The 54,911-nt window shown below is 57.0% G+C and carries 49 protein-coding genes and 2 pseudogenes; 26 read left to right on the top strand and 25 right to left on the bottom strand.

What is annotated here, in order from left to right:
* A pseudogene (locus DTW90_RS33685) lies at positions 1–511 on the top strand (homoserine acetyltransferase); the annotation flags it as partial.
* A 231-nt stretch (positions 512–742) separates the two neighbouring features.
* Here DTW90_RS33685 and DTW90_RS33680 read toward each other — a convergent pair.
* Positions 743–1,645: a LysR family transcriptional regulator gene (locus DTW90_RS33680; RefSeq protein ID WP_149344184.1), complete on the bottom strand. Its 903-nt coding sequence runs from the start codon at positions 1,643–1,645 to the stop codon at positions 743–745.
* Positions 1,646–1,779: 134 nt separating this feature from the next.
* On the opposite strand from DTW90_RS33680, the gene DTW90_RS33675 reads away from it, so the two are divergent.
* The 7 genes from DTW90_RS33675 (at position 1,780) to DTW90_RS33645 (ending at position 8,364) form a co-directional block, all read left to right on the top strand.
* Positions 1,780–2,535, top strand: coding sequence for an SDR family oxidoreductase (locus DTW90_RS33675; RefSeq protein ID WP_149344182.1), 756 nt, complete (start codon positions 1,780–1,782; stop codon positions 2,533–2,535).
* Positions 2,529–3,236: an SDR family oxidoreductase gene (locus DTW90_RS33670; protein WP_149344180.1), complete on the top strand. Its 708-nt coding sequence runs from the start codon at positions 2,529–2,531 to the stop codon at positions 3,234–3,236. The genes DTW90_RS33675 and DTW90_RS33670 overlap by 7 nt, the downstream gene beginning before the upstream one ends.
* 7 nt (positions 3,237–3,243) lie before the next feature.
* Positions 3,244–4,020: a creatininase gene (locus DTW90_RS33665; protein WP_149344178.1), complete on the top strand. Its 777-nt coding sequence runs from the start codon at positions 3,244–3,246 to the stop codon at positions 4,018–4,020.
* Between the two features lie 6 nt (positions 4,021–4,026).
* Positions 4,027–5,001 carry an agmatinase gene (gene speB, locus DTW90_RS33660; RefSeq protein ID WP_246665157.1) on the top strand — a complete coding sequence of 325 codons (975 nt, stop codon included), beginning with the start codon at positions 4,027–4,029 and terminating at the stop codon, positions 4,999–5,001.
* Between the two features lie 112 nt (positions 5,002–5,113).
* Positions 5,114–5,953: an ABC transporter substrate-binding protein gene (locus tag DTW90_RS33655; protein WP_149344176.1), complete on the top strand. Its 840-nt coding sequence runs from the start codon at positions 5,114–5,116 to the stop codon at positions 5,951–5,953.
* Between the two features lie 80 nt (positions 5,954–6,033).
* Positions 6,034–6,768 (top strand): amino acid ABC transporter permease, encoded by a 735-nt coding sequence (locus DTW90_RS33650; protein WP_149344174.1) that lies wholly within the window; start codon positions 6,034–6,036, stop codon positions 6,766–6,768.
* A gap of 24 nt (positions 6,769–6,792) precedes the next feature.
* Positions 6,793–8,364, top strand: coding sequence for a gamma-glutamyltransferase family protein (locus DTW90_RS33645; RefSeq protein ID WP_149344172.1), 1,572 nt, complete (start codon positions 6,793–6,795; stop codon positions 8,362–8,364).
* 248 nt (positions 8,365–8,612) lie between these two features.
* Here the strand turns inward: DTW90_RS33645 and DTW90_RS33640 are convergent, their stop codons facing one another.
* From DTW90_RS33640 to DTW90_RS33620, 5 genes are all read right to left on the bottom strand, one after another.
* Complete coding sequence (locus DTW90_RS33640; protein WP_149344171.1) at positions 8,613–8,831, bottom strand: hypothetical protein; 219 nt, start codon at positions 8,829–8,831, stop codon at positions 8,613–8,615.
* Positions 8,832–9,191: 360 nt separating this feature from the next.
* Positions 9,192–10,130 carry a lysozyme inhibitor LprI family protein gene (locus DTW90_RS33635; RefSeq protein WP_149344169.1) on the bottom strand — a complete coding sequence of 313 codons (939 nt, stop codon included), beginning with the start codon at positions 10,128–10,130 and terminating at the stop codon, positions 9,192–9,194.
* 122 nt (positions 10,131–10,252) lie between these two features.
* Positions 10,253–11,050, bottom strand: a complete 798-nt coding sequence (locus DTW90_RS33630; protein WP_149344167.1) for a hypothetical protein — start codon at positions 11,048–11,050, stop codon at positions 10,253–10,255.
* Between the two features lie 8 nt (positions 11,051–11,058).
* Positions 11,059–12,174, bottom strand: a complete 1,116-nt coding sequence (locus DTW90_RS33625) for an AAA family ATPase (protein ID WP_149344165.1) — start codon at positions 12,172–12,174, stop codon at positions 11,059–11,061.
* Positions 12,167–12,694, bottom strand: coding sequence for a hypothetical protein (locus DTW90_RS33620; RefSeq protein WP_149344164.1), 528 nt, complete (start codon positions 12,692–12,694; stop codon positions 12,167–12,169). Before DTW90_RS33620 ends, DTW90_RS33625 begins: the two co-directional genes overlap by 8 nt.
* Before the next feature lie 474 nt (positions 12,695–13,168).
* Between DTW90_RS33620 and DTW90_RS33615 the strand changes: the two genes are divergently transcribed.
* Positions 13,169–13,564, top strand: coding sequence for a hypothetical protein (locus DTW90_RS33615; RefSeq protein WP_149344162.1), 396 nt, complete (start codon positions 13,169–13,171; stop codon positions 13,562–13,564).
* Between the two features lie 44 nt (positions 13,565–13,608).
* Positions 13,609–14,001 carry a hypothetical protein gene (locus DTW90_RS33610; RefSeq protein WP_149344160.1) on the top strand — a complete coding sequence of 131 codons (393 nt, stop codon included), beginning with the start codon at positions 13,609–13,611 and terminating at the stop codon, positions 13,999–14,001.
* Positions 14,002–15,237: 1,236 nt separating this feature from the next.
* Here DTW90_RS33610 and DTW90_RS33600 read toward each other — a convergent pair.
* The 4 genes and pseudogenes from DTW90_RS33600 to DTW90_RS33585 all read right to left on the bottom strand — a co-directional run.
* Positions 15,238–15,369: pseudogene (locus tag DTW90_RS33600) on the bottom strand (IS110 family transposase); the annotation flags it as partial.
* A 53-nt stretch (positions 15,370–15,422) separates the two neighbouring features.
* Positions 15,423–15,764, bottom strand: a complete 342-nt coding sequence (locus DTW90_RS33595) for a hypothetical protein (RefSeq protein ID WP_149344158.1) — start codon at positions 15,762–15,764, stop codon at positions 15,423–15,425.
* Positions 15,765–15,903: 139 nt separating this feature from the next.
* On the bottom strand, positions 15,904–17,121 hold the full coding sequence (locus DTW90_RS33590; protein ID WP_149344156.1) for a condensation domain-containing protein: 1,218 nt from the start codon (positions 17,119–17,121) through the stop codon (positions 15,904–15,906).
* A 631-nt stretch (positions 17,122–17,752) separates the two neighbouring features.
* Positions 17,753–18,190 (bottom strand): MerR family transcriptional regulator, encoded by a 438-nt coding sequence (locus DTW90_RS33585; protein ID WP_149344154.1) that lies wholly within the window; start codon positions 18,188–18,190, stop codon positions 17,753–17,755.
* Between the two features lie 75 nt (positions 18,191–18,265).
* Here DTW90_RS33585 and DTW90_RS33580 point away from each other — a divergent pair, with 75 nt between their 5' ends.
* Positions 18,266–19,144, top strand: coding sequence for an aldo/keto reductase (locus DTW90_RS33580; RefSeq protein ID WP_149344152.1), 879 nt, complete (start codon positions 18,266–18,268; stop codon positions 19,142–19,144).
* A 176-nt stretch (positions 19,145–19,320) separates the two neighbouring features.
* On the opposite strand, the gene DTW90_RS33575 is transcribed toward DTW90_RS33580, so the two are convergent.
* The 5 genes from DTW90_RS33575 to DTW90_RS33555 all read right to left on the bottom strand — a co-directional run bounded on the left by DTW90_RS33575 (position 19,321) and on the right by DTW90_RS33555 (position 26,214).
* Positions 19,321–21,240 carry a methyl-accepting chemotaxis protein gene (locus DTW90_RS33575; protein WP_149344150.1) on the bottom strand — a complete coding sequence of 640 codons (1,920 nt, stop codon included), beginning with the start codon at positions 21,238–21,240 and terminating at the stop codon, positions 19,321–19,323.
* 271 nt (positions 21,241–21,511) lie between these two features.
* Positions 21,512–23,050: an EAL domain-containing protein gene (locus tag DTW90_RS33570; RefSeq protein ID WP_149344148.1), complete on the bottom strand. Its 1,539-nt coding sequence runs from the start codon at positions 23,048–23,050 to the stop codon at positions 21,512–21,514.
* Positions 23,051–23,122: 72 nt separating this feature from the next.
* Complete coding sequence (locus tag DTW90_RS33565) at positions 23,123–23,950, bottom strand: aldo/keto reductase (protein WP_149344147.1); 828 nt, start codon at positions 23,948–23,950, stop codon at positions 23,123–23,125.
* A 68-nt stretch (positions 23,951–24,018) separates the two neighbouring features.
* Positions 24,019–24,900: an NmrA family NAD(P)-binding protein gene (locus DTW90_RS33560; RefSeq protein WP_149344145.1), complete on the bottom strand. Its 882-nt coding sequence runs from the start codon at positions 24,898–24,900 to the stop codon at positions 24,019–24,021.
* 30 nt (positions 24,901–24,930) lie between these two features.
* Entirely contained in the window at positions 24,931–26,214 is a 1,284-nt protein-coding gene (locus DTW90_RS33555; RefSeq protein ID WP_149344143.1) for a serine hydrolase domain-containing protein, read from the bottom strand.
* Positions 26,215–26,305: 91 nt separating this feature from the next.
* On the opposite strand from DTW90_RS33555, the gene DTW90_RS33550 reads away from it, so the two are divergent.
* On the top strand, positions 26,306–27,301 hold the full coding sequence (locus DTW90_RS33550; protein WP_245513111.1) for a LysR family transcriptional regulator: 996 nt from the start codon (positions 26,306–26,308) through the stop codon (positions 27,299–27,301).
* 76 nt (positions 27,302–27,377) lie between these two features.
* Here the strand turns inward: DTW90_RS33550 and DTW90_RS33545 are convergent, their stop codons facing one another.
* A complete protein-coding gene (locus DTW90_RS33545) occupies positions 27,378–28,370 on the bottom strand; it encodes a substrate-binding domain-containing protein (protein WP_149344141.1) in 993 nt (330 codons plus the stop codon).
* Between the two features lie 79 nt (positions 28,371–28,449).
* On the opposite strand from DTW90_RS33545, the gene hisD reads away from it, so the two are divergent.
* From hisD to DTW90_RS33510, 7 genes are all read left to right on the top strand, one after another.
* Positions 28,450–29,760, top strand: a complete 1,311-nt coding sequence (gene hisD, locus DTW90_RS33540; RefSeq protein ID WP_149344139.1) for a histidinol dehydrogenase — start codon at positions 28,450–28,452, stop codon at positions 29,758–29,760.
* Between the two features lie 29 nt (positions 29,761–29,789).
* Entirely contained in the window at positions 29,790–30,560 is a 771-nt protein-coding gene (locus DTW90_RS33535; RefSeq protein ID WP_149344137.1) for an SDR family oxidoreductase, read from the top strand.
* 19 nt (positions 30,561–30,579) lie between these two features.
* Positions 30,580–32,154: a Re/Si-specific NAD(P)(+) transhydrogenase subunit alpha gene (locus tag DTW90_RS33530; RefSeq protein ID WP_149344136.1), complete on the top strand. Its 1,575-nt coding sequence runs from the start codon at positions 30,580–30,582 to the stop codon at positions 32,152–32,154.
* 22 nt (positions 32,155–32,176) lie between these two features.
* Positions 32,177–33,661: an NAD(P)(+) transhydrogenase (Re/Si-specific) subunit beta gene (locus tag DTW90_RS33525; protein WP_149344134.1), complete on the top strand. Its 1,485-nt coding sequence runs from the start codon at positions 32,177–32,179 to the stop codon at positions 33,659–33,661.
* Positions 33,662–34,164: 503 nt separating this feature from the next.
* Entirely contained in the window at positions 34,165–35,244 is a 1,080-nt protein-coding gene (locus DTW90_RS33520) for an extracellular solute-binding protein (protein ID WP_188080145.1), read from the top strand.
* A gap of 5 nt (positions 35,245–35,249) precedes the next feature.
* Positions 35,250–36,962, top strand: coding sequence for an iron ABC transporter permease (locus DTW90_RS33515; protein WP_188080144.1), 1,713 nt, complete (start codon positions 35,250–35,252; stop codon positions 36,960–36,962).
* A gap of 1 nt (position 36,963) precedes the next feature.
* A complete protein-coding gene (locus tag DTW90_RS33510; protein ID WP_149344128.1) occupies positions 36,964–38,070 on the top strand; it encodes an ABC transporter ATP-binding protein in 1,107 nt (368 codons plus the stop codon).
* Positions 38,071–38,267: 197 nt separating this feature from the next.
* Here DTW90_RS33510 and DTW90_RS33505 read toward each other — a convergent pair whose 3' ends face one another.
* From DTW90_RS33505 to mdcA, 7 genes are read right to left on the bottom strand one after another with little or no spacing between them, the layout of a single operon-like run.
* On the bottom strand, positions 38,268–39,179 hold the full coding sequence (locus tag DTW90_RS33505; protein WP_149344126.1) for an acyltransferase domain-containing protein: 912 nt from the start codon (positions 39,177–39,179) through the stop codon (positions 38,268–38,270).
* Positions 39,176–40,048: a triphosphoribosyl-dephospho-CoA synthase MdcB gene (mdcB, locus tag DTW90_RS33500; RefSeq protein WP_149344124.1), complete on the bottom strand. Its 873-nt coding sequence runs from the start codon at positions 40,046–40,048 to the stop codon at positions 39,176–39,178. Before mdcB ends, DTW90_RS33505 begins: the two co-directional genes overlap by 4 nt.
* Positions 40,045–40,695, bottom strand: coding sequence for a malonate decarboxylase holo-[acyl-carrier-protein] synthase (mdcG, locus tag DTW90_RS33495; RefSeq protein WP_149344123.1), 651 nt, complete (start codon positions 40,693–40,695; stop codon positions 40,045–40,047). The genes mdcB and mdcG overlap by 4 nt, the downstream gene beginning before the upstream one ends.
* Positions 40,682–41,389, bottom strand: coding sequence for a biotin-independent malonate decarboxylase subunit gamma (locus tag DTW90_RS33490; RefSeq protein ID WP_149344121.1), 708 nt, complete (start codon positions 41,387–41,389; stop codon positions 40,682–40,684). Before DTW90_RS33490 ends, mdcG begins: the two co-directional genes overlap by 14 nt.
* Positions 41,386–42,270 carry a biotin-independent malonate decarboxylase subunit beta gene (locus DTW90_RS33485; RefSeq protein WP_149344119.1) on the bottom strand — a complete coding sequence of 295 codons (885 nt, stop codon included), beginning with the start codon at positions 42,268–42,270 and terminating at the stop codon, positions 41,386–41,388. Before DTW90_RS33485 ends, DTW90_RS33490 begins: the two co-directional genes overlap by 4 nt.
* A 10-nt stretch (positions 42,271–42,280) precedes the next feature.
* Complete coding sequence (gene mdcC, locus DTW90_RS33480) at positions 42,281–42,598, bottom strand: malonate decarboxylase acyl carrier protein (RefSeq protein ID WP_149344117.1); 318 nt, start codon at positions 42,596–42,598, stop codon at positions 42,281–42,283.
* Positions 42,599–42,605: 7 nt separating this feature from the next.
* A complete protein-coding gene (mdcA, locus tag DTW90_RS33475; RefSeq protein ID WP_149344115.1) occupies positions 42,606–44,237 on the bottom strand; it encodes a malonate decarboxylase subunit alpha in 1,632 nt (543 codons plus the stop codon).
* A 126-nt stretch (positions 44,238–44,363) separates the two neighbouring features.
* On the opposite strand from mdcA, the gene acs reads away from it, so the two are divergent.
* The 3 genes from acs (at position 44,364) to DTW90_RS33460 (ending at position 47,809) form a co-directional block, all read left to right on the top strand.
* Positions 44,364–46,328 (top strand): acetate--CoA ligase, encoded by a 1,965-nt coding sequence (acs, locus tag DTW90_RS33470; protein WP_149344113.1) that lies wholly within the window; start codon positions 44,364–44,366, stop codon positions 46,326–46,328.
* A 7-nt stretch (positions 46,329–46,335) separates the two neighbouring features.
* Entirely contained in the window at positions 46,336–46,932 is a 597-nt protein-coding gene (locus DTW90_RS33465; RefSeq protein ID WP_246665156.1) for an adenylate kinase, read from the top strand.
* 193 nt (positions 46,933–47,125) lie between these two features.
* A complete protein-coding gene (locus tag DTW90_RS33460; protein ID WP_149344111.1) occupies positions 47,126–47,809 on the top strand; it encodes a GntR family transcriptional regulator in 684 nt (227 codons plus the stop codon).
* Positions 47,810–47,817: 8 nt separating this feature from the next.
* Here the strand turns inward: DTW90_RS33460 and DTW90_RS33455 are convergent, their stop codons facing one another.
* Positions 47,818–48,510 carry a TetR/AcrR family transcriptional regulator gene (locus DTW90_RS33455; protein ID WP_188080143.1) on the bottom strand — a complete coding sequence of 231 codons (693 nt, stop codon included), beginning with the start codon at positions 48,508–48,510 and terminating at the stop codon, positions 47,818–47,820.
* Between the two features lie 301 nt (positions 48,511–48,811).
* Here DTW90_RS33455 and DTW90_RS33450 point away from each other — a divergent pair, with 301 nt between their 5' ends.
* Positions 48,812–49,762, top strand: coding sequence for a cyclase family protein (locus DTW90_RS33450; RefSeq protein WP_149344107.1), 951 nt, complete (start codon positions 48,812–48,814; stop codon positions 49,760–49,762).
* Between the two features lie 38 nt (positions 49,763–49,800).
* The gene (locus DTW90_RS33445; protein WP_246665155.1) at positions 49,801–51,546 is read left to right on the top strand and encodes a CocE/NonD family hydrolase; all 1,746 of its coding nucleotides are present in this window, start codon (positions 49,801–49,803) and stop codon (positions 51,544–51,546) included.
* Between the two features lie 581 nt (positions 51,547–52,127).
* On the opposite strand, the gene DTW90_RS37915 is transcribed toward DTW90_RS33445, so the two are convergent.
* The gene (locus DTW90_RS37915; RefSeq protein ID WP_281407600.1) at positions 52,128–52,604 is read right to left on the bottom strand and encodes a substrate binding domain-containing protein; all 477 of its coding nucleotides are present in this window, start codon (positions 52,602–52,604) and stop codon (positions 52,128–52,130) included.
* 60 nt (positions 52,605–52,664) lie between these two features.
* On the opposite strand from DTW90_RS37915, the gene DTW90_RS33435 reads away from it, so the two are divergent.
* Together DTW90_RS33435 and DTW90_RS33430 are read left to right on the top strand one after the other, a co-directional pair.
* Entirely contained in the window at positions 52,665–53,348 is a 684-nt protein-coding gene (locus DTW90_RS33435; RefSeq protein WP_149344103.1) for an SDR family oxidoreductase, read from the top strand.
* A 419-nt stretch (positions 53,349–53,767) separates the two neighbouring features.
* On the top strand, positions 53,768–54,826 hold the full coding sequence (locus tag DTW90_RS33430; protein ID WP_149344101.1) for an IS110 family transposase: 1,059 nt from the start codon (positions 53,768–53,770) through the stop codon (positions 54,824–54,826).
* Positions 54,827–54,911 lie beyond the last annotated feature (85 nt).

The raw sequence follows: 54,911 nt of genomic DNA, 5'->3' as shown, positions 1-54,911 counted from the left end.
GCTCGCAACCCTGGAGGCTGCGCCAGAGTACCTTGGCGGCGGTCGCTTTTCGACAGAACCTCGCGCCGCACTGCGCGCCTTTGCGCGCATCTACGCCGGCTGGGCGATGAGTCAGGACTGGTATCGTGCCGAATTGCATTTGAGCGGCACCAATGCAGCAACGCTGGAAGAATTTCTTACCGACGTTTGGGAACCGGGGTTTTTACGGAGGCCGGCCGCAGATCTGTATGCCCAGGCTTGCACCTGGATAGCGTCCGATATCAGCGACAATGAGATGTACCGCGGTGACCTGGTGCGTGCGCTCAATTCGATACGCGCCCGTGTTCTGCTCTTGCCGGGGAGAACTGATCTTTACTTCCCCGTGGCTGATAATGCTGCCGATATCCCCCATCTTGCCCATGCTGAGCTGCGACCCATTCCTTCCATCTGGGGCCATCGTGCCGGCAGTCCGAAAGACAACGAAGGTGATCTCGACTTTCTGCGCCGTGCCGTGGATGGCTGGATGAGATAGCTCGAAGTCGAGGTTGTGAAGTGCAGACGGAAAGAATTCGCCAGCACCATGCGGAGGAACCTTGCGCCACTGTCCCGCTACTCATCTGGGCAGATAGTCGGAGAGAATACATTACGGCCTCAGGGACAGTTTCTTGCAATAAAGGACTAAGCTGAGACGTTGGACAAAGCCACCGCGCTCGCCTGAGCGCCGGCTAAAGCCGACTTGCATCTCGCTGTCTACAGGCGACGATTACGGTTGATGGCTTGGATTCCCTATGGCGGTGAGCAGCGCGCGAATTATCGGCCGTTCCCGCTCGCTCTGACGAAAGGCGAGAAAGTGCTGCGAGTGAAACCCGAAACGCCCAGGCTTGATGGCGCGCATCTGCCCGGCATTCAACCAGATCTCGGCCATATGCCTCGGGAGAAACCCTATGTAGTGGCCCGAAAGAATAAGCATAGCCTGAGCTTCCATCTGGTGGACGGACGCGGATGCTTTTGAGTGACCGATCCGGTAGAGATCGTCCAACTGTCGATAGGCGCGAACGGATAGATTGGCCCGCTCAATGTCAGTCTGGTTTATAAGTCCGTCTGGACGTTCGAACAGCGGATGACCTTTACCGCAGTAAAGTTCGTTCAATTCCCGATAAAGCGGGCGGTAGACGATCCCCGGCGCTTGCTGGGAAAAAGGTCCGATCACGGCGTCGCGACGCCCTTCCGTAACGGCTTTTTCCAGCTCCAGCGGGGTTGCCTGGATCACGTCGATGACGACATCGATCTCCGGCTGCATCAAACGATCAAGCGTATGTTGGAGCCCTAGCTCTTTGCTGGTGATGACCCCGTCGACGATCCCCAGCCGGAGCCGCCCCGTCAGCCTTCCATTGGCCGCTGCTACTCTGTGGCCGAAATTTTCGACATCGATGAAAAGTCTCGCCGCAGCTTCGTAAGTGGCCTGACCGAGGTCCGTCAGACGGAACGTCTTGCGTCCCCGAATGCAAAGCTGGCCGCCGAGACGCTTTTCCAGATCTGCCAGATGCGTGCTCAGGGTGGATTGGGAAAGATTCAGCGCGATCTGCGCACCCGCAAATCCGCCGGCCTCGACCAATGTCATGAAAACACGCAGCAGGCGAAGGTCGATATTATCCAGTCTACGCATGATTTTACATCGACAGTTTTCAATTTTATGATTGGAATATTTTGATAGTTTTCAAACGAAAACTTGTCCATGATTTTTTCGAACGCGGCCGACCATCGCTGTCAGGCTGGGTCGCCTCCAAAATCGGTGCTACGATGATCTTGGATTTCTCTGGCAAAACTGTCGTCATCACCGGCGCAAGCCGCGGCATCGGGTTTGCGGTTGCCCATGCGTTTCATGCTGCCGGTGCAAACCTCCACCTTTTGGCCGATGATCCCGCTGTGGCATCGGTGGCGGCGAAACTGGGCGCGAGCAGCCATATCGCCGATATTGCCGATGACGCATCCGTATCGGCAGCATTCGAACAGATCGAACGTCTCGACGTACTGGTCAACAATGCGGGCGTGGAACGCATGACGCCGATCCTCGAATGGTCTGCCGGTGTCGAAACCGATTTCCGCCGCATACTGGACGTCAACGTGCTCGGTACCGCGCGTGTGACGGCTCTGGCACTGCCGCGAATGACGGCGGGAGGCGCAATCGTCAACACCGCCTCCATCTGGGGCCGGGTCGCCGAGCCGCTGTTTGGCGCCTATGTCGCATCGAAGCATGCAGTGATCGGCATGACAAAGACCTTTGCCCGGGAACTTGGACCGCGAGGCATCCGGGTCAACGCCGTCTGCCCTGGCTGGGTGCGGACCGATGCGGCGATGGCATCGCTCGGCCGCATGTCGGCGCGCAGCAGCAAGGGCGAAGACGAGCTGCTTTCAGCGATCGTCGGCGCCCAGGCGCTGCCGGGCTTGATGGAGCCTGCCGACGTCACCGGCCCCTATCTCTTCTTGGCGTCCGACCTTGCGGCAAACATCACCGGACAGACAATCGGCATCGATCGGGGAGAAGTGCCATGGTAGGGGTTCTGTCCGGCAAGACCGCGCTTTTAACCGGTGCTGCGCGCGGTATCGGCCACGCAACCGGCCTTATGCTGCGCGAGCTGGGGGCCGCGGTGATCGGCCTCGATCTGGTTGCGGCCCAATCCCTCTTTGACATCCTGCCGTGCGACATTGCCGACGAGAGAGCCGTGGTCAGGGCGGTGGGCGCAGCGAGCAGCAGGCTCGGTGGTATCGATATCCTCGTTAACAATGCCGGCATAATGATCGAGTCGGCGCTTGCCGAAACCAGCGCGGAGCAGGTCGACCGGCAGTTCGCCGTCAATGTCAGGGGCGCGATCCTCGTGACGCGTGAAGCGCTGAAGGCGATGCGACCAGGTGGCCGCATCATCAACGTCGCATCCGATCTTGCATTTGCCGGTCGGGGCAACTTTGCCGTCTATGCGGCGACGAAGGGCGCCATCGTCAGTTTGACCCGATCCTGGGCGCGCGAGCTGGCGCCCGACATTCTCGTGAACGCGGTCGCCCCCGGCCCGATCGATACGGATTTGCTCGGTTTCGAAACGCTGTCGCCGGAGATGAAGGCGGCGGAGACGGCCCATCCGCTCGGCCGCATCGGCAAGCCGGATGAAGTGGCTGCCGCGATCGCCTTCCTTGCCGGGCCGGGCGGCACATTTTTTACCGGACAATGCTTGGGCGCCAATGGCGGCTCGGCGATGCTGTGAGGTGATCATGAACGACAGCGTTTTTCTCTCCGAATTGTCCTGGCCCGAATTCGCCACACGGATAAAGGCTGGCCAGCCTGTCATGTTGCCCCTGGGAGCGACCGAGCAGCATGGCCACCATATGGCGATGAACGTCGATGTCGTCCTGCCGACCGCTATCTGCGAGCGGGTGGCGCAACGTATCGGCGCACTCGTTGCTCCGACCCTTCCCTTCGGCAATCGGTCGCAGCCGCGTACCGGCGGTGGCCGCTCCTTTTCCGGGACCCTCAACCTGACAGCCGCCACCCATGCGGCCGTCGTCCGGGATATCGTCTGCGAACTCTATCGGCATGGCGCAAGGCGCATCGTTCTCGTCAACGGCCATTACGAGAACATCTGGAGCAGCGTCGAGGGCATAGAGCTTGCGCTCGACACGCTCGGGCGCGATCCGAACGATACTCTCGCCATCCTGCGCATCGACCATTGGGACATGGTGCGCCCGGAAACGATCGCGCGCGTCTTTCCCGATGGTTATCCCGGCATCGAGCTTGAGCATGCCAGTGTGATCGAAACATCGATGATGATGGCCCTGCGCCCTGATCTCGTCGATCTTTCGGCCGCCGCCAATGACGGACCCGCGCGTTTCAAGCCCTACGACCGTTATCCCGCGCCGCCGCAGGGACTCCCGCCCTCCGGTGTGCTCTCGCTCACCGAAGGTTCAACGGCAGAGAAGGGACAATGGCTTCTCGATGACGTCGTCCGCGGCATCGAACAAGCGATACGCGAAGAATTTGGACTGGAGTAGAAGATAATGGATACTGCCCTTCGACAGATCGACGCTGCCGTCGTGCCGCGCTTTGCCGGCATACCGAGCTTCATGCGCCTGCCGATCCTCGACACCGCGGAGGGGCTCGACATCGCGATGTTCGGCGTCCCATGGGACGGCGGCACGACCAACCGTGCGGGCGCGCGCCATGGACCGCGTGAAGTGCGCAGCCAATCGAGCCTGATGCGCAGCACGCATCACGTTTCCGGCATCGAGCCCTTCTCGATGGCCCGCGTGGCCGATATAGGCGATCTCTCCGTCAATCCTATCGACCTTGCGGATGGACTGAAGCGGATAGAGGACGGCGTTGCAGCTGTGGTCGCCGCCGGCGCCTTGCCGCTCGGCATTGGTGGCGACCACCTGACCACCTTGCCGGCCCTGCGGGCAGTCGCCCGCAATCGTCCTGTCGGGCTTATTCATTTCGATGCCCATTCCGATACCAACGACACCTATTTCGGCGACAATCCCTATACGCACGGAACACCGTTCCGCCGTGCGATCGAGGAAGGGCTTCTCGATCCGAAGAAGGTCGTTCAGATCGGCATACGCGGCTCGATCTATGAGCCCGGCGAGCACAAGTGGGCGAAGGACCAGGGTATCCGCATCATCTACATCGAGGAATTCGCCGCCCGGGGCGCCGAGGCCGTGATGGCGGAAGCGCGCAGCATCGTCGGCGACGCCCCGACCTATGTCTCTTTCGACATCGACAGCATCGACCCGTCCATGGCGCCCGGAACGGGTACGCCGGAAATCGGCGGCTTTACCACGCGCGAAGCACAGCAACTGGTCCGGCTGATCGACGGCGTGAATGTCGTCGGCGCGGATGTCGTGGAAGTAGCGCCGCCCTTCGACATTGCAGGGCTGACGGCACTGGCCGGCGCGACCATTGCCTTCGAGCTGCTCTGCATCATGGCGAAGTCCGTGAGCGCGCGGAAAGAAAAATCCTCAACCGCTCCTTAGCGCGGCCAGAGGTTCGATCGAGCCTGCCCGAAAAGGAGACTGAATTGATATCTTTCCGGCTTCCGGCCGGAACTGCCATCTAAACAAACCATATAAAAGAGGGGTTACCGCAATGAAATCGAGCGCAAGCAATTCAAAGATCCGTCGCATGCCGGCCGTCATCGTCGGTGCCGCCCTTTTGGCCGTTCTCGCTGGCACAGCCGCACGGGCAGACGGACTGGCCGACAAGGTCAAGGCCAAGGGTACGCTGACATACTGCAGCGACCTTTCCGTGCCGCCTTTCCTGTCACTGGATTCGACCACGATGAAGCCGGTCGGTTTCGATATCGATGTCGGCAATGCCATCGGAAAGGCGATGGGTGTCACGGCGAGCTACAAGAACATCAGCTTCGACGGTCTGATTCCCGCTTTGCAGGCAGGCCAGTGCGATGCCATCATCTCCGCACTGTTCGACAAGCCCGAGCGGCGCAAGGTCGTCGATTTCGTGGATTACGCCAATGTCGGCAACGCCGTCATCGTCAAGGCCGACAGCCCGCTTGCGGTCAGCTCCCTTGCCGATCTCTCCGGAAAGAAAGTCGCGGTCGAGCGCGGCTCCGTCAACGCGCAGGAAGTGACCGCCACCAGCGATGAACTGGTGAAGCAGGGAAAACCGGCGATCTCCATCGTTGCCCTGCCGAAGGCCACGGATGCCATCGTCCAACTTCTCTCCGGCCTCGCTGACGCCTTCTACGGCGGAACAGCGACCGAGGCGGCCTACAATCAGCAGAATCCCGGCAAGCTCAAGCTCGCGGGCCCGCAGATGAGCACGTATTTCACCGGGATCGCGACGCTGAAATCCGATGCAGACCTGCATGATGCATTGGCTAAGGCGTTCGAAACGACCCAGACCGATGGATCCTACAATGCGGCGGTCAAGGCGTGGAGTTTCGAGTCCATGGCTGTCGGAAGATAAAGACCTGAGCGAGGAGAGCGATATGTTACCCGGTATTCCGGGAACATATCGCCGGTGCTCGCTGCAAAGGACGCGCAAACGTGGATTTCCACTATTTCCTCGAATTCCTGTTCAATCCGCCTGCGATTGTCTGGGAAGGCATGCTGGTGACGATCTATATTTCCGTCATCGCTCAGTTTGCCGGCGTCGTGTTCGGATTGATCATCGCTCTTGCCCGGGGATCGAAATCCGGACTGTTGCGCTTTATATCGGGCTTCTATGTCTGGTTCTGGCGCGGCACGCCGCTGCTGGTGCAACTGCTTCTCGTCTATACCGGCGTTGCTGCCGCGGGGTTCTATTCCTATCCGGAAATCGTGCTCGGCCCGATATCGATATCCGGGCCGATGCAAGCCGCCCTGATCGCGCTGGCATGCAACGAGGGTGCCTATATGAGCGAGATATTCCGAAGTGCGATCGGCACGGTCGGATCCGGTCAGATGGATGCCGCGCGCGCTCTGGGATTGCGTCCCTTCCTTGCATTTCGCCTGATCGTGCTGCCGCAGGCAATGCGCGTCGTCATTCCGCCTCTCGGCAACGAGTTCACGCTCATGATCAAGGGCACGTCGCTGCTGAGCATCATCGGCGTGCGCGAATTCTTTGGTACGTTGCAGGATATCAACTCCGCCACGTTCAAGACCTTCGAGTTATTCCTCTTTGCCGCCATCTGGTACCTGATCCTCACCAGCATTCTCGGGCTTTTCCAGAACTGGCTGGAACAGCGCATGTCGCGCCATGAACTGGCGGATCGTATCCGGCCGGCCGCGAGAACGCGATGAATTATAACAACAGGAATAGATGACATGCGTGATTTCCAGCTGCCGGGCCGATCGCCATCCTTCGGAACCGGATATGCCATTGCGACCTCGCATCAGGAAGCGAGCCTTGTCGGCGCAGAAATCCTGCGCCACGGCGGCAATGCCATCGATGCCGCCGTCGCGGCTTGCGCCCTTCTCGGTGTCATCGAGCCGCAAAGCACCGGCGTGGGTGGCGATTGTTTCGCCTTTGTCTGGAACGCGAGCGACCGCAAGCTTCATGCGGTCAACGGCTCCGGCTATGCCCCGAGCGGCCTGTCGGCCGCTTTCCTCCGAGACAAGGGACTGTCGGTGGTTGACGAGGACAGCGTGCATAGCGTCACCATCCCCGGCGCGCTCAGAACCTGGGAACTGCTTCTCTCCGCTTTCGGTACGAAGTCACTCGGAGAACTACTTCAGCCTTCAATCGAGCGCGCAGACTGCGGTTTCCCAGTCGCCGAGCGTGTGGCGGCTGACTGGCGGGAGGCAGAGGTCCGGCTTAGATCCTCCGCCGATCTATTTCTTCACGCCGGAAAAGCACCGCAGGCAGGCAAGCTCTTCTCCATGCCTCGGTTGGCCCAGACGCTTCGCGTCGTCGCAAGGGAAGGGACCGAAAGCTTTTATGAAGGTGATCTGGCGAAGTCTATGGTCGCGTCGCTGAATGCGGCCGGCGGCTGCCATCGTCTTGGCGATTTCGCGGACTGGCGTCCGGTCTGGGTCGAGCCGATGACCGTGCGGTATCGTGATGTCGATGTTCATCAGATCCCTCCGAACGGGCAGGGGCTTGTCGCATCGCTGATGTTGAGAATTCTCCAAGGATTTGATCATGGGCGTCTCGATCCGGCGGGTCCCGAACGGTTTCATCTCCAGATCGAGGCATACCGCCTGGCCGCCGAGGTTCGGGATCGGTACATCGCCGATCCGGATCACGCAGTGGTGCCGGTCGATATGATCCTTTCCGACGGCTATGTCGATGAATTGCGCGACCGCATCCGGGTGGACGTGGCCATGCAGGCCGTCGCACCGCTACCGCAGGGACCGACCGATACGGTCTATCTGACCACTGCGGACCGGCATGGCAATTTCTGCTCTTTGATCAATTCCATCAGCGGATCGTTCGGCGCGGCAATCTGCTGTCCGCGGACCGGCGTGCTGTTTCAGAACCGCGGCGCGAATTTCACGCTGGAGGACGGACACCCTAACCAAGTCGCCCCCCGTAAACGGTCGCTCAATACCATAATTCCAGGATTCGCGACCAAGGATGAAGCGCCGTACCTATCTTTCGGTGTGATGCACGGTTTCTATCAGCCCGTGGGCCAGGTCCAGGTGCTGCAGAATGTGGTGGATTTCGGCATGGACGTACAGGCATCCATCGATATGGGACGCGGGTTGTTCACCGGCGCAACCTTCGAAGTGGAGCGATCTGTTCCCGCTGCTACTTTGCAGAATCTCGCCCAGCGTGGACACAGGGTCAGGCCAGTCGCCACACCGTGGGGGGGCGGCCAGGCCATTGCGCCCATCGACGGCGTATTGCATGCGGGCTCTGATGGTCGAAAGGATGGTTCGGCTGTCGCGGTTTGACGCGCATTCGTGAAGCTCTTCGATGACGCCGATTGGACCTGGCAGTCAAGGACGAGTTGCCATGTGCGAGGATGCGTAAAAAAGATGGCTCGCCACCGGGAAGTTGAGCGAGCCAAATAGAGTGTCATCGGGAAACAATGACGAGGTAAATCGACGAAGGTGGCTGCTCTTCGCCAATCCGCGCTTGAAACAGCGCGTATGTTGGAAAGTTCCAGCATCACCACATAATCCCCGGAAACGGTGTCCGGTCAGGAGATGGCGACGGTTCGCGCCATGATCATCAATTGCGGTTCGCTCGGAAAGCCTTGCTTGTAGAATTGGATGATGTTGGCGGCCAAACGACTTTCCAGTTCGCTCCCTGCTTCGATATGCAATTGGGCGCAGACGATATCGAACACCTTCTGGCACATGTCCATGTCGCCCCCGAGGAGTGGGAGATCGTAGTCTCTAACGTACCTTCGGAACATACGCAGCAGTCCCCGCTTGCAACTCGGCATCGAGAATATTCCAGCGTCAGGACGAGGATGCAATACTCGAGCTGGGCGAGCCTGACGACAGGTGGTGGTTGCGGGAAGGCCGATTTATGTCATTATGGCTGTGGGTTGGCACGACCCGGTCAGGCGGGAGGCTGCGGTTCCCACATGGCTTTCTCTCGCCTGGCTCCCTTGCAGCGCCGCACATCCCATCTGGAGCGCGGAGGAAGACGTATGCTGCCAATTTCCGAACTCGTCGCGCGGCAGGCATTCCTTCAAGAAGTCAATGACGTCTGTCGTCCAGTTCGGTCTAACACCTCTGCGGACCATCGCGCGCGTTCTCCGGAACCATCTCTATTTTGCTGTATCGGGACTTTCGATCGAGCGAGACGGAAAGTCCGAATCGGTGAGGCACTGGGTCATCCAGCCAGGGACATAGCCTGGATTTCGGCCTCCCGCCTCGAAATCGGGATCAAACTTCAACACCGGCAACCGGCTGAGGTCGGGATTGTAGTCATCGTCACGGTCATCGGCATGAAAGTTCCATCCGTACTCACCTTTCTCCGAGCTGGTCGGTTGGTAATGAAGGGTTGGACACACCGCATTATCTTCACCACATGCGGCTGCCGTAACTAACTGTTTTTCCGATATATTTTCAACCTTCTGATACTCATAGATTCTGCCGGAAGCCCAGAATGTGTAATCGCTGCACACCCTTGAGCCACTCTGGATTGCCCACATACCAAAACATGCGTAGGTAGAGCCGCCGTTGCCAGTCGGGAAAAAATCGCACTCCGACCAATAGCCGGAATAGGGGCCGCCGGAGAAACGAGAGGCGTAACCTTGTTCGGCTTTGACATTCGCTACAAGCTCCGACGTTTCCGTCACGCCGTTTCTTGTCGACAGTTTTTCAGTTCGCGAGGCGATCACCGCTTGCAACTGCATGATTTCGGCATGTCGTTCGTCGCCATCGTTAATCCATCTCTCACCTTCGAGATAGCGCGCCTTAATCCACCGCTGTTGGCTGGAAATAAGTGCTTGATGGATATCTGGATCCCTGACGCCTTTAAGAAGGCCAAAATAAGCGTTGCTCATATCCGCGTCTGCTTTCCGGAGCGACGCGTTGCCACAGATGAGCTGATCAACTGGTTGCCTTGCGCCGGCACAATCGAGAGACCAAGCCGGCAAAGACAGAAGATTAACGCAAATGAAAGCCGCAGGACCTAGACTTCTATTCATTTCGTGTTGCTCCTGAATTGCGATAATCGCTGAAATGTTGGCGCTGCTATCCATTGATAGCGATCCGTTTATGAGCGGCGACACTTGCGAAATCGCTCCCGGAGGTTCCGCCGAATATCGATGCGATTCCTCCAATTTGCTGACGCGGTAAACCGGGTGGGCTCTGATACGATCGACTAAGGGCTCGCGCGAAGCGAATGGATGATCTCGTCATCACGTGCCGGCTGCAACGAGTCTTCTCCGGGATGCTGAATGAGGAGGGTGATCTTTCCAGGTCCAGTCTCCGCTTGATCATGCCAGCAGCCGAAGACCCATTCGAGGGGATAAAGACCTGGCTCGAGGTCGAAGCGCGCGGGCGGGTAGGTCTGCGAGACATCGCTGACCAGATTGAGCGCGACATTGGAATAGACTTTGTGCCCGGCAAAACCCAGGCCCGCGATGCAGTTGGCGGCGTGACCGGCGGGACGTTCCAGCCGGAGCGAAATCGTGTGGATGCCCGCCGTACGAACGGCGATATAGCCAAGGCCCTTGGCCGCATAGATCGGTGCACCTGGCTGACTGGCAAGGACGCGATCCATCTCTATCCCCGGCCCCTCCGCTGTGAAGCCGGTCAATGGGGTCGGATCCACCTTGACCTGCAGCATCACATCGACATGGACAGCGTTGACCACGACCTGCCATCCCTGCTTGGCGCCGACGAATAGTCCGTCCGCCCCCACCGGGGGCAGGCTATGAGCAGGCTTTACGGCCTGCGGCTCCGCGCTAGTATCCCAGAGATCGCCATGAGCGACAGCGGCAGCCCACGGCGGCGGCGCAGCATGCGAAACGGCCGTGCCCGGAGAAGCGACCGTGTACCACCACACACCGCCGGCGACCATCAGACCGGTCAGCGGGGCTGGTCCCACGAAGACGCTTGTCCGGAAAAGCCAATCCCGGTGCCACAGCTCGCGGAGGATGAAGCCCAGTTTTCCCATGACCGCACTCACGATGGTCTTGCCGTTGCCGCTTTGATGTCGGCCAGCGTGATCTCGGACAGATTGACTTTCTTCTGTCCCAGTAGAGGTGCGAGCCGCGTTGCCTGGGTTTCGCGAGCGCGCTCGATAAGGGTTCTTGCCGTGCGCGCATTCCCGAAATCCGGCTGCTGCCTGGCAAGAGCAAAGTAACGCTTGATGATTTGATCGGCGTCAGCGGAAAGGGTGAGGCCGCTTTGCCGCGCCATGGCATGCGCGATCTCGAGAAGATCTTCAACATCATAGCTTTCGAAGTTGATCGTCTTGGTGAACCGCGAAGGCAGACCGGGATTGCTGGAGACAAACTTCCGCATCAGGTCCGGGTAGCCGGCGACGATGACCACGAGACGGTCGCGCTGATCCTCCATCGCCTTCAGGAGCGTATCGATCGCTTCCTGTCCGAAGGAGTTTGATCCTTCGCGCGAAGCCAACATATAGGCCTCATCTATGAAGAGGACGCCGTCGCGCGCCTCATCGATCTTCGCCTTCGTTTTGATGGCTGTCTGGCCGACATAGCCGGCGACGAGCCCCGCCTGATCTGTCTCCACCAGGTGGCCCTTCTGCAGTACACCGAGATCGCGCAGGATCGCGCCGTAGAGCCGCGCCACGACCGTCTTGCCGACGCCGGGAGGCCCGGCAAAGACCATATGCAAGGAGACCGGCGCGGCCGGCAGTCCCTGTTCACGGCGTGCGGCTTCGACCCTGAGGCGCTGCACCAGCGTGCTGATCTCCGCCTTGACCGTGTCGAGACCGATCATGCGTGCCAGTTCGTCGAGTGCGGCCGTTCCCGTCACCCTGTTGCTTCCGTTGATGATGGCACGGTGCAAAGAAGCCGATTGGCGTGGCTTCAACCGATAGGAGCCCGCACTGCCGACTACCGAAGGCCACAATCTTGCGACGCTGAAAGGCAGGTAGAGACAAGCGAGCGAAATCAACGCCACCAACAGAGCGTAGCCAAGCGTGGGTGGAAAAGTCGGGACGACCCGGAAGGCGGACAATAACCCGACAACGGTCGTGATCATCATGCAGACGCCAATCACCGGCGCCGGTCCCAACAACGTCCTGAACCAGGTGCCGAATTTAGCCATTGGAGTCCGTGCATCGTTTGATCGCCCGCCAGGAAACATTGTGGACGGACGTGTTGGATTGATTGAATGCGACCTGCCAGGGGGGCGTCAGCGCGATCGATGCGGTCGCTCCTGTCCCCAGTACGGTCAGTTGCCCTTTTCCGATGTCGTAAGGAGCGGGGAAGGGAATTGCGACCCGCACCGGCACATCCGTGAGCTTGAAGGCTGGCGAAAGATAGGCGCCTGAACGAAGCCTCACGGAGGTCGGTGGCTGTCCCGGGGCGCCCCTAATCGATATCCAGGCCAGCGGCAACGGGCAACCGGCGTCCTTCGGTTTGAACCGGTCAAGCAATGCCGGTGTGCCGCCGACCGTCTTCAGCGCATCGGCAATGTCGGCGTCGCTGACGAGGTCCAACTCGCTTGTTTGCATGTCGGGCTCGACGCCGGGGTGTGTTGCCGCAGCAAGGGCCGAATTCAGCCAGAACCAGAAAGCCGAACCGGAAAGCGCCGCGACGACCGCAAACAGCAGCACACTGGTCAAGGGAGTTCCGCGTGCCGCGTCCTTCCCGGCCGGTCGTACTGATGCTTGGTTATCGTCGTTCATCCAGGGTCTATCGATGGGTAGGTTGCCCACTCGAGCACAAGCAATACCAAGCTCAATAAGCAAAGTGATAAGGTTGAAATGCAATTATCACTAGCGTCGCGCCTAAGGCCGCACAAGACCGGATTGTCAGAATCACGAACGATTTATCGCGCAGAACGTGCATTTGGTGCAGATTTCAGCTGGGCATCATATTCGGATCATTCCGGCATCATTTTTTGCTGGTTTGTTGCAGCCACACGGCCAATTGGGCGGGGAGTGTCGTCGGTCTTGACGACATCGCCAGGTCTTCGATGCGGCATCCCCCACAAAAAGTTCGTGGCGAGTCCAGATCGGTGTGAGCAGTCCCAACTACTGCGTAAGAGATTGTAATTACTATAGGTTCATTAGGGCGAGACGGTTGACGAGGATGATATGACAGAAATCGGTGCATATTTCTCGGTCGATCATGTTCGGTCGGTTCTCGACGGGGATCCGTCAGCAATCTATACGACCGCGAGAGGAACAACAGTTGGTGCCCAAGGTATGGTCCGGCACAAGGTGGGCGTAACAAATGCTGACCTCATTTCAATATTCGAGAGCATATCGAACGATAATCTCCTAATTGAAGGTATCCTTGAGGAAGCTCGTTTGGATGACATCGAGTTGGCCGGTGGAGCACTGTCTTCGTCGCGGCTGTTCCCATTTAGTCGCGAAATGCAAATGCACCTCGGAGGGCTTGGGCAACCGATACCGGATATTGTTGCATTGGAACTCAGATCTGCGATCTGCAGCTTTGTTGTTCATCGTTTTGGCAATCACTCCATTTAGCTGCGGGATCATGTCGCCGCGCCCTTTCCAAGCAGAAGAACGCCATGGACTTGCTCGCCGCACTTAGGCCAGAGGATGTAAACGGTATCATCGGCGGCGATCCCGACGGGATCTACAGAACAATACGAGGCTCAACCGCTACTAAAGCCGGCATAATAGACCATGTGGTTCAGGTATCGAACGCCGATTTGGCGTTAATCTTCAAAGAAGTCTCGAAAGACGCTGACCTTGTCAGGAGAGTTCTAGAAGAGGCGCGTCTGGACAGCATCGAGATTGCCGGTGGGGCAACCTCATCAACAAGGCCAATCCAATTTACGACGGAGATGTTGGCGTACGCCAAACGTTTGGGCGGCGAGATCCCCGGCGTCGTCGCAACTAATCTGCGGCCTGCGGTTATAAGCTTTATCATCCATCGATTTGGCAATAAGCTTGTTTAAGAGTAGATTTGGTAATGGCCAATGCGCCATTTTGGCCGACACGAATTGGTTGAGTCTGTAATAATCGAGCTGTTATTCCCTGGCCAGGTGGTCATCCCGGTGCGGAACTGATGCGCATCGTACCGGCCGGATCTGCCGGTGAAGCTCGTGCGTCACGCGCCGATATCCATAGCAGGGCAATACGGCTTCCAAGCCGTTGGATTAGATAGCATTATCGAAGAATCCAGTGTCGCGCGCATGACTCTGTATCGCAACTTTTAGGGGAAATACGACCTTATTCGAGCCGTTTTGGAACAGCGATACGCATTTATCTTAGATGAAATCAGCGATAGATTGACACGCGTAGTTGATCCAACCGCTCGGGTGAAAACAATCTTTGATTGGTATGGCGCCTGGTTTGACACTCCCGAGTTCGCAGGCTGCCTTTTCGAACGGGCGTTGGCCGAATTCGGACCGGACCATCCTCAGATTTCGGAGGTAGCGATTAGATATGGCCGCAAGATGACTGACTGGATGGAGGAACTACTCGTCGTCCTTATGCCAGCCGACGAAGCTCGGAAATTAGCTGAAGTGTTCATCATGCTGCTAGATGGAGCGACTGTGGAAGCCAGAGCCTCCAAAAGTTCCGCATCTGCCGGCCGCGCTTGGGCAGCAGCTCTGTCTCTTCTTTCTCACGATGTATAGCATAACAACGCCATCAAACGTGATTTGCCGGCGTCTGGCAAACTGCCGATCGGCTATTCCAAAGTACAGCAGGCCCGAGCGATCTCGTCGAGCCTGTGGATTGTGCCTCTTTGGTGTCAATCGTCCTGCACAGTGCAATTTTGCTTTTTGTTTGGAGACACGCATTTAAGCAATTTCAAGAAGGACGTCGATGGTACGATTCCTATTCGAGAGCGAGTAGCTTGCTCAAAACCCTGACGAGAGAGCGGGCGCCTTTGCTCGCTTCACGACGCGCTAGAGAAAGTTCGTGGTCTGTAGCTATCTGAGCTGGTGTATCGGGAAATGTGGGGCCCGCCTCCCGTGGGCAGGGCAAGTTTTGAGCCTATCTAGCTGTTAGTTATAATCCTTCGAAATCCGCTCAACACCTTCGATCGCGGGTTTCGGCAAAATATCGCGGCACATCAGACGCCGTATACATGGCCGCTACCGATCTGTTTACTGGAACCAATCGTATCCTTGACTCGTAGAAGCCATCCCATACAGGGTTGAGGCACTCAGGTACGCAAGCGGCTTTCACCTACGCGGGATCGCCAACAAATGGATTGTACACTTCCCCCGATTGAGCATGCCGTGCATGATGGCAGCAAGCCTTCGCGCGACAGCAACCGCGGCACGCTTGAAGCCCAGTCGCTCACGTAGCTCCAGCACCGGCCCCTCTGTTCGGGGTTGGTTTGCATCGGACAAATGGACCGACGGCATCAATTCAAGGCAGTGCGGAGGCTGAGCCCTGTCAAAGCCAACGATATTGCGGCAAAGGACAAGGCTCGCCAGTCCATCGGGTTGCCGATCAGAAATCCGAATCCGATAGAAATTCCTGCATAAGCCAGTGTGGCCGCTGCCGTCACCCAAGCCAGACCGAGGTCGTGGGGTCGATCGGCTCGCAGCCAATTCATCGCGGCCAGAACAACAATGAGAACCGATACGCAGAGCGCCCAAAACAACGCATGCGGCTGACCCTTGTAAAACTCGAGCGACCCGATCGTGTGACCCGCAGCCCCCAGCACCAACAATCCTACTAGTATCCTGGTTAGCAATGTCATTATCATCCCCGCCTGAACTCATGACCACCGTCGAAAAGCTCGATCGATTGATGGAATTGTTTAGCGGAGGCGTCAATGCTGAGTTTTCAGTGACGCCCCTAGCGGCAACATTCATCGAAGTCTTTCAGGCGCGTCGAGATCACACCGAAGCGTCTCGCAGTCTGTGCTCGATTTCTTCTAAGAAGCCGGGCAGTGGGTACCAGCTGGAATGGACGAGATGCAGCGCGCCGTTAATGGTGGTGACGCCGATGGTTTGCTCCGCGTCGTGGCCTCGAAGGACCACGGGTGCCCAAAGGGCCTCGATCGTCAAGTTCCCGATCGAAGAGGAATACGGAACCTGCCCAAGATTGGAGACGAGCATGGTTTCTGAGAAGGCGTCTGCGTTGAAACGAGCACCATCAGCTTCATCCATGTCGGTCGACATTGCCTCATAGATCGCAGTGAAGAGGGGAGCCCCGCCCTCAAGGGTCTTCAGCGGAAGTAAGGAAGCGGTGACTGACCTAGCCATTTCCCACGCATCGTCAGGTGCGTTGGGTTCGATCACCGTTGATCCTTTGGCTATTGCGACAACGCACTCGTCGTTTAGCTCGAGTAGCTTGCGAAGATCCACCGGAGAGAAGATGCTTACCGCACCGTCGCGCCAAGATGGGTCAATACTGCGACCTGCCAAAGTGGCTGCGGCACAAACGATACCGTGTATCGTTGTTCCTTCACGACGGGCACGCTCGCGAAGCAGGCTGGTCGTTTCAGATTTGAGGATGAGGCTTGTGACATTTACCGGCTTTTTCAGGCATTCGACAGCGAGCGTGTGCGAGAATTTCTTGCCAGGCGCCGTTGATGGTCGCATAGGAACGCCCAATTTCTGATCGATCGAGGGCGGGAATTCATATGGATCTAGTTGCTGCCCCGACATAGCAGAAAGCAAATCCCGCAGCATAAAGATCGATGACACGCCATCAGCAATCGCGTGATGGGTAACCAGCAGAACGAAGGACTTTTCAAGCTCATGGATCAACACCACGCGAGCAAGCGGACCCTCCGTCGGATCAAACAGTGTACGGATCTCCCGTTCCGTTTCTTGCTCCCAGGTTGTTCCAGCAGGCGCGACGCGCAGCGGGATCGGGCGGCTGGCGCCTCTGTAGAAATGGGGAACTCGCTGTCGCGTGGAATCGATCGAAACAGACAGCATCGGATGACGCGCCTGCAATGCATCCACAGCCGCCCTCCAGTCAGTCACGAGAGTTCGTCCTTTTATCTCTGCGACGATGCAAAAATGCTTGGGACAGCTATGATCGAAGAGCCAGAAGAACTCCTCAATGACGCCCAGCGGTCGCACAACGTCGAAATCCGTATCCAAAACACTATCCTTTTCATTCTAATCACTTGATTTGTATCGGCTGTAAGAAGCTGCTTGGATCGAAGTTGACACGGTGACGCCCTTCCACCGAAAGACGACCACGCTTGGGACATGCCACTCGATACCGCGCTGACCGCCACAGCGAGCGCGATCACGAATTAATTGTGGTGGAGACGCTGCTCGCGCGCACTTTCGGCCGCCCAGTGCGCCTCCTGACCTAAATCGTATAAACTTGCTGACCCAGCGTTCCGAGCGCCTTTAAGTCATAACGACAGTGACAGTTTGTCATCGCACTCCTTCAAAGCTTGACCTCCAAAGGCTACGTCTGATGGACACAGGAATTGGCTTTGGATACTTGTTCGCGTTGAACAAGAAGCCAATGTTGGAATCGGCTACCGATTGGCGGTCTATGGGAGGCAGGGAGAGGTTGCGGGTTGGGAGTGCTTCTGGTCCAGGTCGTCCGTAGGCTCACCCGCGTGATACGTGTAGTTCCTCAATGACCACGTTTCGCTTGTATTCGATCACTGAGCAGTTGTGATTGCCTTTTCCGCCACGCTTCCTTTGATGCGTATCGTCAGCCGGAGGCACGCAACGATATTTTGCAGGTGCATTCAAAAGATGTGCAGCCGCTTCACGACTTGCTTGCAGCGTCTATAACCGGTTCAGGGAGCGCATCGGACAAATAGCGGCCGAAATCTGCCATTGGTTCTGTTTCCCCGCTCTCCATCCAAATGATCTTATCGCGCAAGTATGCGACCATTGCCTGTAGTTGCTGTGCTTTTTTCTCAAGCAGATCCAGTTGTCCGCGGAGCACTTCGACGCTGCGCTCGCGGGTCATACGCCCTTCGCGCCGCTCCTTGGCGATGTCTGCGATCTCTTTAAGCGACATACCAAGTGACTGCGCGGTACGGACTATCCGAGCCGCCTGAACGTCCTCAGCGGAGAACATTTGGTAAGGGCGGCGCCCGCCTTTGGCGGTCGTCTGCGGCTGAAGGAGGCCTAAGCGCACGTAAAAACGAATTGTATCCCGGCTGAGGCCGGCCGCAATTGCGAACTCTGATATCACCATCGCTTTTCCTGTTGACTAGGGACTATGGTCCACACTTACAAGAACTGTCATCTTTTCATGTCAAAGGAAATAACAATGGGAATGATGGCAAAAAGCGCCGAGTTCAAAATTGGCGGAGAGCTACCTGTCTGTCGGATGGGCTACGGCGCCATGCAGTTGACCGGCCCCGGGGTATGGGGACCTCCTGACGACGAAGACAATGCACGCGCTGTTCTTCGCCGGGCGATCGAACTCGGCGTGAATTTCATCGACACCGCGGATGTTTATGGCCCCGATGACAACGAACGGATCATCCGCGAAGCTCTCTACCCCTATCCCGCCGGGCTCGTCATCGGCACGAAGGCTGGCTTGGTTCGCGCTGGCCCGGCGACCCGGGAAAATCCCGGTATTTCCATGGATGGCTCTGAACATCACATCCGGAATGCAGTCGAGGGCAGCCTACGCAAGCTCGCGCTTGAGTGCATCGATCTTTACCAACTCCATCGGATTGACCCAGCGATTCCTGTCGAGGAGACTATGGGCATCTTCCGCGACCTTCGCGATGAAGGTAAGATTCGTCACATTGGCCTTTCAGAGGTTGGTGTGGAGGAAATCAAGCGCGCTCGATCTGTGGTTGAGATTGCGACGGTGCAAAATGTCTATAATCTCGTCACGCGTAATCACGAGGACGTGCTTAACTACTGTGAACAGAACATGATCGCATTCATTCCGTTCTGGCCTCTGCATTCCGGGCACCTGGCGAGATCCGAGGCAATGCATGATATTGCCAAACGTTCTGGAGCGACCACTGCACAGGTTGCACCTGCGTGGCTTTTACAAAAATCACCGTCGATCATTCTCATTCCCGGTACGTCCTCGATTGAGCATCTAGAACAGAATATTAGTGCCTTGGATGTGGAACTGTCAGCTGCAGATATCGCTGCACTCGAACTGATGGTCGGTAATCAAACCTAGCTAAGTTTGCTTTCGCACAAACCAATTCGGTTGCCCCCGCCCAGGTGCGGAGCTGGTCTGTAAGTCAGTATGACGCAGCCACATCCCGAGCGCGCAGCAGTACCTTGCGACGTTTCGTTCGCGCGTCACGTTGCAACGCGTGCCGCTCTCCTCTCCAAGGCGGCACGCTCGCTCGATCAAAACTCTTCCCACACGGGTTTAGCCGCAGCGCTGCCGGAATTGCCGGGCGTGGCCCGTGCGTAAGCGAGTCGAGGTCCACGCGACGAGGAGGCATTCTGCGAGCCGGAAACATGCGTGGAAGGTCTTGTCGCCAGTCGAAATTGCGAGACGATCGCTCGGAGTCTGGTGACTTCGGTCTTCAAGGATGCGCTCGCGGCGTTACTTTCCTCAACCATCGCTGCGTTTTTTTGGGTGACCTGATCCATCTGGTTGACGGCCGTATTGACCTCTGAGAGCCCGACGGCTTGTTCTTTCGCCGAAGTTGCGATCGCATCCATGTGTCGGTTTATTTCGACAACGTTGCTTTCGATACTCTTCAATGCCACCCCTGTTTGGCTCACGAGTCTCACCCCTCCCTCGACTTCCGTGGTGGAGGTGCGTATCAGGCTCGTGATTTCACGCGCCGCCACCGCCGACCGCTGCGCCAGTTCGCGCACCTCTTGAGCGACAACTGCGAAACCTTTGCCAGCCTCGCCAGCTCGCGCAGCTTCGACTCCTGCGTTGAGCGCAAGAAGGTTTGTCTGAAACGCGATGTCATCGATGACCCCAATGATGTTGGAGATCTGTTGCGATGAGGTTTCGATCTTTTGCATAGCCGTGACTGCGTCGGCGACGATCACGCCGGAACGCGCAGCGCTGTCATTTGTCTTCTGTGCAAGCTTTCTTGCTTCATTTACCCTATCAGAGGCGTTGACGACATTTGTCGTAATTTCGTCGAGAGCTGCGGCAGTCTGTTCAAGCGAGGCAGCTTGCTGCTCTGTACGCTTTGAGAGGTTATCGGCACTGACACTGATCTCCGTTGTCCCGCTATCAATGGAGCCGGTTGCATCCTGCACGTTAGCGAGTGTTTCTCTTAACTGAGCGACGGCAGCATTATAGTCGGCTCGCAGACTTTCGAAATCGTCAGCGAACGGTTCAGTGAGCTGAAACGTCAGATCCCCCGTTGCTAGCCTCTGCAGGCCTTCAGCCAGTTGAGCGGTTGCCACCTGCATCTCTTCTGAGCGTGCGCGTTCGATTGTCGCATTGGCTTCACGCTCCTTCTCGTTCTTGTCCCGCAACAACTGGGCTTCGTCCTCAAGTTGGCGGGCGCGAATACCATTGTCCTTGAAAATCCGCACGGCCTTGGCCATGCTCCCGACCTCGTCTTTCCGCTCCGCGTTCATAACGGGCGCAGCCAAATCACCGTTCGCGAGTTGCACCATCGTTGCGGCAAGTAGTTTGATCGGTTGGACAAGTGAGGATCTGGCTGCAAATATCGCAAGGGTCATCACCACGACGAGGCCTGCTATGATGATGACGAATGTTGCATCGATCGCGTTTTGGGACGCCGCTGAAAGCTCAAGATTTCTGGTCTCCACCATGTCGCTAAGACGCTGGGCTGCGACGCTAATTTCGGCGCTGAGAGACGGAAAGCGTGGTTGGCAATCGCGAAGGAACGTCGCTTGTGAAGCTGCAACGTCGGATGCTGCTGTCGCGATCATCGCTGCCTTAACGGTCGCTTGGCAGACACCGTCAAGAACATCAAGACCTCTGGCCTTTAGCCGTGGCAGGGCGGCGTCATCCGATGCTGCCGCGATTGCCGTGTTCATTTCGCGCAGAAACCTGTCGTGCGCATCTCTCAATTCCCCGATCGCCTTTGCGTTCAGGTCGTCGTCCGTTAACATCAGCAAGTCGCCGATGGCAGCACGACTGTTCTCAAATGCTTTATCGGCCTTGCCGAGGGCCAGTGCTGCAATCGAATCATGCGTCAGGACTTCCGTATAGCTTGAGTTGATCTTCGATATATGGCTGACCGAGTAAGTGGCGACAAGGATTGTAAAAATACCGAATGCTGCAATGAGCGTAGCGAGCTTTCCGACGATGGGTAGGTTGTTCATATGGTATGCCTCCGCGCCACCGCTGCGGTGGTGTGCTTGATGATTGTGACGACGTGGGACGGACCATCAGCAAATTCATTCTGCCAGGGATACCGGACGAGGCGGGGAAAACATGTCTCGTTCATTGGTGGAAACGGTCAAGGAAGCCGGACCGATATTCTTCCTGTGAGTAGCTCACCGGATCTCTATTCACTATGAAGCGCTAAGAATAGAGAACGGTGAAGTAGTACCTTTATTGAAGACAGATTTACGCTGGCGCTTTAGGTCTGGTTCAACGCAGCATACGGATGTCAGCAAGTGGTCGGGGATGGTCAAAAAGATATCCCTGCATGTCTCGGCAACCAATACGCGATACCCATTCTTTTTGGGCTTCTGTCTCTATACCTTCTACCGTGACAGGCGTTCCTAATGCCGCAAAAAGCTCCATAATGGCTCGGAGTATCTTCTCAGATTGCATTGACGTCCCTATGCGCTGCACGAACGAGCGGTCGATCTTCACTGTGTCGAAGGGGAAGTTTTGGAGATAGCTGAGTGAAGAAAACCCGGTGCCAAAGTCGTCGAGCGCGATTGCGACGCCAGCCGCTCGAATTTTCCGCAAGATGTCCATATTTGCATCGCTGTCGTGGAGAAGGACTGATTCGGTAATTTCAAGCACCAGACGGCTTGACGAGAGTCCCGCTGCCGCTAGGGCCGCCTGCACCGTGGAGGGGAAAGAGCCATCCAGGAACTGCCGTGGCGAAACGTTGACTGAAACTTTTATTGTCTCCGGCCAAGCCACAGCATCCTGACAAGCCTGGTAAAGCACCCATTCCCCGATTGACGATATGAGCCCGGTTTCTTCAGCCAGCGGCACAAATTCCATCGGCGAAATCAGGCCATGCTCTGGATGTTTCCATCTCAGCAGCGCTTCGTAAGAGGACGCACGTCCGCTTTCGCTGTCTACCAGCGGCTGGTAAAAAACACAAAATTGTCCGAGTATCAGGGCTTGGCTGAGATCTCTGAGGAGCGCTTGCCTGCGAAGAAAATCCTCCTCCATCAACGGCTCATAAAGCAGGAAGCAGCTTCCCTGCTCCGATTTGGCTCGATAGAGAGCCAAATCAGCCCTCCGCAAAAGGTCGTTCGATGACTTGGTCCCTTCTATCTCCACCACACCTATCGAAACTTCCGGCATCAGGACCACGCCATCAATGTCGATCGGTTCGCAAATTGCGGAAATCAGTCGTCGGACAAAAATTCCAAGATCAGCCCCGCCGCTGTATTTTTTAAGAATTACGGCGAATTCGTCGCCACCAAGACGGCCGACGCTGCCTCCGGACTGAACGACTTGAATCATTCGAGTAGAAACGATCCGCAAGAACGCATCGCCTGTCGCGTGTCCATGAACGTCATTGATTTTCTTGAAGTGGTCGAAGTCCAACATCAAGATGGCGCTCCCGGTGAGATCATCACCCTTGCACGCGAGCCTGCGTGTGAGCTCTTCTTCCAGCGAGCGACGGTTCCCTAAACCTGTGAGGCTATCGTGATAGGCAAGATGTCGAGCGCGCCCTTCCGCAATGATCCGTCGTTCAATCTCTTGTCGTTGAACGATGTACTGCCATGCTCCAAGACCGAGAAGCCCTAGGGTGATCGTCAGTCCAAGATACAGGGACTCATCAAGTTGTACGATTATGTTGTTTGGACTGACGCTTTCGCTCTCATCGAGAGCATTGATCGCCCACGCAAGGTAAGTTATCGAAGTTCCGCCCAGCAGTACGAGGGCGCGCAGCCAAGACGTTGTTTTCCTGGCTGCAAAAGAGTGAGCTGTTAGCATTCGACTGACCCAAATAGAAGTCTGCGATCCATGTTGAGCGTTACCGCCGCTCAGATGAATAGTCGCTCAACATCAGTCGCTGGCGTTCCAGTCGCAGGCGAAAGGCGGATTGACGAATCGCTGGTCCTTTGGCAAGGCCGCGATCAGCGCAAGATCCTCTTCATCCAGACGTACCGACATTGCCTCAAGATTGCTCTTCTGGCTCTCGACCCTGGCTGCCTTTGGAATTGCGATTACACCGTCCTGGCCAAGGAGCCATGCGATGGCAACCTGTGTCGCCGAGACAGAGTGCTTCCGTCCAATGTTCTCAAGAACTTGGTCGCTTGCTGCCCGTCCCTGGGCCAGCGGTGCGTAGGCCGTCAGTGCAATGCCCTTAGAGCGCAGATATTGAAGCATCGGTGTTTGCGAGAGGTACGGGTGGTACTCGACCTGGTGGACGGCGATCGGTACCTGGACCTCCTCCACAGCGCGCCGGATCATCGGCATGTTGAAATTGCAAACGCCGATCGCGCGCGCATAGCCGTGTTCACGAAGTCGCTCCATCGCGGTCAGGGTTGCCGCAATGTCCATGTCTGCCGATGGCCAGTGCACGAGAAAGAGATCGACATAATCCATCTTCAGCTTTTCGAGGCTTGTAGCAAAGGCTCGCTGCAAAGCTTCCGGCGCCAGTTGATCGTGCCAGACCTTGGTTGTGACGAAGAGTTCGCGACGATGAATACCGGAGCCTGCGATCGCCGTGCCGACCGCCGCCTCATTCTCATACATCGCCGCGGTATCAATATGCCGATATCCGAGCGAAAGCGCGCTTTCGACTGCCGGCTGCGCACTAACACCGGGCATCCGGAACGTTCCAAGGCCAAGACGAGGGATTGCCACACCTTGAGTTTCGATTGTGTCCATTGGATATTCTCCTTCCACGACAAAGCTGCAGATGCAGGCGGAAAAATGCCTGCATCCTGATCGTTCTCTTAGACGCGATCGTCCGTATTGTACCCGGCGACCAGCGCGTTGATGACCTGCTGTAGCAAGGTGTTTCCCTTTTCCGCGAAGCGACCGGCATCCTTGAACTCGATCCAGCTTTCGTTGAAGCCATCGAGCATACGGATGCGTGGCATGGGATTTTTCATCCCCTGAGAGCGGAACAGCTCCTCCCAGGTGTCACGTTTGACAACTTCGACCTTGACCGGCCTGTTGAGTGCGACTTCGAACGCATGCGCCAGGTCGTCCGGCGAAACGCGTTGTGCAGCCTCAAGCTCGACAACGCGCTTGCCGGTCCAGTCCTGCTGGATCAACTCTGATGCCAGGATGCCGATGTCCTTCGTCGCGATCATTGGGAACTTCTTGTCTGCTGGCTGCAGGAAGCTGTAGAGAACACCTGTGTCACGCGCCGTGGCGACATCCCAAAGCGCGTTTTCCATGAACCATGCAGGCCGCAGGAAGGTGACGGGAAGATCAAGTTCGTTAAGGGCCTTTTCCAGCATCGTGCGCTGAGAGAGCAGATTGTCCTCTTTAGCGTCAGCACCGATCGTCGACAGGCAAAGCACCTTTTTCGGGCGGGCTGCCTTGAGTGCCGCGACGACACTATCGATTACCCTCTGGGCCTCGGGATAGCGGGGCTCCGGATCGAATTCGGACGGCGGAAGGATGAACACAGCTTCGGTGCCGGTGAAGGCGGCCGACAGCGCCTTTGCGTCTTCCATTTCTGCTATAGCGATCTCGCAGCCGAGAGCGGCCCAGGGAGTACCTTTCGCTCGATCGCGAACGATTGCCCGCACGGGCTTGCCGTTTTCAAGCAAGGTCCGCGCAAGTGCGCCACCGACTTTTCCGGTGATACCAGTTATTGCGTACATGTCTGATTTTCCATTCAGAAAGAGGGGAGGTTAAGCGAGCCCGTCATAGAGCCCGCGTTCGAAGTCGCCGTAGAGAGCGACCACACGGTCGTCATAGAAGGGGAGAAGCTGGGTAAAGAGCGATCCAGTCACTTTACGAACCGGGTCTATCCAGAAGTAGCAGTTGAGCAAACCTGCCCAGGAGACGCTTCCCGCAGAGCGGCCATGTGGGCCGGCTTCGGTGTTGATGTCGAAGGAATAGCCCCATTTGTGCTTCTGCTCGGGGAACTGGTCAAAGCTGTTGGAGTAGGCTGGCGCCGACGAAATCATCTTGCGAACATTCAGCTCGCCGATCTGGTTCTGCATCATCATCGCGACCGTCTCAGGCTTCAGGATCTGAGCGCCGTTGAACTTGCCGCCATGCAGAAGGGCCTGAAGCAACATCATGTAGTCACGGGGTGTGCTGTATGCGCCGCCACCGCCCATGAAGAATTCGGGACGCTGAGGCATTTCGAATGGCATTGCTTTCAAGCCCCCATCGCTCTCACGGCTGAAGCATGTCGCGACGCGACGCTTCTGTTCGCTGCTGATCAGGAATCCTGAGTCCTTCATTCCCAGCGGCTGGAAAATATTCTCCCGGAAATAGACCTCCAGAGACTGATCGCTGACCGCCTCAACCAGCTTGCCAGTCCAGTCCATGCTGATGCCGTACTGCCAGCGCTCGCCGGGTTCGAACTCGAGCGGTACATTGAAGGCCGCGTTCTCACAGGTTGCGATATCAGGCAAACCGGTGGCCGTCTCGTAGCGCGGTATCACGTCACTCCAGTTCGCATAGGTGTAACCGGAGGTGTGGGTCAGCAGGTGATGAACCTTGATCGTATTCTTGGCCGGGCGCAGTTGTGGCTGACCGTTGGCGTCAAACCCCACCAGCACCTTGGGTGCGGCCAGCTGCGGCAGATATTTCGATGCGTCGTCATCCAACTTGAGCCGGCCCTGCTCGATCAGCTGCATGCATGCCGTTGCGGTGATCGCCTTCGTCATCGACAGCAGCCAGAACACCGTGTCGGGCTGCATTGGCGCGCCGGCTTCCGGGTTTGCCTTGCCGAAGAGACCTTCATAGATCATGCCCTTCTGCGTTGCCGCCATCGCGACAGCGCCAGCAACTGTGCGGTCGCTCACGGCCTTCGACATTGCAGCATCGATGGATTTGAATTTTCCATTCGAGCGGCGCGGGGCTTCGCCGGCTGCCGCCTGCACGGCTGTCGCCCCGAGATAGGCCGCCGCAGCCGCCATGCTGCCGCGCGTCAGCACGGCTCTTCTCGTCATCTCATTCATGATTTTCACCTTCAACCCAGACGTATGGCGGGTCTGGTAAACCGCTCGCCTTCTCGAGGCGGACGGAAATTTGCTAACACAGCGATGTGCGTTGCTAAAAGATCATAATAGTCATAATCAAAGTGATAAAAAATCACTACCATTCGTGTTCACGGGATGCGAGACCATTTGCATGAGCTTTGATGGACGTCTTCTAACTGGAGTGAGTGTCTTCCTGGCGGTTGCCGACGCCGGCAATTTCGCCAAGGCCGCTGACGTATTGGGGGTGACGCCTTCCGGTATCAGCCGGGCGATCGGACGACTTGAAACCAGAATGGGCGTGCGTCTTTTTGACCGCACTCCTCGTTCCGTCGCCTTGACCGAAGAGGGTCGTCTGTTTCGTCTGCAAGCCTTGCCGCTCGTTGCGGGTCTCGAAGAAGCGGCCGCGACCGCCGCGGGATCGGCAGCTGCGGTTGCTGGGAGGCTGCGTGTTTCGATCGACCCATGGTTTGCAAGGACAGTGTTGGCGCCTCAGCTACCTCGCCTTAGCGAGCAATATCCCAATCTGAAGATCGATTTGATGACAGCCAATGGTCGCGACGACATGATGAGCGGGTTTGATGTTGCCGTCCGCTTTGGCTCGACTAACGCCGGCTCGCTGATCGCGAGAAAGCTTCTGGACGTCCGCGTCGTCACCTGCGCGGCGCCTTCCTATCTTGAAAAGTTTGGCGTTCCGGCGCGACCCGAAGAGATAGCCAATCATGAAGCGATCCTGTTTCGAGACCCCGAGACTGGCCGAGCTTTCCCATGGGAATTTCACCGCGGCGACGAAATCGTCAGGGCGAAAGTCGAGGGTCGGATTGTTTTTGACGACCCGTCTGCCGCTGTCGCTGCCTGTGTCGCCGGTCAAGGGATCTTTCAAAGCCTCGAAATCGGCCTTGAATCATGGTTGCAAACCGGTCATCTCAGACAGATTCTAAAAGACTGGCCGGATGAACGTTACCCACTTTATGCTTACCATCCGGCGCGCCATCTGCCTCCGGCAAAGGTTCGCGCGTTCCTCGATTTTGTCCAGCAGATTACAAGGGAGAAGGCGCGTCGGAGCTGACGACAGAAGACGGAGGGCGGCCTCGTGGTTTCGATCCGTCTGTACCGCGCCGAACGACGCAACTTTGAGAATCGAGTCAACTGCTGTTTCTGAGGGTCAGGGATCCCGTGAGCATTCGGGTGATGCCGTCATCGGTCGGCTTGATGTTTGGATCATCAATTAGGCTTAGAGCCTCCTGTACCATGAGTTCCACCGGCTGCCTCACCGTCGTCAGCCTGTATGCGTTCCATGAGGCCATGGGAATGTCATCGAAGCCGACCACAGCAAGATCGTCTGGAACCCGAATGCCTCGTTCGCGAGCAACGTCGATCAAGGCAAGCGCCATGATGTCGTTGCAGCAGAAAATTGCGCCCGGAGGGTCATTCATGGAGAGCAAGGCCTGTCCGGCTCGGTAGCCGCCAGGATATTCGAAGTCGCCCAGGGCCTGGGCGTGGATTCTCACCCCTGCTTCAGCAAGGACCTCACGAAATCCCCGTGCCCGCTCCGCATGCGTTGATGTATTGGCAACCCCGCCGATAAATCCAATCTTGCGATGACCGCGCTCTAGCAAAAGTCGGCCGACATCTCGTCCCCCTTGATAGTTGTCGCAAGCAACCGCGTTAATTCGAATGTCTCTTTGCACCCGGTTGAGGAGGACCACTTTGATCTGATGTTGGCGGCAAGCTCGTGCCATCGTTGAGGTGAGCTGTGCCGAGGTCACGATGACCGCCGATGGTCGCGACGCCAAAATTTGATCTGTAGCTGCGTCAACATCGGAGTTGGCGGGAAGGGCATAGACCACGAGCTGCCGCCCGCTCTCTTGAACCCGCCGTGCCAGAAGATCCAATACGGTGGGGTAGAAGGGATTCAACAGGTCGCCAGCGACAAGGGTTATTGTCCCCTCTGCGATGATCTCAGCAGTTCTTCGGGCAGGGCTGACGTACCCGATAGCTTCTGCCGCAGCCAATATCCGCTTCCGCTTTTGATGATCGATCGGCGCATTTGGGCTGAAGGCGCGTGAGACAGCTGAAATAGAGACGCCGGCAGCATGGGCCACTTGCTTGGCGGTAGGCTTGTTGGTCAGCGGCATTGAAAATTTTTCACTTTCTCGATGAAAACTTGCAATGAACTTTTAGCACCGTAATCTCTGTGCCGGAAGGGAGAACATTATGGCTATTACCTACCTTAAGCACGGCAAACCTCAATCTGAGCGCTCCGAGGATGACACCAAGGTCAGCAACGTTGTCGCTGACATCCTGAAGAACATTGAAACCCGTGGCGATGCGGCGGTTCGGGAACTGTCTGAGAAATTCGACAATTACGCACCACCATCGTTTCGGCTCTCCGCCGGCGAGATCGAAGCCCTCGTAAGCAAGGTTTCGGCGCGTGATATGGCAGACATCGAGTTCGCCCAAGCGCAGGTGCGCAATTTTGCGCAGGCACAACGAAATTCGATGGTCGACATCGAAGTCGAAACGCTTCCTGGCGTCATCCTGGGTCACCGGAATATTCCGGTCCAATCGGTCGGATGCTATATTCCTGGCGGCAAATTCCCTATGGTCGCCTCTGCCCACATGTCGGTCGTCACCGCCGCCGTTGCCGGCGTTCCGCGCATTGCAGCCGCAACGCCTGCGTTCAAAGGGGCGCCAAACCCTGCCGTTATTGCGGCGATGCATCTTGGCGGGGCCCATGAAATCTATGTTTTCGGCGGCGTTCAAGCGATCGGTGCTTTGGCGCTTGGCACTGAAACGATCAAGCCTGTTGACATGTTGGTTGGCCCAGGCAACGCCTTTGTCGCGGAAGCCAAACGCCAGCTCTACGGTCGCGTCGGGATTGATCTCTTTGCGGGTCCGACTGAAACGATGGTGATTGCAGACGAAACAGTAGACGCCGAGCTTTGCGCGACGGACCTGCTTGGGCAGGCCGAGCATGGCTACAATTCGCCAGCTGTGTTGCTCACCAACTCTCGCAAGCTTGCCCAAGGCACACTTGAGGAAATTGACAGGCTTCTCGCGATCTTACCGACAGCTGACACCGCTTCGCGAAGCTGGAGCGATTACGGCGAGGTTATCCTCTGCGACACTTACGGCGAGATGCTCAAAGTTGCCAACGACATTGCTTCAGAGCATGTACAGGTCATGACTGACCGCGACGATTGGTTCCTCGCCAACTTGCATTCCTACGGGGCGTTGTTCCTGGGCCCGAGGACGAATGTGGCGAACGGTGACAAGGTCATTGGCACAAATCATACGCTTCCGACCAAAAAGGCTGGTCGCTACACCGGCGGCCTGTGGGTTGGAAAGTATCTGAAGACGCACTCCTATCAGAAAGTGTTGACCGACGAGGCCGCGGCCAAAATCGGGGAATACTGCTCACGCCTCTGCATCCTCGAGGGTTTCGTAGGTCATGCCGAACAGGCGAACGTGCGCGTTCGGCGCTATGGTGGCAAGAATGTTGCATATGGAGCGGCGGCTGAGTAGCCGCCGCCAAGACAGGGTTAGGTGATCTCATGACGTTAAAGTTGCCCCGCACCCCGTCCTTCAGGTTGGACGGCAAGACCGCGCTCGCGGTTGGAGCTTCCTCCGGGATCGGTCAAGCGGCCGCTGTCGCACTCGCCGAGGCGGGTGCCAAGGTGACGCTTGCGGCGCGCTCAATCGACAAGCTCGATCTAACCGTCGGCGCTTTGCAAGCCCTGGGACTTTCCGGCTCCGCTCTCTCGCTGGATGTCGGAAACGTCGAGGCGTTGGAGGAGACGATCGCGTCTCTTCCTGCCTTCGACATTCTTGTCAACAGCGCGGGCCTTGCGCGGCATGGTCCTGCGTTGACGACCACACCTGCAGATTTCGACGCGGTCGCGTCGATCAATCTGCGAGGAGCCTACTTCCTGACGCGGGCCGTCGCCAAACGCCTTATTCAAGCTGGGCGGCCCGGCTCGCTCATTAACGTTTCCTCCCAAATGGCGCATGTCGGCGGTATAGATCGTGCCGTCTATAGCGCCACCAAGCATGCCATTGAGGGCTTCACAAAGTCTATGGCGATCGAGTGGGGTTGTCACGGGATTCGGGTCAATACCATCTGCCCGACGTTTATCAAGACGCCGCTCGCCGAACAGACGCTTTCCAATCCTGAGCGGCTCCGCTGGATCCAGGACAAGATCAAGCTCGGCCGCATTGGTGAACTTGAAGACATCATGGGACCGGTCACTTTTCTCGCCTCCGATGCCTCCGCAATGATCACCGGAAGCGCTCTGATGGTGGATGGCGGCTGGACAGCGGACTAGCATAGAACGAGGTTTCAAGATGAGAATCGGTGTTCCGCGAGAGCGAACCGAGGGTGAGGCGCGGGTTGCGTTGACGCCCGAGAGCGCATTGCAGCTGCAAAAACTTGGCCATGAATGCTTCATTGAGGCTGGGGCTGGCTTAGCGGCCGGCATTTCGGACGACGCCTATAGTTTGGCGGGCGTAAAGGTTGTCAATACGACTACGGAGCTGATCGCGACAAGCGATGTGATTGCCAAGGTGCGTCCCCCCGCTGCCGACGAGATCGGACAGTACCGCAATCGACAGACGTTGATCTCATTCTTTTATCCGGGTCAGAACAACGAGCTTCTGGAACTCACTCGCGCGAATGGCGTGAACGTGATCGCCATGGACATGGTCCCGCGCATCTCGCGGGCGCAGAAAATGGATGCCCTGTCGTCGATGGCGAACGTCGCGGGCTATCGCGCAGTGATCGAGGCCGGCAATCATTTTGGCCGGTTCTTCACTGGCCAGGTGACCGCCGCCGGCAAGGTGCCGCCAGCTAAGGTTCTGGTTATCGGCGCCGGTGTCGCCGGCCTTGCGGCGATCGGCACAGCGACCTCGCTCGGCGCCATCACCTATGCCTTCGACGTGCGGCCGGAAGTGGCCGAACAGATCGAAAGCATGGGCGCCGAGTTCGTCTACCTCGATTTTGCCGATCAGGCTGCCGATGGTGCAGCGACTGGCGGTTATGCGGCCCCGTCCTCGCCGGAATTCCGCGAGAAGCAACTGGCAAAGTTCCGTGAACTCGCTCCCCAGATCGACATCGTCATCACGACCGCGCTAATCGCCGGCCGCGATGCACCAAAGCTCTGGCTCGCCGACATGGTAGCGGCGATGAAGCCGGGTTCGGTCGTCATTGACCTTGCCGCCGAACGCGGCGGCAACTGCGAATTGACCGTCCCCGACCAGAAGTTCGTCTCAGACAATGGTGTTGTGGTGATCGGTTATACCGACTTCCCGAGCCGGATGGCAGCCCAGGCCTCGATGCTTTACGCCACCAATGTACGCCACATGATCGCCGACCTGACGCCGGGCAAGGACGGTAAGCTCCTCCACAACATGGAAGACGATGTCATCCGCGGCGCGACCGTCACCTTCAAAGGCGCAGTTACCTATCCGCCGCCGCCGCCCAAGATCAAGGCGATTGCCGCGAGCGCGCCCAAGGAGAAGGTGAAGGAGCTGACACCCGACGAGAAGCGGACACGGGAAGTCGCCGCCTTCAGGGCGCAGACCAGGAACCAGGGCCTGCTGCTTCTCACCGGCACGGCATTGCTGCTTCTTGTCGGCGCCTATGCCCCGGAAAGCTTCATGAGCCATTTCGTGGTCTTCATGCTCTCCTGCTTCATCGGTTTCCAGGTGATCTGGAACGTCTCGCATTCACTGCATACGCCGCTGATGGCAGTGACCAACGCCGTCTCCGGCATCGTCATCCTCGGGGCGCTGCTGCAGCTCGGCTCCGGCAACTGGCTGGTCGTGGTTCTCTCTGCGCTCTCGGTGCTGATCGCCACGATCAATATCGTCGGCGGGTTCCTGGTGACACGGCGCATGCTCGCCATGTTCCAGAAGTCCTGAGCTGGCAAAAGGGGGAATAAACTTGACCATCGGTATCGCTTCTGCGGCCTATGTTTCCGCAGCCGTTCTCTTCATCCTGTCACTTGGCGGGCTCTCCGGTCAGGAAAGTGCCAAGCGCGCCGTCTGGTACGGCATGGCCGGCATGGCGCTTGCCGTCATCGCCACAGCCCTAGGACCGCAGGTTCTCGGATCTCGAGCTTCCGGGTCCCAGATTGTCGGGTTAGAGATCGGCAAAAGTGCCGGTACCTGGCTCATCGTCCCGCTGATGATCGCCGGCGCTCTACTCGGCACTATCGCCGCAAGGCGGGTGCAGATGACCGAGATGCCGCAGCTCGTGGCAGCACTTCATTCCTTCGTCGGTCTGGCTGCCATCTTTATCGGCTTCAACGCCCACCTCGAGGCGGTCAGCATCGCCGGCATGGATGAGACGGCGCGGACGACACTTGAAGGGTTTGCCGGCATCCTCGCCCACAAGACACCGGTCGAGCTTGCGATCATGAAGGTCGAGGTGTTTCTCGGCGTTTTCATCGGTGCCGTCACCTTTACCGGTTCGGTCATCGCCTTCGGCAAACTCGCCGGTAAGGTGGACGGAAAGGCGAAGAAACTGCCAGGCGGCCATGTGCTGAATGCCGGCGCGGTCCTCCTCTCGTTCTTCCTGCTCATCGTCTATGCCAATGACGGCAGCGCCGGGACGCTGATTGTGATGATGCTTCTTGCCTTCTTCATTGGTTATCACCTGATCATGGGCATCGGCGGCGCGGACATGCCTGTCGTCGTCTCGATGCTGAACTCCTATTCCGGTTGGGCTGCCGCCGCGATCGGCTTCACGCTCGGCAACGATCTGCTGATCGTCACCGGCGCGCTGGTCGGCTCGTCGGGTGCCATCCTCTCCTACATCATGTGCAAGGCAATGAACCGCTCCTTCGTCTCGGTCATTCTTGGCGGTTTCGGCACAACCAGCGGCCCGGCGATGGAGATCATCGGCGAGCAGATCGCCATCGATGCCGATGGTGTTGCAGCGGCGCTGAACGATGCCGACAGCGTCGTGATCGTCCCCGGTTACGGCATGGCGGTGGCGCAGGCCCAGCAGGCCGTATCCGAGCTGACCCGCAAGCTGCGCGCCGCCGGCAAGACGGTCCGCTTCGCGATCCATCCGGTCGCCGGCCGGCTACCCGGCCACATGAACGTGCTGCTTGCCGAAGCCAAGGTGCCCTACGACATCGTGCTCGAAATGGACGAGATCAACGACGATTTTCCTGCCACTGACGTCGCAATCGTCATTGGCTCAAACGACATCGTCAACCCGGCCGCCCAAGAGGATCCAAACTCGCCGATCGCAGGTATGCCGGTTCTCGAAGTCTGGAAGGCAAAGCAGGTATTCGTCTCCAAGCGTGGGCAGGGAACCGGCTATTCCGGCATTGAGAACCCGCTGTTCTATAGGGATAATACCCGCATGTTCTATGGTGATGCGAAGACGTCGATTACAGCGCTCATTGGCCAGATCTGACTCATCCAGCACCCTTAGCGTTTTTCGCTGTCCCGTGAGAGCCTCGACGTGGAAGTCTCCGACGGGACTGCGTCATGACGGTCGTTGGCCAAAAGACAGTTTCGTTGCATGACGCCACGGCGAGGGATTCACTTCGGCTTAGAAGATTCTTGAACTGTCATAACGGCATGTTGGTTGTTTCCATCGCTTCCGTTCTGTCATCGAGGTGCCTCTGCCGTCTTGTTCGGCTGAAAACGACCGGCGTGCTCGCTTGTGAGAAGCACTGATAACCACGGTTTATACGGGTTCAGCCGGGTGAGTGGCCTGCACGCCAAAACCAGCAATTTGTACTCCTAAGCGTCCAGTTATCGCGCCGCGGACGAATGTAATAGGCTGGTTGCATGAGTTCCCGTGACGTCTTGCCAAAGCCAAAAATTCGAGCTAAGTTATCAATCGATAACGAAGGAGGTGCGCCGCGATGGCGTTTCGTTACCACTGTTCCTGACAACCAATGGGAGGATGTTATGAAAATTTCTCACACTATGGCGCGCTGCCTCCGGGGGGTAGCCGCGGTTGCCTTGATGGCAGCGTCATTCTCCGCAGGCACGGCGTACTCTGCGGATCAGAGCTTGGTCGATGCGGCGGTGAAGGAAGGACACCTTACCTACGCAACTAATATGACCGCCCCTGAAACGCAGAAGGTCCTCGAAAAGGCTTTCCGCGAGACATACAAGTTGCCCGACTCCTTCCAGATAGAAGGTTATACGGCGGACTCGTCAGGAGTGGTCGCACGCGTAGGACAAGAGATGGCGGCCGACAAGGTATCCATCGATTGGGTTGCGGTGAATTCAGAGTCGTTCTGGCGAGGACTGGCGAAGAAAGGTGCCTTGCTCGAATATTGCTCCGAGAGTTACAAGACCCTTGTTTTCCTTAAGCAAGCCAAGGTCTTGGATGGTGGGTGCTACTTCCAGGCCGCGTCAGTGATCGTCTTCGGAGTAATGTGGAACCCTGCCTACGTAAGTGAGGACATTACCAGCTGGGCTCAGCTCGCTGACCCCAAGTACAAGGGGCAGATCATTATTGGCGACGCCCGAAAATCAGCTGGCTATCTCGACCAGTACGCCGGTCTCCGCCAGGCAAACGTCTGGACCGACGAATGGCTGCAAAAGATGAAGGCGCAGGATCCTTTCTTCGTTGTTCGATCGACGGATATCAGGGACCGTGTCATGTCGGGCGAGTTTCCGATTGCGATCTTCGGCTTTGGCCCTCGCGCTTACCAGGTGCGTGACCAGGTTCCCTTGAAGATGGGCTGGCCGAGCGAAGGTATCGTGGCAACCGGCAGCTACGGTGGAGTGCTGGCTAAAGCGCCTCATCCAAATGCAGGGAAGCTTTGGACCGACTTCATATTTAGCGAAAAGGGGCAGGAGATTCTTGTCGAACAGGAAGGAATTTCGTCCATCGCAAAAGTCAAGGTTCCTGATGACGCTGTTCCGTTTATCGCTGATGTCGATAAGATCAAAACCGTGACAGTCGACTGGGACGCCATGACCCAGGAAGCGCTTGATAAATGGCGTTCTGATTTTCGGCGGGTCTTCGGGGAGTGATGGCTATGCTTAGTGAGGTGATGATCGCGAGGAAACGGTCAAACTGGCCGAATATACCGAGCGATCGCATAGTTCAGATTTTGGCCAGCGTCTTTGTATGTGCCATTATCCTGCTGCCGATGGGCGTCATTCTTCAACAAGCGCTGTCGGTCGAGGGCCTCGACGGCACGAAAGAGCTTGGTTTGGGCAACTTTGCACGGGCGTTCCAGACGCCCGTGTTCTTAGACGCGGTCACGAACACCATTCTGATCAGTACCGGAACGACATTGCTCGCCTCACTGGTGGGCGTGTCTCTGGCGTGGTTCGTTACTCGGACGGATCTCCCGGGGAGGCGACTGCTGCATGTATGCAACACCATCCCATTCTACCTTTCGCCCTTCATAGGAGCGATCGCATGGACGTACCTGACGGCCCCTCGCGTTGGTTTGCTCAACGTCGCGGTTAACAGCTTTCTAGGGGTATCTGCAAACCCGTTCAACATATACAGCTTATTTGGGATTATGTGGGTTCAGGGCATTTTCTTCGCTCCGGTCGTCTACATCATGACCTGCGCGGCCTTGCAGCAGATGGACCCCTCACTTGAAGAAAGTTCTCGTTCATGTGGACGAGGCATAGTCTATACGATGTTGCGGGTAACGCTTCCGTTGGCGATGCCGTCGATCTTGTCCTCGGTTATCCTGACGTTCGTCGCATCGGCAGGCGAGTTTGGTGTTCCGTTGACGATCGGCGTTCCCAGAAACATTGAAACGGTCAGCACGCAGATCTTCGAAGTTTTGCAAAGGGCGCAACCCGACTACGGGATGGCGGCTACCCTTGGAAGCCTACTAGGGGCGGCAACGATCGTTTGCGTGCTCTTCTATAGACACATGATCCTTCGCCGCAACTACATCACACTCACCGGCAAAGGGTTTCGGCCATCGACCCTACGGCTTGGATCCTGGCGGTGGCTTGGGTTCGCCTTGAATATTGCCTTCTGCCTGGTCGCAGTCGTCCTTCCCCTCGTCGCCCTAGCCCTTCAGTCCTTTCAAAACATTTGGCTTGGGTCATTCAAGTGGGCTCAGTTCACATTGAGCAACTACACGTACGTTATTTTCGAGAACGAAGTGACAATACGCGGTTTTGAAAACTCGTTGATTCTGGCTCTTGTCGGGGCAACGGTCGGTGTTCTGCTCAGCGTGATCATCGCGCAGACGATCTACCGAAGCCGGCTTCCCGGTCAGCGGCTGATCGATGTCGTGACGTCCTTACCGGTCGGAATTCCCGGTATTGTTTTGTCCATGGGATTTCTGCTGATATCGCTGCGCAGTCCTCTCTACGGCACGCTCGTCGTGATGCTGATCGCCTATCTTTCTCGCGACCTGCCGTTGGGACTGCGAAGCGTGTCCGGCGTCATGCTATCGGTTTCTCCCGAACTTGAAGAGGCCTCGCGTTCGTGTGGCGCAGCTTACAGCCGTACCTTCCGGCGGGTCACACTGCCACTGCTGAGGCCCGGAATCCTGGCTGGTTGGGTTCTGCTCTTTGTCCTCTTTCTTCGAGAGTTGCCGATGTCCATCCTTCTCTGGAAGCCAGGTACGGAAGTGACCTCGGTAGCGCTTTGGCAGCTACTTGAGCACGCAACAAGCGGGAAGGCGGCGGCCTACGCCATGCTGCAATCGTTCGTCATCCTTGGCGTTGTTGTAATTTTTCAATTCGCCACGAAAACAAGCAGGGAGAAGTGAAATGAGAGGAGCGGAAACGAAGGGATTTTTAGAAGTCGACCGCATCGAGAAGAACTACGGCGCGATGAAAGCGGTGGATCGTGTCAGCTTTTCGCTTGCGAAAGGAGAGTTTCTGACGTTGCTCGGACCGAGTGGTTGTGGGAAAACAACCTCACTGAGGGCAATTGCCGGCTTCGAGACCATCAGTGGCGGAAAGATATCCATTGACGGCGAGCCTGTCTCCGACCCTGCGAATAACATCCATTTGCCACCGGAACGGCGGCAGTTTGGCATGGTCTTTCAGTCTTACGCGGTCTGGCCACATATGTCGGTCGCGGAAAATGTGGCCTACGGTCTGCACAACCTTAAACTAAGCCGCGCTGAGAGAGATCAGCGCATCCGGCGAGTTTTGGCCAAGGTTGGTCTGGAAGCGCAGTTGGACCGTCCAGCGACGATGTTGAGCGGTGGACAGCAGCAACGCGTCGCGCTTGCTCGGGCAATCGTTTATGAGCCAAAGGTGCTTCTTTTCGACGAGCCGCTGAGCAACCTCGATGCAAAGCTGCGTGAGGCTATGCGCCTTGAATTGCGGCGGCTGCAAGCGGAGCTCGGCATCACATCTCTTTACGTAACCCACGATCAGGAAGAGGCCATGGTCGTATCTGACCGGGTCATCGTCATGAAAGGGGGCCACATTCAGCAGATCGGCTCTCCTTCAGATATTTACGACCGTCCGGCGAACCGTTTTGTTGCCGATTTTATCGGATCGAGTAACCTGCTGGAAGCAAAGGTGTTGCGGTGCCAAGGAAAGGCAGCGTTTGTCGAAACTGCCGTCTTGCCTGGCGCTGAAATCGCTTGCGCGACTGTCGGTGCGCTAGAGCCGGGTTCCAACGTTACATTGAGCTTCCGCCCAGAGCACGCGACACTCAGCGTAGAGCCGGCGAGCGGTGATCAGAACGTCTTGTCTGGCCATGTGAGCGGAAGAATCAACATGGGAAGTCATCTCGACTACCGCGTCGCGATCGGAAAGACCGAAGTGCGCGTCAGTGCTCCCAGGAGTGTCGAGATTCCGTTGTCGCAAAATGTCGCGGTCGTGCTCGACCGAGACAGGAGTCTGGCGTTGGCCTCATGAGGGGTCGCCGGGTACCAGATTGACGATTGGTTCAAAAACGGGAAGGTGATCGATGATCAGCTTCCCGATTTTGGATGCTTGCCATCAGGTGAAAAAATGCCGTGGGCGCCTAACTCAACAGCTAGACCGGCGGTCGTCACATCACGATTTGGGACGATTGGGCACGGTAGTGCTTTTCCCACGGTTGCTTGGAACCCTCACTGCGAAGCACGAATAAACCATGCGGCTGCACCCTCGACGGATCTGAAATCGCCGAACGAGCGCGATTTAATATCTGGCTGCTGCTCGCGGGCTATCGCTGCCAGGTCCGTGCCCGGGAGTAATTCGAGTAGTACCTTGCAGCCGCGCTCCTTCAGGCTTGAGAGACATGTCATCCAGTCGATACAGGTGTTCAATTGCCTCGCTAGCTTCTCTGAGGCTTCGGTCTTGGTCCGGACCCATGAGCCGTCGATACCGGAAAGGATCGGAAAGGCGGGAGCATGGAATGTCACCTGCTCCAGCGCTCGACGAAACGGGGCAACCGCGTTCGTCATCAAGGGAGTGTGAGAGGCAATCGCAATCGGCAGCGAAGTCGTCCGAGCACCCATTGTCTGAACGGTCCGGCCTACGTCACCCAGAGAATCAATGCCACCGCCTATTACGAACCGATCCACCCCGTTGCATATGGCGATGTAAGTGTCGTTTTGCCTGCATATGCTCTCAAGGGCTCGTCCAGACATTCCTCTGACAGCCATCATTCCGCTTGGCGCAGCCCAAGCCTTGTCCATCAATTCGGCTCGCAGAGCCGCAAGCCTGATGACATCAGCCGTACCTATCGCACCAGCGCATCCATAGGCAGCCAGCTCGCCGATACTGTACCCAGCGATGCAGCTTACTGTAATGCGAGGTCGGGCGATCGCTGAAAACGAGGCCATCTCGATAGCGCAAATGACCGGTTGAGCGACAGCGTTTCGATGGAGGTCCTCGCTGCTCACCACATCTCCAATAGGCCTTTCCATCACGCTGTAAAACGCCTCTAAAACCGGCTGAGCCGCTGGATGCTCGAGCAAAAAATCGAGAGCTGATGCCGATTGAGAGTTCTGCCCCGGACACAGAACACCGACGCTCATTGGCTAGCCTCAACGTCAAAGAGAAAGGTGGTGCAGGCCAACATATCCGCCGCACCTCCTGGGGAAAGCCGCCGCCGCGAAAACTCCTTGTGAAGCTCGATCGCCCGGTCATGTGCGTTGGTGGCGTAGATGCCGCCGTGAGATAGGAAGCTACGCGCGGCGTCTTGAACGAATGAAAGTCCAGCCGGGCCAGCGCGGTGCAGAATGTTCGTGTCCTGCAGGACTGCCATCACAGCAAACAGCGCTTGAAGTGAGGCATCTTCGCGTGTCGAACCGTTCGCCAGCATCGTCCTGAACGCCGGTAACGCCACCTCCAAGACAATTGGGAAGCCAGCTGCCGCTGCCTCTCGGGCTCCTGTACCGCCGTACAGCGCGCGCACCCGCAATCCATTGGAAACGGGGGCGCCGATAGCGGATGCCAGAATGGCAGAACCCCACAAATTCGTAACCATACTGCAGACAGTCTGCGCAGTCGCCGCCAGCCCCTTCGATCGACAATAACCAGCAGCGGCAGAGAGTAGACCAAGATTGAATATAGCGCCGCGATGGGTGTTAACCGATCCGGTGGCGCGCATCATCCGCTTCTCCGCTGTGAGGGCCAGAGACCGCAGTGAGGGAAATTCTTGACCTCGAGCGCCGACCTCGGCGATCTGGGGGAAATAAGACCGTAACGAAAACAGGCTGCGCATGAATGTTGTGATGTCCATGTCAGCGTGTGCGCCGGCGTCGATTGGACTAACCAGGCCCGGCTTCGGATATAGGGAAAGCTCGCCATACAATGCTCGTATCGCGATCCTCCCGATCGACCTGCTCATCGGAGAGAGGTCGCAGGCCCTATGATCAAAGTCGCTTTTGAGGTTCAGGTTCATCTAACACCCAGTGCCTGAATAATCGCAGATGCGGCGACCATCTCCGGCCCACCATGACGTTTCAGCAATACATGTTCGGGCATCATCGTGAGCTCCTTGAGATTTACCCCACCGCGACCGCAGAGGTAGAGTTCAGGATCAAGTCGAGGCGAGCCTTCGATTGACAAAAGCGCATGCGCAGCTCCTAGGATATCTGTTGTCCGATCGCATCTAACCACCAGGTCGAGGTCGGAGCTTTCCCGGAGATAGGTTGCGCCGGTCAGATGGGTCCAGGCGACTGAACCGAATACCGTCAACGTCAATCGTTGCTGAGCGGCTACCTCCAATGTTTGGGCGATTTTGATCCGCCACGAGAGCGGCGTAGAAGCAACCACCGCAGCAAGTTCAAGCTCGGGCAAGAGCCGATCGATTGCAGCCGGCATAACAACAATGCCAAAGCGTCTTTTGTCAGGCGTTGCTATTCCGAGGCGAATGCTGCCTTCACGGTCGCATTTAGCCGACGCAGCCACAACGAGAGGCCGTCCTGCGTCGATCCAATCCTCAATCACCCCGGCCGCTGGCTCTTGCGCCAAAATGGTCGGCGCTACAACGTGATCCCGCCAAACGCGGCGCAAAAGGATAAAGCGGTGGCGATCAGGCCGGATCATAGCGGACTCGGTCTGAGACTATTTTTGCCAGTGATCGGCCGCGCCGCTCCTCTCCGTACTGTCGACGACGGTCAGCTGACCCAAGATCGGCGCCTAGTGCTTCAACGAGTGCTTTGGAAAGATCACCGTCCCAGATTTCGGCAATAGCGCCCATAGCAAAGTAATTTGAAACTCCGGGCGCAAAGACAGGGCTGCGCTCGGAAAGGAGTTCGAGGCGCTCAACGGGAATCTTTGTGACGCGGGACATGGCCTTCAGGTTCATTACTCGAACTTCCGCGCCGGGCAGTGCATAGCAGGCATCTGCAAGCATACTGGTCGACAGGAAGCCCGCGCTGACAGCTTCGCCAGATACCAGTCCAAGGATTTTGTGGCCTCGCCCGCGTGCGACCTCGAGGCATTTAGCGACATGTGCAATATAGCCGTTCAGGCCCAAAAGCTCATCACGACGGCTCATCTTCTGCCCTGCGGTGTCGACTAACAGCAGAATTGTCGATCCGGGATGGTCTCTCATTACCATGACAATCTGACTCGCGATCCGCAAAGCTAAATCAACACCGATAAGCGCACGCTCGCGAGTGCCTATGATGTTGATTCGCTTTTCTTGCAGGCACCCAACGCCGTAGAAAAACTCATTTTCGAAAGTGATGGAGTGACCATCGGGGAATAGGCGATCAGCAAGATCTTTAACGATCACGACACAATCCTCAACGAATCCGCGGTCTCATGAAACTCCTTGACATCAAGAAGCGGAATGGCGTCCGGGTTTGGAACGCCGAGTGCTGCCCACATGTCTAATGCGTCATGCGACGCCTCGAATCGGGCAAGGCGGTCCTTCAAACGCATCTGTTCCGTCTCGACTTCATCAAGATTAAGGACGGAGCCACTGCTCAATCCGTAAATCGCTTGCTGACGAAAGGCAGCAATTTCGTCTGACACGAGCGCCGATGCCTCGCCTATGAGATAGCGGTGCTTGCCACCTACGGTTCGCCACACGAGTGGCCGATCTGAGGCGTCGAATTCCTCAACGCCAACGGTTGCCTCGATGACCTCTGGCCCAGACAACCCAAGCCGACCTTCCTCAGACATGACGATGTAGGAAGCGAGACGAGCGGCGATTCCCATTCCGCCGAAAACACCGTAACGGCCACCATCCAAGACGATAACGGGTAGGGCCGCGGCTCGCAGATTAAGCATAGCCCGCATGATTTCAGACACGGCTATCAAGCCGGCATTCGCTTCATGAAGTCGCACCCCTCCAGATTCCAGCAACAGAAGGACGCCGTCCGGCCGTTCGTCTAATGCGCGCTCAAGCAAGCCGGTGATTTTTGCTCCGTGGACCTCTCCAACTGCTCCACCCATGAAGCCGCCTTCTTGTGCCGCGAGCAGAATAGATCTGCCGTCGAGCATACCTTTGCCGACGGTCACCCCATCATCGAAGGCGGCAGGCGAGCCAAGAGGTTCCAGATGCGGACTTCTTAAACGGCTTTGAGGCGGGAGAATTTCAATGAAACTTCCCGGATCCAATAGGCCCGCTATCCTCTCGCGGGCCGTCGCTTCATACCAGCTCGTCTTCATCTCTTTGCCCCTACTTTCGATCTCGGCTATATGCGGTCAGCGCCTGGTCAAGCCGCAGCGCGACCACGGCCGGCGTCGCACCAGCGTCATTAATCGAAACTAATACATCGCCGATCTTCCAACGGTCGAACACGTCGGTGAGGACGGCCTCCCATATTTTGGCGAATCCAGACGCCGAGGTTTCAATCTCGACACGGCAAGCTCCTCCCAGATCCGCGGCTTCCACCATGATTTCAAGGTTTCCGGAACTCACGACGCCGCACAGGACGGACTTCGAACCTGCGGCGAATTGCTTCGTGGCAGTGAAGTCAAACAACAGCTTCTCCATCTCAACCTCACCAGTTTCTAAAACGCGCAGGCGGCCGATAAAGCCCGTGAGACGCACGGACGATGTCTTTCATCGATCGCGCTGCCAACAAATCGCGCGTTGCAAGAGACACATCAATGCCCAGATCGGTCGGACGGCGGATAACGCCTCGATCCCTTAGATTTTCGACCATCCGCTTGTCGCGTGACAGCCCAACCGGCGTATAGCCGGCGACACCCCGGATCGCTTGTTCACGTTCCTCTGGTGTTCGGCAAAGCAGCAGGTTGGCAATACCTTCCTCGGTGAGAATATGTGTGACATCGTCGCCGTAGATCATCACCGGGGGGAGCTCCAGACCGGCACTCTCCGCCAATTCCCAGGCATCGAGTGTCTCGACAAATGCCGGCACCATATGTTCCCGGAAGGACTCGACGATCTGGACTACCAGTTTTCGTCCGCGCGGCATGAGACCCGTGGTCGCCTCGCGGCCCGCCTTCAACCACGCGGGAGACGCATGCCGCCTCCCGCGGGCGTCCGATCCCATGTTTGGAGCGCCACCGAAACCCGAAACCCGATCGAGGGTGGCCGTGGAGCTATTGCCCGCAAGATCAATCTGCAGTGTGGAGCCGATAAATAGATCGCAGCCATATAGGCCGGCCGTCTGGCTGAGTGCGCGGTTGGACCGCATCGAGCCGTCCGGACCCGTGAAGAAAACATCAGGACGCGCGCGGATGTAGTCTTCCATTCCGAGCTCGGACCCAAAGGAGTGCACGCTTTGGATGAAGCCAGCTTCGATGGCGGGTATGAGCGTCGGATGGGGGTTCAGTGCCCAATGCGTTGCGATCTTCCCCTTGAGCCCTAAGCTGTCGGCGTAAGTTGGTAAGAGAAGCTCGATCGCTGCGGTGTCAAAACCGATGCCATGATTGAGGCTTTTTACCTCATACTCTTGGTAAATCCCCTTTATCGCCATCATCGCCATCAGGACCTGGATCTCGGAAATGAGCGCCGGGTCGCGCGTGAACAGAGGTTCGATGTAGTGAGGCTTAGGACTCGGGACCACGTAGTCAATCCAATCAGCAGGAATGTCTACCCGCGGAAGAACGTCGACCACTTCATTCACTTGCGCGATAACCACTCCTTGTCGAAACGTTGTTGCCTCGACAATGACCGGTGTGTCTTCCGTGTTTCCACCGGTGTAAAGGTTGCCATCTCTGTCAGCAGCCTGAGCGCAGATCAGTGCGACCCTCGGGGTCAGATCTACGAAGTAACGGCCAAAGAGTTCGAGATAGGTGTGGATCGCACCGACTTGAAGATTTCCGCTTCGTATCAATCGCGCTAACCGCGTTGCCTGCGGGCCGGCGAAGGAGAAATCCAGCCGAGAAGCGATGCCGGTTTCAAAAATGTCGAGGTGCTCGGGTAAAGCCAGCACGGATTGCACTATGTGTAACCCGTGGACTAAGGCGGGATCGACTTTGCTAAGCGCCGCGGCGAGAAAGTCAGCCTGTTTTTGATTGTTTCCTTCCAGGCAAAGACGATCGCCAGGCTCGATTACCGCCTGCATGAGAGCTGTCGCATCCCAAGAAGCTACCATCTTTCCTGAAGCGAATCTCGCTCCTCGCCCCAGTCGATCACGCTTGTTCCTGCTCAGCTCGTTCCACATGTGCCATCCCCGATGTGATCCTTAAAGTATACAGTTACATGAAATAACGGCAATACAGAATTTATAAATATGTATATATTGCCATAAAATATACACACGTGCTATTCAGCGGCTAACAAAGGGGAGGTGAGTTTGCAGAAATATCCGAACACCGAGGGAATGCGGTCCCGCAGAGCAGCCCTGATTGATCAGGTCACATACGAGACGTGGTATCAGGAGAGCGTCGAACATCCCGACAAGTTCTGGGGCAAGCATGGCAAGCGCATCGACTGGTTCAAGCCCTACACTAAGGTCAAAAAAACCTCCTTCGTCGGCGATGTCTCGATCAAGTGGTTCGAGGACGGGGAAACCAACGTCTCCTATAACTGCATCGACCGTCATGTGGCCGGGCACGGCGAGCAGGTTGCGATCATCTGGGAAGGCGACAATCCCTATAGCGACAAGAAGATCACCTATAACGAGCTGTACGAACACGTCTGCCGGCTGGCGAATGTGTTGATGAAGCACGGCGTCAAGAAGGGCGATCGTGTTACCATCTACATGCCGATGATCCCGGAAGCGGCCTATGCGATGCTTGCTTGCGCCCGCATCGGCGCGGTGCATTCCGTCGTCTTCGGCGGCTTTTCGCCAGAAGCGCTCGCTGGCCGCATCGTCGATTGTCAGTCGACCTTCGTGATTACCTGCGACGAGGGCGTGCGCGGCGGCAAGCCGATCCCGCTCAAGGAAAATACCGACACGGCAATCCACATCGCCGCCAAGCAATATGTCACCGTCGAGAAGGTTCTGGTCGTGCGCCGCACCGGCGGCAAGACCGGCTGGGCGCCGGGCCGCGACCTCTGGTATCATCAGGAGACCGCCAGCGTGAAGGCGGAATGCCCGCCGGTGAAGATGAAGGCGGAAGATCCGCTGTTCATCCTCTACACCTCAGGCTCTACCGGCAAGCCGAAGGGCGTATTGCACACGACGGGTGGCTATCTCGTCTACGCGGCAATGACGCACGAATACACGTTCGACTATCATCCCGGCGATATCTACTGGTGCACCGCCGATGTCGGCTGGGTCACCGGCCACTCCTACATCGTCTACGGACCGCTTGCGAACGGCGCGACGTCGCTGATGTTCGAAGGCGTGCCGAATTTCCCGGATCAGGGTCGGTTCTGGGAAATCATCGACAAGCACCAGGTCAATATCTTTTATACCGCCCCGACCGCGATCCGCTCGCTGATGGGCGCCGGCGATCATTTCGTGAAGCGCTCTTCCCGTTCCAGCCTGCGCCTGCTCGGCACGGTCGGCGAACCGATCAATCCGGAAGCCTGGGAATGGTATTATCACGTCGTCGGTGACGGGCGCTGCCCGATCGTCGATACCTGGTGGCAGACTGAAACCGGCGGTCACATGATCACGCCGCTGCCAGGCGCCACGGACCTGAAGCCGGGCTCGGCCACCTTGCCCTTCTTCGGCGTCCAGCCTCAGTTGGTCGACAATGAGGGCAACGTTCTCGAAGGTGCCGCCGACGGCAATCTTTGCATCGCCGACAGCTGGCCGGGCCAGATGCGCACGGTCTATGGCGACCATGAGCGTTTCATCCAGACCTATTTCTCCACCTACAAGGGGAAGTACTTCACCGGCGACGGCTGCCGTCGCGACGAGGATGGCTATTACTGGATCACCGGCCGCGTCGACGACGTTCTCAACGTCTCCGGCCATCGTCTCGGCACGGCGGAAGTCGAATCGGCGCTGGTCTCGCACAATCTGGTGTCGGAAGCTGCCGTCGTCGGCTATCCACACGCGATCAAGGGTCAGGGCATCTATTGCTATGTCACCCTTATGGCTGGCCATGAGGGAACGGATGCGCTGCGGCAGGACCTGGTGAAGCATGTCCGCACCGAGATCGGTCCGATTGCGGCGCCGGACAAGATCCAGTTCGCTCCGGGCCTGCCGAAGACCCGGTCGGGCAAGATCATGCGCCGTATCCTGCGCAAGATCGCCGAAGACGATTTCGGCGCGCTCGGCGACACGTCGACGCTGGCCGATCCAGCCGTCGTCGACGATCTCATCGCCAACAGGCAGAACAGGGCGAATGCCGAATGAACGAAATATGGAACGGTATGAAATGAAATTGGTGCTTTTAGGTCCTCCCGGGGCGGGCAAGGGAACACAAGCCAAGCGGCTTGCTGCGCGCTACCACGTCCCGCATCTTTCCACCGGCGACATTCTGCGCTCTGAGGTGAAAGCGGGGAGTGAGCTCGGTCGACTGGTTGAAGACAAGATGGGTGCCGGCAAGTTGATCGACGACGAGACGATATCGTCAGTCGTCGCCGGCAGGCTCGCCCAGTCGGACACGGTGAACGGCTTTATTCTGGACGGCTATCCTCGTACTGTTGCCCAAGCGAACACGCTCGAACAGCGTCTGGGGTCGGACGGTCTTACGGCGGTGATCGAGCTTTCGGTTGACGAAGCAGAGTTATTCGATCGCATTCAGGCACGGGCAACGGAAGCCGGGAGTGCAGGCGCGCAGGCGCGGAAAGACGACAATACGGCGATCCTTCGCGAAAGGCTCCAAACGTTCGCTATCGAGACGAAGCCATTATCCGAGTTTTATGCAAGCCGCGGACTGTTGATCCAAATCGATGGGCGGGCGTCGGCTGATGAGGTAGCAGCGCACATCGCCGATCATCTACCCAAGCACGGATGAGGTAGCGGGCGAAAGAAAGGGGGCATCATACCCGGTCGAGTCGAAATTGAGAGCATTGAATTGCGGCAATCAAATTATGTTCGTCGGCCCGCGCAGCATCGCCGCTGATAGTATCTAGGCTTTGTCAGTCGACGTCTGTATCAAGTGTGAGTTCAACGTCACACACGTGACTTCACGCACGGAAAGGGCTGTCATGCAGGGAAGCGAGGACATTCGATCCTTAAGTCAACGTATCCGTGTTTCGCTCATGGACGACATATCAACAGGCAATATCGCTCCCGGGACCGTGCTTGATGAAAACAATCTGGCCATACAGTTCTCAGCCTCTCGCACGCCGGTTCGAGAGGCCCTTAAACAGCTAGAAAGCAGCGGTCTCATCGAAATTCGACCGCGAAAGGGAGCAATTGTCCTTCCGTTGACGCTTCCAAAACTCATGGAGATGTTCGAGGTAACAGCTGAGATGGAGGCAATGTGCGTAAGGTTGGCAACACATCGCATCACAGGAGATGAGCGGGCCCTTCTGTGTGAGATCCATGATGCAGCCGCGATTGCCGTTACAAACAAGGACCTTGACCTCTACGATGAGTCGAATCTTCGCTTTCACGAGCAGCTCTACAGCTCCGCACACAACGCCTTTCTTTTTGAAGAGCTTCTGCGCTTGAGATCACGGCTCATGCCGTTCAGACGAACCCAACTCAGACATGAAGACCGCCTGGAAAAGTCGCATTCAGAGCATGCTGAGATCCTGAGAGCGATCATGCGGGGCGACGGAGATGAAGCGGCTCGAGTGATGCGCGAACACATGTTGAACGCTGCAGTAACTTTAGCGCGGTTCATGTCCGCCGGATCTCGGAGCAGCGAGCCAACTGATCTATGACGCCTGTCTCACGCTCTCGAATTTTCGTTTTCCTTCGGCCACGAAGCTACGAATATATTCACGACGTCATCAATGACGACGCTTCTTGGAACACTCGGGTCCAATTCGTAGGCGTACTTCCTGACACCGTAGTAAAAGATGCTTCCTTGTAGGCTCCAAGCTATCTCCATGTAACGCGCCTCGCTGGATTTTGAAATCTGAATGCCGTGGGCAGCACAGATTTCCATTGCAATCCGTCGAATGACGCGCTCTTCCACCAAGCGGATGTATGAGCTTGTGATCCCTACGTTTTTCAGACCGGCGAAAAGATAGATCCGCATCCAGCCGCGGTTCATAATGACGTCGGTGTAGCTCCTGTAGAATCGGATAAGCCGCTCCGTTATCGGCCGGCTGCGGTCGACCAAAATCTCATCCCACGCGGTATCCCAGACATCTAAAAAGACCCGCTTGTAAACTTCCTCAATCAGATCGTCCTTGGTCTTGAAATATTTGTACATCAAAGGCTGGGTGGTCCCAAGATGACGCGCCAAGTCACGCGTCGTTGCGTCGAACCCACGTTCAGCAAAAACATCGACGGCTTTTTTCAAGATCATCTCGCGACGCTGTTCGAACGGGAGGCGTTCTGATGAGCGAACCGGCTTCGATCGGGTCTTCGAAACGACATCAACCTTCAATACTTCAGCTTTCTTTCCGAGACCCATTGAGGATTGCACCTTACTTTTAGATTTCATCACGTCTGCCCTTTTTTGATGTCGCAGGCATTGTTCCTCCGGCTTTGCAGATTTCTGTCGACTTTATTGTGCCGATAACCAAGCGATGAGGTCGTAACATAACACAAAGATTGAGTTTTTTCGCAGAAATCAGAAAGAAGGTATTTTTTGATAACCTAACCGCAAACTAAGGGTTGTTTCAAGGGGAAATCGGCGTTTTGACAAACCGTATTGACTGATCAGTCTTCGTTCACTAAGTTATCAATCGATAACCAACCTAGTGGAGGAAACGATGAAGGTTGATCTGACTGCAATTCAAACGGCATCTCGGGAATTGTCGAACTGGGGGCGTTGGGGGGAGGACGATCAGATCGGCACCCTGAACAATATCACTCCGGCGAATATCGTCGATGCGGCGCGGTTGGTGCGCAAAGGCAAGGTTTTTGCGCTGGGACTCTCCCTGAAGGAGCCAATTCAGTCAGGCCTCTTTGGTGGCCGATGGAACCCGATCCACACGATGCTTGCCACCGGTAGTGACGCGGTGCTCGGCAATCAAGATGAGCCTGCACCATATCTAAGGTATGCTGACGATGCCATCAACATGCCGTGCCAGGCGTCGACGCAGTGGGATGCACTGTGCCACATCTTTATGGGCGACAAGATGTACAACGGCTTTGATGCAAGTTTGGTCGACGTCAAGGGCGCCAAGAAGAATGGTATCGAACACGTTCGAGACAAAATGGTCGGCCGGGGCGTTCTGTTAGATGTAGCCCGCTACAAGCAGGTTGATTCCCTCGATGACGGGTATGCAATATCGCGCGACGACCTGGATGGATGTGCAGCGTCGCAGGGAGTCGAAATAAGGAAGGGCGATTTCGTCATTGTACGAACCGGCCATCAGGAACGTTGCCTGGCAAAGGGTGATTGGACCGGCTACGCTGGCGGATCTGCCCCGGGCTTCGGTTTCGAGACATGTTACTGGCTAAAAGAGAAGGATGTCGCCGCTATCTGCTCCGACACCTGGGGCTGCGAGGTTCGTCCTAACGAAACCAACGATGCAAACCAACCGTGGCACTGGGTCGTGATCCCGGCAATTGGGATCTCGATGGGTGAGATATTCTATTTGAAGGAGCTCGCACAGGACTGCGCGGAAGACAAGATCTATGAGTTTTTCTTCTCCGCACCGCCTCTCCACCTCCCGGGGGGCGCCGGCTCGCCGATCAATCCGCAGGCAATCAAATAAGAACGGCAGCGGATATCCAACCTGGAGGAAGAATAGCAATGGCCCAAGAAGTCGCCGAAATCAAAGATAGTATGCAAATCATTTGGGATCAGCCGATCGCAATGGACGATGGGGTGGTGCTCAGAGCGGACGTTTTTCGCCCGATAGGCGAGGGGTCCTACCCCGTCATCATGACCTATGGCCCGTATGGCAAAGGACTGCATTTTGAGGACGGCTACAAAACCGCCTGGGACCGAATGTGCTCCGAAGATCCTGACGCTGTCAGCAACACCTCCAACAAATATGCCAATTGGGAGGTGGTCGATCCAGAAAAATGGGTGCCGGATGGCTATGTCGTAGTCCGGGTCGACTCTCGTGGTGCGGGACGTTCTCCAGGTTACCTTTGCCACAACAATGATCGCGAGCAGCAGGACTACTATCAGTGCATCGAGTGGGCGGGCAGCCAAGCGTGGTCAAACGGCAAGGTTGGCCTGAACGGAATTTCCTACTACGGTGCTAACCAGTGGCGCGCCGCGGGAACGCAGCCGCCGCACTTGGCTGCAATCTGCGTCTGGGAAGGGTGGCACGACAATTACCGCGATGGCAATCGCCATGGAGGTATTCTTTGCACCTTCCGAAAGCATTGGCAGGATATGCAGGTCAAGACGGTGCAGCACGGGGTGGGCGACCGAGGCCGGCGGAGCAGAGTCACGGGGGAGCTGGTCTGCGGACCGGAGACACTGAGTGACGACGAGTTGCTCGCAAACCGGGAGAACATGCACGAAGAAATGCTCGCGCGTGAGATGCTGACGGACTATTACCTCGAACGCTCGGCAAAACCCGATCGAATAAAGGTGCCGGTTCTATCCGCTGGCAACTGGGGCGGAGCAGGCCTTCACGCCCGGGGTAATTTCGAAGGGTTCCTCGCCGCTGCCTCTGAACAAAAATGGTTGGAGGTCCACGGTGGATCTCATTGGGCCCCCTTCTATACGGACCGTGGGGTCTTCATACAGAAGCAGTTCTTTGATCACTTCCTGAAGGGCCATGAAAATGGCTGGGATGAGCGTCCTAGGGTTCAACTGCTGGTCCGGCATCCCGGCGAACGCTTCGTTGAGCGTTACGAAAATGAGTGGCCTCTGGCGAGGACGTCGTGGGAGAAGCTGCATCTCTCTGACCTGAGCGGACTTAAGCCGACCAAATCAGCCGTCGAAAAGCAATTGTCATTCGATGCGATGGGCGATGGCTTGACCTTCCTGACCGAACCAACAGAGACCGAGACGGAAATCACAGGTCCCATCGGGGCTCGATTGGCGATCTCGTCTTCTACCGTGGACGCTGACCTATTCCTGATCGTGCGTGTGTTCGCACCCGATATGAAGGAAGTAACGTTCCAAGGTGCGCTCGATCCGCATACGCCCATCGCGCAAGGTTGGCTTAGAGCGTCCCATCGTAAGCTCGATCCGAAGAAAAGCCTTCCTTACAGACCGTGGCACACTCACGATGAAAAGCAGCCACTAGAGCCAGGTCAGATCTATCAACTCGACATCGAGATATGGCCGACCTGTATCGTTGTTCCCAAAGGCTATCGGCTCGCGCTCAGCGTACGGGGCAGGGATTATGTATATCCGGGTGGCAGCGGAGGGCGTTTGTCAAACATGAAGAACGAGTTCACCGGATGCGGCCCGTTTCTTCATGATGATGAAAGTGATCGGCCCCTCGAAGTGTTTGGCGGTACAACGACTGTGCACCTCGGAGAAGGACACGAAAACTATGTCTTGCTTCCATACATTCCTGCTACGATGTAAGGTTCGCACAAAGCATAAAAATGTTCGCGGTTTAAGCCGGCGCGATGTGGCACGGCGGCTTTCCTTCGTCAGCGCCGTGGCTTTTGGTGGGGGGTGGAACGTGTTTCGCGATTGGACGTCGGACCTCGCTCAGGGACATTGCTGCTACAGCAAGTAACCGGACGGGCACAAGAGCGTGCGAAACATGATTGCAGGTCTCACCCCGCCGCTCGACGGGTAGTACCCGACACTTATCACCTCTACGGTCTGCTCAAAACTGGAGAGAAGTGGGGCTCCAGGTTGCTCTTCGACCAGTCTAGGGAGATAAACGCGAACGGATTGCGCGATTTCCACAAGATGGAGATCCTAAAAAAAATATAGCCGCCTGGGTGGGCGGCTAGTATTTGGCGAGCGACCGATCCTTTTGTGAGAACCGGGTTACCGCTTGCCGCTGCTCCAGCTCGGCAGACCGCTGACAAGTTACAATCCGTAATTACAAGCTCGGTACCACACTACTCGCCAGAAAAACCTCGACCTCGCGGTGGAATCTCTCAGGTTCCTCCGAGAATAAAAAATGCCCCGAGTGCTCGAACTCGACCAACTTACTGTTTGGCACACCGCGTGCGATGGCACGACTGGCGCGCGGTGAGCACCCGAACAAGCCTTCCTGCCGCAATTTCCTCGGCGAACATCCAGCTCGGCCCCTGGGCGAGACCAAGCCCGGCGCGTACTGCCGCCATTACGCCCACGGCATCGTTCGTACGCAGCTTTGCCGAAGGCATGATGGCGATTTCGCCTTCGGAGTTGCGAAACTTCCACGTTTTTGAACTGCCCTGGAACATGAACGGAAGACAGTTGTGCCGCTCTAGGTCTGCGAGTGTCATCGGTATCCCGTGCAGATCAAGATAGGCTGGCGTCGCCACCACAACCGCTTCCACGCAGCCCATCTGACGCGCCACCAGGCTTGAATCCGAAAGGTGCCCGAGGCGTATTGCAACGTCGACGCCATCCTCGACTAAACTTACATAACGCTCAGACACTTCAAGGTCGATCGTGAGATCCGGGTAGCGCGCGAACAGCGAGGGGAGCCCTGGAACATTAGTGGAAAAGTGGCGGTGATCCTCGGCGGTACGACTGGTATGGCCCTGGAAACTGCCAAGGTGTTTGTCGAGGAAGACGCCTATGTATTCGTCACCGGGCGGCGTCAGGACGTTATCGATGTTGCCGTCGCCGACATCGGAAAAAACGTCAGGGGCGTCCAGGGTGACGTCGGCAACATGGACGATCTTGATCGGTTGTTTGAAACGGTCCGGACCGAAAAGGGCCACATCGATGTGCTTTTTGTCAGTGCAGGTGCGGGCCATATGGGCGAGTTCGTAACCACCGTAACACCTGAGGTGTTCGATCACACCTTCAACATCAATGTGAAGGCAGCGCTGTTCGCTGTTCAGAAAGCGCTTCCGCTCTTCCGCGATGGCGGGTCGATCATCCTGAACAGCTCCATCGCTCACTTGAAGGGCATGCCCGGGGCAAGCGTCTACAGTGCCAGCAAAGCTGCCGTGCGTGCCTTCGCGCGCGGGTGGACGATGGAGCTGAAGGACCGCAACATTCGGGTCAATGTGATCAGTCCTGGTCCGATCGATACACCATTCACCCAGCCGGCACCGCAGGAATGGAAAGATGCCATGGCCGCGATGGTGCCGTTGGGGCGTTTCGGGCGCCCTCGGGAGATTGCGACAGCGGCTCTCTTCCTGGCGTCCGAGGACTCCAGCTTTATCACGGGCGTTGATCTGTGTGTCGATGGCGGGCTGACCCAAGTTTAACGACATCGCCCTGTCGATGGCGAACGGATTTCAGTCGGCAAATCATCAAAAGAGGCTGTAAATAGGCGTTGCGCAGTGACCCCGGTCGTCCAACGAAAACATCGTTTATCGTTCCGATCGGCATCGGGACCCCATGCCGGTTCACAAGCGGAGAGCTCTCTTCCGCTTGACGTAAGCTCGCGGTCGCTCACCCGCGCCTGACCAAAAGAAGACCGTTGCCAGAGCTCATCAAACTGGCAACGGCCTTCTGCCGGATTGCCCCCAATCCGACGTTGGTAAGCCCCACCGCATCTAAAAACAGAGGTCTCGGGATAAATGGGGCCAGAACAAGAGCAGTCCGAAATCGATGGGATGGAAGGCTCCCGCTCCGCGGGTGCTAAGATGGCATCGGTTAGGATGGACAAACCGGGAGCGTTCAAATGGAAGAGATCTCTACCGTTGGCATCGATATAGCGAAATCGGTGTTTCAGGTTCATGCGATTGATCACGGCGGCAATGTAGTGGTACGGCGACAGTTGCGACGCCAACAGATGCTGAAATTCTTTGCGCAGGTACCACCCTGCATCATCGGCATCGAGGCTTGCGGAACCGCTCATTATTGGGCACGCGAGCTTTCTGCTCTCGGGCATGACGTGCGGCTGATGCCGCCAGCCTATGTGAAGCCTTACGTCAAAAGGCAGAAAAATGACGCCGCGGACGCTGAGGCGATCTGTGAAGCAGTGACGCGACCGACAATGCGTTTCGTGCCGGTGAAGTCCGTAGAGCAGCAGTCAGCGGCGATGTTGCACCGTTCAAGAGCTCTGCTCATCAAGCAACGCACGATGCTTCTGCACTCCATCCGTGCCCATCTTGCCGAGCTTGGCTTTTCGATTGGTGTCGGAATTGCTCAGATGGCACGCGTTGTCCGCGAGCTTGCTCAAGGTGAGCGATCAGATCTCCCGGAGCTTGCCCGGTTCGTCCTTGAGGCGCTGGCGAAGTTAGTTTGCGACCTGGCGCAACGTCTTCAGGCAATCGAAAAGAAGCTAATCTCCTGGCATTACAAAAATGACCTATCGAACCGACTGGAAACCATACCTGGAGTGGGGTTTGTCACAGCGTCGGCCCTGTCGTCGATTGTTCCCGATCCGCAGGCTTTCAAGTCAGGGAGACATTTTGCCGCTTGGCTCGGCTTAGTACCGCGGCAGAACTCCTCCGGAGGCAAGGCGCGGCTCGGCCACATCAGCAAGCAAGGAAATCCATATATCCGGCAATTATTGGTGCTCGGCGCAACCTCTGTTTTACGCTACATTCGTCGCGACGGAGGTAGTGGCACAGGATGGATCGGTGGCTTGTTGAGACGTCGGCCGCCAAAGGTCGCAGCCGTCGCACTTGCCAACAAGATGGCTCGCATCGCGTGGTCGATCATGACCCGAGGTGGCGAATATGAGGAAATCAACGATCGGATCTGCCTCACTTTGTGTGGAGATTGGCCAATTTGATTGGCATCATCCGCGCTCTGAGAAGCTCTGGACCCGCTCTGCCGTACATTGCGCGCTTAATCGTCTTCAAGCGGTTGATCTGACC

Origin of the sequence: Neorhizobium sp. P12A (assembly GCF_008365395.1) — a bacterium.
In the GTDB taxonomy this organism is placed as follows: Bacteria; Pseudomonadota; Alphaproteobacteria; order Rhizobiales; family Rhizobiaceae; genus Rhizobium.
This window is presented reverse-complemented; position numbering and strand designations above follow the sequence as displayed.

Bases quoted from the DNA above. Each gene is read 5' to 3' on its own strand.
- DTW90_RS33680 (WP_149344184.1), bottom strand. From the start codon at position 1,645: ATGCGTAGACTGGATAATATCGACCTTCGCCTGCTGCGTGTTTTCATG.
- DTW90_RS33675 (WP_149344182.1), top strand. From the start codon at position 1,780: ATGATCTTGGATTTCTCTGGCAAAACTGTCGTCATCACCGGCGCAAGC.
- DTW90_RS33670 (WP_149344180.1), top strand. From the start codon at position 2,529: ATGGTAGGGGTTCTGTCCGGCAAGACCGCGCTTTTAACCGGTGCTGCG.
- DTW90_RS33665 (WP_149344178.1), top strand. From the start codon at position 3,244: ATGAACGACAGCGTTTTTCTCTCCGAATTGTCCTGGCCCGAATTCGCC.
- speB (WP_246665157.1), top strand. From the start codon at position 4,027: ATGGATACTGCCCTTCGACAGATCGACGCTGCCGTCGTGCCGCGCTTT.
- DTW90_RS33655 (WP_149344176.1), top strand. From the start codon at position 5,114: ATGAAATCGAGCGCAAGCAATTCAAAGATCCGTCGCATGCCGGCCGTC.
- DTW90_RS33645 (WP_149344172.1), top strand. From the start codon at position 6,793: ATGCGTGATTTCCAGCTGCCGGGCCGATCGCCATCCTTCGGAACCGGA.
- DTW90_RS33640 (WP_149344171.1), bottom strand. From the start codon at position 8,831: ATGTTCCGAAGGTACGTTAGAGACTACGATCTCCCACTCCTCGGGGGC.
- DTW90_RS33635 (WP_149344169.1), bottom strand. From the start codon at position 10,130: ATGGATAGCAGCGCCAACATTTCAGCGATTATCGCAATTCAGGAGCAA.
- DTW90_RS33630 (WP_149344167.1), bottom strand. From the start codon at position 11,050: ATGGGAAAACTGGGCTTCATCCTCCGCGAGCTGTGGCACCGGGATTGG.
- DTW90_RS33625 (WP_149344165.1), bottom strand. From the start codon at position 12,174: ATGGCTAAATTCGGCACCTGGTTCAGGACGTTGTTGGGACCGGCGCCG.
- DTW90_RS33615 (WP_149344162.1), top strand. From the start codon at position 13,169: ATGACAGAAATCGGTGCATATTTCTCGGTCGATCATGTTCGGTCGGTT.
- DTW90_RS33610 (WP_149344160.1), top strand. From the start codon at position 13,609: ATGGACTTGCTCGCCGCACTTAGGCCAGAGGATGTAAACGGTATCATC.
- DTW90_RS33595 (WP_149344158.1), bottom strand. From the start codon at position 15,764: ATGACATTGCTAACCAGGATACTAGTAGGATTGTTGGTGCTGGGGGCT.
- DTW90_RS33585 (WP_149344154.1), bottom strand. From the start codon at position 18,190: ATGGTGATATCAGAGTTCGCAATTGCGGCCGGCCTCAGCCGGGATACA.
- DTW90_RS33580 (WP_149344152.1), top strand. From the start codon at position 18,266: ATGGGAATGATGGCAAAAAGCGCCGAGTTCAAAATTGGCGGAGAGCTA.
- DTW90_RS33575 (WP_149344150.1), bottom strand. From the start codon at position 21,240: ATGAACAACCTACCCATCGTCGGAAAGCTCGCTACGCTCATTGCAGCA.
- DTW90_RS33570 (WP_149344148.1), bottom strand. From the start codon at position 23,050: ATGCTAACAGCTCACTCTTTTGCAGCCAGGAAAACAACGTCTTGGCTG.
- DTW90_RS33565 (WP_149344147.1), bottom strand. From the start codon at position 23,950: ATGGACACAATCGAAACTCAAGGTGTGGCAATCCCTCGTCTTGGCCTT.
- DTW90_RS33560 (WP_149344145.1), bottom strand. From the start codon at position 24,900: ATGTACGCAATAACTGGTATCACCGGAAAAGTCGGTGGCGCACTTGCG.
- DTW90_RS33555 (WP_149344143.1), bottom strand. From the start codon at position 26,214: ATGAATGAGATGACGAGAAGAGCCGTGCTGACGCGCGGCAGCATGGCG.
- DTW90_RS33545 (WP_149344141.1), bottom strand. From the start codon at position 28,370: ATGCCGCTGACCAACAAGCCTACCGCCAAGCAAGTGGCCCATGCTGCC.
- hisD (WP_149344139.1), top strand. From the start codon at position 28,450: ATGGCTATTACCTACCTTAAGCACGGCAAACCTCAATCTGAGCGCTCC.
- DTW90_RS33535 (WP_149344137.1), top strand. From the start codon at position 29,790: ATGACGTTAAAGTTGCCCCGCACCCCGTCCTTCAGGTTGGACGGCAAG.
- DTW90_RS33530 (WP_149344136.1), top strand. From the start codon at position 30,580: ATGAGAATCGGTGTTCCGCGAGAGCGAACCGAGGGTGAGGCGCGGGTT.
- DTW90_RS33520 (WP_188080145.1), top strand. From the start codon at position 34,165: ATGAAAATTTCTCACACTATGGCGCGCTGCCTCCGGGGGGTAGCCGCG.
- DTW90_RS33515 (WP_188080144.1), top strand. From the start codon at position 35,250: ATGCTTAGTGAGGTGATGATCGCGAGGAAACGGTCAAACTGGCCGAAT.
- DTW90_RS33510 (WP_149344128.1), top strand. From the start codon at position 36,964: ATGAGAGGAGCGGAAACGAAGGGATTTTTAGAAGTCGACCGCATCGAG.
- DTW90_RS33505 (WP_149344126.1), bottom strand. From the start codon at position 39,179: ATGAGCGTCGGTGTTCTGTGTCCGGGGCAGAACTCTCAATCGGCATCA.
- mdcB (WP_149344124.1), bottom strand. From the start codon at position 40,048: ATGAACCTGAACCTCAAAAGCGACTTTGATCATAGGGCCTGCGACCTC.
- mdcG (WP_149344123.1), bottom strand. From the start codon at position 40,695: ATGATCCGGCCTGATCGCCACCGCTTTATCCTTTTGCGCCGCGTTTGG.
- DTW90_RS33485 (WP_149344119.1), bottom strand. From the start codon at position 42,270: ATGAAGACGAGCTGGTATGAAGCGACGGCCCGCGAGAGGATAGCGGGC.
- mdcC (WP_149344117.1), bottom strand. From the start codon at position 42,598: ATGGAGAAGCTGTTGTTTGACTTCACTGCCACGAAGCAATTCGCCGCA.
- mdcA (WP_149344115.1), bottom strand. From the start codon at position 44,237: ATGTGGAACGAGCTGAGCAGGAACAAGCGTGATCGACTGGGGCGAGGA.
- DTW90_RS33465 (WP_246665156.1), top strand. From the start codon at position 46,336: ATGGAACGGTATGAAATGAAATTGGTGCTTTTAGGTCCTCCCGGGGCG.
- DTW90_RS33460 (WP_149344111.1), top strand. From the start codon at position 47,126: ATGCAGGGAAGCGAGGACATTCGATCCTTAAGTCAACGTATCCGTGTT.
- DTW90_RS33455 (WP_188080143.1), bottom strand. From the start codon at position 48,510: ATGGGTCTCGGAAAGAAAGCTGAAGTATTGAAGGTTGATGTCGTTTCG.
- DTW90_RS33450 (WP_149344107.1), top strand. From the start codon at position 48,812: ATGAAGGTTGATCTGACTGCAATTCAAACGGCATCTCGGGAATTGTCG.
- DTW90_RS33445 (WP_246665155.1), top strand. From the start codon at position 49,801: ATGGCCCAAGAAGTCGCCGAAATCAAAGATAGTATGCAAATCATTTGG.
- DTW90_RS33435 (WP_149344103.1), top strand. From the start codon at position 52,665: ATGGCCCTGGAAACTGCCAAGGTGTTTGTCGAGGAAGACGCCTATGTA.
- DTW90_RS33430 (WP_149344101.1), top strand. From the start codon at position 53,768: ATGGAAGAGATCTCTACCGTTGGCATCGATATAGCGAAATCGGTGTTT.